Raw genomic sequence first — 57,671 nt, 5'->3', positions numbered from 1 at the left:
GCCGCGATTGCGCAGGAGCAGCGTGTCTCGTCGCGTTACCTGCAGAAACTGTTCGAGACGGTTAACCAGAACTTTTCCGCTTATTTGCGGCAGCGGCGGCTCGAACGCTGCCGTGCGGAACTTGTCGACCCGCTCTACGAAAAGATGTCGATCTCGGACATCTGCTTTCGTTGGGGTTTCAACGATCCCGCGCATTTCAGCCGCGCGTTTCGCGAACAGTATCAGATGTCGCCGCGTGCGTTCCGGCACGGAGCCGGTCTCGAACTCGCGCGTCATCTCGTTCGGCGCATGTCGCGCGGTGTGCCGCTCAATGCCGAGTCGCTGCTCGCGCATGCGCAGCCGGTCGCTCTTGCTCACGGTACGGCATCTTTGACAGTAACGCCAGGAGAGGTCGACGATGGCTCCGATACGATGGTCGCCCAGGCCCCGGCGAAGGCACGCGTCGTCGCGAACAGCAAGGGCGGCAGCCGCCGGTTGCCGAGACCGCGCCACCATCTGTTGCGCGCGACTGCCAATACCGTGCACTGGGGCTACTTTTCGCATGATCTGAAGGCTGTGCTCGAGGTCGACAGCGGCGACACCGTGACGATCGAAACGCTCACGCAGCATGCATCCGACGACTGGGCGCGCATGATAGCCGGCGACCCCGGTGCCGAAAGCGTGTTTCATTGGACGGCGGAGCGCAAGAATGTGAACCGGCGCGGTGCCGGACCGATCGATGCGTCGATCTATGGACGTGGCGCAGGCGAAGGGTTCGGCGTGCATATCTGCACCGGGCCGGTCGCCGTGCGCGGCGCGGAGCCTGGCGACGTGCTCGAAGTGAAGATTCTCGATGTGCATCCGCGTCGCTGCGCCAACCCGCATTTCGCGGGCCGGGCATTCGGCAGCAATGCCGCGGCATGGTGGGGCTTTCACTATCGGGAATTGCTGACGGAGCCGAAGCCGCGCGAAGTCATTACGATCTATGAACTCGATGCCGACCTGCCGGAGCACGGTTCGTCGTTTGCACGCGCCGTTTACAACTACCGGTGGACGCCGCAGCGCGATCCGTTCGGCGTCGTGCATCCGACCATCGACTATCCAGGCGTACCCGTCGATCACTCGACGGTTGTCGAAAATCACGACGTACTGAAGAACGTGCGAATTCCGGTCCGTCCGCACTTTGGGCTGATCGCGGTCGCACCGCAGCAGGACGGGTTGATCGATTCGATCCCGCCGTCCGCATTCGGCGGCAATCTCGACAACTGGCGCGTCGCGCGGGGCGCCAGCGTCTATCTGACCGTGGGCGTCGCAGGGGCGCTGCTGTCGGTCGGCGATCCGCATGCATCGCAAGGAGATTCGGAGCTGTGCGGTACCGCGATCGAGTGCTCGTTGACTGGCGATTTCCAGTTGATCCTGCACAAGAAGGCGACGCTTGCCGGGAAACCGTTTGCCGATCTTACGTATCCGTTGGTCGAAACAGCCGATGATTGGGTATTGCATGGATTCAGTCATCCAAACTACCTGACCGAGTTCGGCTCTCATGCGCAAAGCAAAGTCTATGAGAAGTCGACGCTCGATCAGGCCATGCGCGATGCGTTCATCAAGACGCGGCGCTTTCTGATGACCACCAAGGGGCTCAGCGAAGATGAAGCGATTTCGCTGATGTCGGTGGCAGTGGACTTCGGTGTGACGCAGGTGGTGGATGGTAATTGGGGCGTGCACGCGATCATTCGCAAGGCTTTATTCACCGACGCGAGCGAGTAGCTCGCGCGCCTCGCGTGATACTTCGTCATTTACGTACACGTCGTGGTGCCGCTGTCGCCATCGTCGAACTACGATTCGAGGTACTTGCCTTCGACTCTCGGAGGATGAGTCGCCGCCGATGTCGTTCAGGGCGCAGCCTGCATAAACAAACCTTCATCCGATCGATCGCGCCGTGAGAGCGCGTGCGACGTAATGTCGGACAACGGTCATCGAAAGTTGATCGATGGCTGTTCGACTACACGAGATGGAGGAAGACAACCATGAAAGCAGCGTTCCTGCATGCGGTGCCGCTTGCCTTGATGCTGGCAAGTTCGTTTGCCTTCGCATCGCAACACCTTACCCGGAAAGAGTGCGACAGTTATCCGTTCAAGCCGGCGCACGGCGCGCCGTCCCGGGCGGACGTCTCGCGCGAACTAAGAGAGCTGGAATCGTTCGGCTACCGGCCCGCGTTGGACAACTACTCGCCCGATATCGGCGACGCGCGGAACCGGTTGAACGCCGAATACGCTAAAGACTGCGCGCCTGCTGCGAATACCGCTGCTCGGAACGCGGCGACAAGCGGCTAGGCACGCGTTCTTTCTCTGCGCCGCGGGCTTGGACCTGAAGCACGCTCAAGGTCTCACGCAGCGTCCGCCGGCTTCGCGAGCGGCGACGCTGCTCTGACGTCGTCTTCATGTTTGCGCCGTCCTTTGAAACGCTTCGCGTATAGCGCCGTCAACAACGGCGCCAGCAGCGACGTCACAATCGTCGATGCCGCGATTTGCGGCGTCGCAACGGCGATCAACGACGCGAGATGCGGATCGACGGCCGCGATTGCTGTCGGCGTTGCGACCGCGTTGCCTGCGGTTGTCGACACAGCCGCCCCGGCGACGCCGGTGCCGCCTGCCAATCGCGATGCGATGATATTCACGATGCTGCCGAATACCAGCGTCACGAGTCCGAGCAGAATGCCGGACACGCCCGCTCCGAGAATCGCGTGCAGATTGATCTGTGCGCCGAGGCCGAACGCGAAGAACGGAATCAGCAAATCGCCGCCTGATTTGAGGAACGATCGCATGTTGCGGTCCAGATTGCCGAGCAACATGCCGATCAGGATCGGCAGGATCGTCGCAAGTAGCTCGATGAACGGTATTTTCGCAAGGCCCGATACGCCGAGCGCGACCATTGTGATAAACGGCCCTTCGAGAATAGACAGCACGGCGAGCGCACCGCGATCGACCTCGTCGCCGAACTGCTTGGTCAGCGCCGCATAAAGACCCATGTTCGCATTGGTCATGGCCGCAATGATTGCCATGCCGGACAGTCCGAATATCGGCTTGCCCTTGAAGATATAGCTGACGAACAGACCGATTGCGACACCGCTCACGAGTTTCGAAATCGTAATGGCGGCACCGTTCTTTAGCGCGCGTGGCGCGGTCTTCAACTGGATCTCGGCGCCCATGCAGACAAAGAACACAGCAAGAATCGGCAACGCGCCGTGTGCGAGCGATGTCGAAAAACTGCCGATCGAAAGTACGTGCGGGAAATAGGTGTTGAGCAGGCTACCCCACAGCAGCGGGATAACCATCATGCCGCCGGGGAATCGCTCGATGGCTTCCTTGATCTTCATGTCGAATTGTCTCCGTCGAACCGCGCGGCCGCATGGACGAGCTCGCCGCGTTACTGTCATTGCCCGCACATGGTGAGTGCGCAATTGATGCAGCGCAAATTGGTCGGGCCACATTGTGCTTGTCGGCCTGATGATTGTGGGCCATGGGTTCGGGCCCGGCGCGCAAGGCATGACAATGGCTGCACTGTCGTATCCGACGCGAATCCGCGGAGTCGGTACCGGTTTGGGGGCAAGGCATGGTGCGCGTCGGCAGCATTACGGGCTTCTATTCTCTTCCCGATGCTCGCATTACTTCGTCAGCGACTGCAACAGCCTCGTCAGATCGAGAGGTTGAACGCGAATGAGCCCTGCTCGCGGGCTGTCGATGTCCGCGATAAGGGCGAGCGATAGCGCAACCGTTATGGAGAGACTGAAGCCGATGAGCAGCGCCAGTAGCGTGAGCGTAGCGGCCCGCACAACATTGTGCGTATGCCCGGATCGCCAGACCGGAGCCGAGCACGAACAGGCTGATGCCGTAGATTGCAGCGTCGCCGAAGAAGTCGAGCGAATCCGCGAGCAACGACGACGAACCGCTGCGCAAGCCCGTCAGCACTTCGCGACCTTCAGCGTGGGCGGCGCGCGCTCAGGCAGGCAGCCGATTGTGCCGGCCCGACGCCGGAGCACGGCGAGCTTCGCCATGCGCTTGCCCGCACTGATTGACGCGAGGCACCGCGAGCGCGATGCGCAAGTCTTGCGAACCCGCTAGAATGTCGCGACGCCCGATTGTCGCCATGAAATTCATTCGAACCCTCTTCGTGTTGTTGCTGTGTGCGATGCTGCCCCTCAGTGGGCTGGCAGCGAGCGGCCTGACCGGGGATTGTCCGATGCAGCAGTCCGCCGTGGCGGCGGACGCGAGCGGCATGGCCGATGCCATGTCCGGTTGCGACTCGATGCAGCCGTCGCCGGACGGTAAGGCATCGAAGGCTGGGTTCTGCAAGATGACCGCGCAATGCGGGTTCGGCAGTCTCTACTATTCCGGCACCGGTGCGAGCGTCGTGCGCTACGCAGCACCGGCTTCGAGCCGCATCGTTTTCCACTACTCGCAATCGCTTTCCATCCGCGCGCCGGATGGCCTCTGGCGACCTCCGCGCTCCGTCTGACTCCGATCCTCCGGCACACCGCGCGTGCGCGGTGACGTTTTGTCCTCGCTGAGGACCTGAGCCTTTACGCCCGTTCTCTCACGTTCGCTCGAGCGCGGCGTAGGCTCGACCATTCGGGGTTGACATGTTTTTCCCATTTTCGCCGCCGCGCAGCCGGCGCGTCGCGTTGCGCCTTGTCGCGCTCGCGGCATTCGTCATGTTCGCCGCCCGTGCCGCTTACGCGCAGAGCCCCGGCATGACGCTCGACGAGGCACTTCAGGTGGCGCAGGAGCGTTCCTCGTCGATCGAGGCCACACAAGCCGCCGTGCGCGGCGATTCGGCCGTCGTCGTCAAGGCAGGGCAATTGCCGAATCCGACGTTGAAACTAAGCGTCGAAGATCTGCCGATCAATGGTCCACAGGCCTTCACGATCGGCCAGGACGATTTCACGATGCGCGGTATCGGCATAGAGCAGGAGTGGGTCTCGCCGGCGAAGCGCCGCCTGCGCACCGCGCTTGCCAATCGCACTGTCGATCAGGACCGGACGACCTACCTGGAGAAGCTCGCCGAAGTCCGGCAGCAGACCGCGATGGCATGGCTCAACGCCGTCTACGCAAAGAAGGCCGTTACGCTGAACAAGGCGCTCGTCGATCATCTGAACGACGAACTCGCGGCCCGGCAGGCGTCATACCGCGGCGCGCAAGGCAGCGCGACGGATATTGCCCAGGCGCGTGTGATGCTCGGCAATGCGCGCGATGCGCTGATCGATGCGCAGCAGGACGAGAAGGCCGCGCTGATCAATCTGTCGCGCTGGACCGCGGCCGGCAACGTACTCGAAGTCGCCGACCAGACACCGTCGCTCGATTCCGCGGTACCGGGCATGAGCGCCGAGCAGATCGCACAGGTGCAGCCCGCGCTGATCGCGGCGCGCACGGCCATCTCGGTAGCCGATGCGGCGACCGACGTCGCGCGTAGCGACCGAAGTCCCAACTGGACGTGGGGACTGACCTATTTCAAACGCGGCGGGAATTTCTCCGACTACGTGTCGTTCGGCGTGTCGATTCCATTGCCGATCAACCGCAAGAATCTCGAGGACCGCGACGTCGAGCAGAGATCGGAAATGGGTACCGAGGCGCGGCTCAACTACGAAGACGCCGAGCGGCAGGTGATGGCCGGTATTCAGTCGCTCTCGACGAAGCTTGCGAGCGGCCGCGACCGCCTCGCCAATCTGCAGCAGACCGTATTGCCCGCCGCCGATCAGAAAGTGCAGTTGGCCAACGCGGCCTACCGGTCCGGAACCGGCTCGCTCGCCGACGCTTTCGAAGCGCGCCATATGCAGCTCGAAACGGAGCTGCAGATACTCAATCTCGAACGGCAGGTGTCGCTCGTCTGGGCCGGACTCGAATACCAGGTGCTACCTCCTGACGTAATCGCGGCCGCCGGCCAATGAGGATGAACATGAACCCAAAACGACTCGTACAGGCCGTCGCATGCGTATTCGCGGGCGCGGCCCTGCTGGCGGCAGGGTATGTCGCCGGCACGCATCGCGCCCTGGCGCCGGCCCCGATGGACACCGCAATGTCCGCCTCGACGCCGGGTGCCGGCGTCGATCCGCAGACCGGCCGCAAAGTGCTGTACTGGCACGACCCGATGGTGCCGAACCAGCATTTCGCCAAGCCGGGCAAATCGCCGTTCATGGACATGCAATTGCAGCCTGTCTATGCGGACGAAGGCGGCGGCAGCACCGGCATACGCATCGATCCGGGCTTGCAGCAGGACCTCGGCATCCGCTACGCAACCGTGCACCGGCGCGAGACGAGCGAAGGCTTCGATGCGATCGGCACCACGCAGTTCGATGAGTCGCAAGCCGACGTCGTGCAATCGCGCGTGAATGGCTATATCGACCGTCTCTACGCCAGCGCGCCGATGCAGCGTATCGCGAAGGGCGCGCCGATCGCATCGCTGTTCGTGCCCGACTGGCTCGCGCCGCAAGAGGAATATCTGTCGCTCAAACGCGGCGGCATGGACGATGCGTTGCTGCAGGCCTCGCGCGCGCGCATGCGTGCGATGTCGATTCCCGAAGGTGTGATCGCGAGCCTCGATCGCACGGGCCGCGCACAGACGCATATTGTGCTGTCGTCGCCCGAAAACGGCGTCGTCAGCGAACTGAACGTGCGCGACGGCGCGATGGTGACGCCGGGTCAAACGCTCGCGAAAGTAGCGGGCCTGTCGAAGCTGTGGCTGATCGTTGAGATTCCGGAGGCACTCGCACTCGATGCGCGGCCCGGCATGCGCGTCGATGCGACCTTCAGCGGCGACCCGACCCGGCACTTCACGGGCCGCATTCGCGAAATCCTGCCGGGCATCAGCACGACGAGCCGCACGTTGCAGGCGCGGCTCGAAATCGACAACCCGGACGGCAAACTCACACCGGGCATGCTGATGCGCGTGCATGTCAGCGGTGCGAACAAGGTGTCGCGCCTGCTCGTGCCGTCCGAAGCGGTCATCGCCACCGGCAAGCGCTCGGTCGTGATCGTGAGAAACGGCGATGGACGCCTGCAGCCTGCCACCGTCACGGTCGGCAACGACGTCGGCAACGAAACGGAAGTGCTCGGCGGTCTGAACGACGGCGACACGGTCGTTGCATCGGGGCAGTTCCTGATCGACTCCGAAGCGAGTCTGAAGTCGGTGCTGCCGCGTATCGAAGGCGCGTCGGCGTCTGGGCCGGCTAGCGATGCGGCAGCGCCCGGCGCGTCGGCGTCTGCAGCGGCATCGGCTGCCGCCGCGGCCTCGACCTCGACGTACGAAACGACCGGAAAGGTCGAACAGATCACGTCCGCCAACATGACGTTCTCGCACGAGCCGATTCCCGCGCTCGGCTGGCCCGCGATGACGATGTCGTTCAGCAAGCCCGCGCCGAATGCGTTCGCGGAGGTGAAGGTTGGCGACACCGTGCACTTCGTCTTCAAACCGTCCGGCGACGGCTATCAGCTTACGAAGGTCGAACCCGCAGGAGGCGCCAAATGATCGCGCGCATCATTCGATGGTCGATTCAGAACCGCTTTCTCGTCTTGCTGGCCACCGTGCTCGTCGTCGCATGGGGTGTGTATTCGTTGCGTGAAACACCGCTCGATGCACTGCCCGATCTGTCGGATACGCAGGTCATCATCAAGGCGTCGTATCCCGGCAAGGCGCCACAGGTGATCGAAGACCAGGTCACCTATCCGCTCACGACCACGCTGCTCGGTGTACCGGGCGCAAAGACGATCCGCGCTTACTCGTCGTTCGGCGACGCCTTCGTCTATGTGCTGTTCGACGACAAGACCGACCAGTACTGGGCGCGTTCGCGCGTGCTCGAGTATCTGAACCAGGTGCAAAGCCGTCTGCCGCCGGGCGCGACCGTCTCGCTCGGGCCGGACGCGACCGGTGTGGGTTGGGTGTACGAGTACGCGCTCGTCGATCGCAACGGCCACCACGACCTCGGTCAACTGCGCGCGCTCAACGACTGGTTCCTGAAGTTCGAGTTGAAAGCGGTGCCCGATGTCTCGGAGGTGGCGAGCATCGGCGGCATGGTGCGGCAGTATCAGGTCGTACTCGATCCTGACAAGCTGCGTGCCTACAACATCCCGGAGCAGCAGGTGGCCGACGCCTTGAAGAAGGCGAACCAGGAGTCGGGCGGCTCGGTCGTCGAACTCGCGGAGTCGGAATACATGGTGCGATCGTCGGGCTATCTGCACTCGCTCGATGATTTCCGCAACGTCGTGCTGCGCACCAACGACGCGGGCACGCCGGTACTGCTCGGCGATGTCGCGCGCATCCAGATCGGCCCCGAAATGCGCCGCGGCATCGCGGAACTGAACGGCCAGGGCGAAGTGACCGGCGGCGTGATCGTGATGCGGTCCGGCAAGAACGCGCTTACCACCATTGAAGGTGTCAAGGCGAAGCTCGCGGACCTCAAGCGATCGCTGCCGCCCGGCGTCGAAGTCGTGACCACGTACGATCGCTCCCAGCTAATCGAACGCGCCGTGGACAACCTGCGGGACAAGCTGATCGAGGAATTCGTCATCGTCGGCCTCGTTTGCGCTGTGTTTCTGTTCCATCTGCGCAGTGCGTTTGTCGCGATCCTGTCGTTGCCGCTCGGCGTGCTCGCCGCGTTTATCGTGATGCGCTTTCAGGGCGTGAACGCGAACCTGATGTCGCTCGGCGGCATTGCGATCGCGATCGGCGCCATGATCGATGCCGCGATCGTGATGATCGAGAACGCGCACAAGCATCTCGAAGCATACGAGCACGAGCATCCCGCGACGCCGATCACAACCGCGCAGCGTTGGGAGGTCATCGCGACTGCGGCCGCCGAGGTGGGGCCCGCGCTGTTCTTCTCGCTTCTGATCATCACGCTCTCGTTTATCCCGGTGTTTTCGCTGGAAGGGCAGGAAGGCAAGCTGTTTTCGCCGCTCGCGTTCACCAAGACCTATACGATTGCCGCTGCCGCGGGCCTGTCGGTCACACTCGTGCCGGTGCTGATGGGTTACCTGATTCGCGGGCGCATTCCGCGCGAAACCAGCAATCCGATCAACCGTGTGCTGGTGAAGCTGTATCGGCCGCTGCTCAACGGCACGTTGCGACGGCCGTGGTTCGTGATCGGGCTCGCGGCCGTCGCGCTCGCACTAACGGTTATTCCGCTATCGCATCTGGGTGGCGAGTTCATGCCGCCGCTCGACGAAGGCGACCTGCTCTATATGCCGACCGCTCTGCCTGGAATTTCGGCCAACAAGGCGTCCGAACTGCTGCAGCAGACAGACCGGCTGATCAAGACCGTGCCCGAGGTAGAAACGGTATTCGGCAAATCGGGCCGCGCCGATACGGCCACCGATCCGGCGCCGCTCGAAATGTTCGAGACGACGATCCAGTTCAAGCCGCGCAGCGAGTGGCGGCCGGGCATGACGCCACAGAAGCTCGTCGACGAACTGGACCGGACCGTGAAGGTGCCGGGGCTCTCGAATGTCTGGGTGCCGCCGATCCGCAACCGGCTCGACATGCTGTCGACCGGTATCAAGACACCGGTGGGCGTCAAGGTTTCCGGGCCGGAGCTGACGAAGATCGATGAGGTTGCCGCGCAAGTCGAAAGCGCGGTGAAGGGCGTACCGGGCGTCACGTCGGCGCTCGCGGAACGACTGAACGGCGGACACTACATCCACGTCGATATCGACCGGCAGGCCGCGGCGCGCTACGGGCTTTCGGTCGGCGATATCCAGGACGTCGTGTCGATGGCGGTCGGCGGCGATAACGTGGGCGAAGTGATTGCAGGCCGCGAGCGTTTCCCGATCAATATCCGCTATCCGCGAGGCGTGCGCGACTCGGTCGAAAAACTGCGCGAGTTGCCGGTCGTCACCGATCGCGGCGCGCAGATTACGCTTGGCGATGTCGCTCATATCACGATCGACGATGGTCCACCGATGATTCGCAGCGAAAACGCGCGACTGTCCGGGTACGTCTACATCGATATCCGCAATGTCGACCTCGAAACCGCGGTGAAGGCGATGCAGCAGGCCGTCGCGCAGAAGGTCGCGCTGCCGGCCGGATATTCGATCGAGTGGTCCGGACAGTTCGAACATCTCGAGCGCGCAGCGGCGAAACTGCGGATGGTGATTCCGGTCACGCTGGTCGTGATCTTCGTGATGCTGTTCCTCACGTTCAACTCGGCCGCCGACGCGCTGCTTCTAATGTCGACCGTGCCGTTCGCGCTGGTCGGCGGATTCTGGCTGATCTGGATCCTCGGCCACGCGGTGTCGGTAGCGACCGCGGTGGGGTTTATCGCGTTGACGGGCGTGGCCGCGGAATTCGGCGTGGTGATGCTGCTTTACCTGAAGGAGGCATTGAATCGCCGCCTGAAGCACGGCGAGCCGCTCGACGAAGCGACGCTTGTCGATGCGATCCGCGAAGGCGCCGTGCTGCGCGTACGACCGAAAGCGATGACTGTCGCGGTCGTGCTCGCGGGTCTTATTCCGATCATGGTCGGACACGGCGCGGGCTCCGAAGTCATGCAGCGGATTGCCGCGCCGATGGTCGGCGGGATGATTACCGCGCCGCTGCTGTCGATGTTCGTGATTCCCGCCGCCTGGTTGCTGTTGCAACGACGCCGTTTGCCGCGCAACCGCGAAGCACCGAAGTCTTTTGCAGTCGCGAGCGGCGCGCGAGTGCCATCGCCCCCTATCGGCACGTCCGTGCCGTCATCCCACTCTGGAGAAATATCATGAAGAAGTCGATTATCTTGTTCATTTCGCTCGCTGCTGCCGCAACCAGCAGTGCCTCGTTTGCCGACGACATGTCGGGCATGAAGATGAGCGCGGGCGCCATGAGCCATACGCCGGCGGCCGGCAACGACGCGATGACCGATGCCGTCGTCAAACATGTCGATACGGCGAGCGGCATGGTGACGCTCAAGCACGGAGCGCTGAGCAATGTCGGCATGCCCGCCATGACGATGGCCTTCAAGGCGAAAGATCCGGCGATGGCGAGAAGCGTCAAGGAAGGCGACAACGTGAAGGTGCGCGTCGAAAACGTGGACGGCACGCTCACCATCGTGAAGATGGCGAGGCAGTAAGCGTCTGGCGGGCGAGGACGCGGCCGGCCGGCGTCCTCGCTGCCACATGGAAGCCGGGGACGATCAGGCGATGTGTGCGGTACCGGGTGATCGCTGTTTGCGATAAGGTGATGCATGCAGCAGCTCCACCACCTGACGATGCTACCCGGACACATGAAAACCGTTCCTGCAATCAAACCGTATGGCGCCTGGAAGTCTCCCGTTACGACGCACCTGATCGTCGGCGACACGATCCGTCTGGGCCAGCCCGCGATCGCGCACGACGCCATCTATTGGACCGAAGGCCGGCCGCAGGAACAAGGACGCAATGCACTGGTCCGTTACGCAGGCGGTGCTGCATCCGATCTGCTGCCGGCGCCTGTCAGCGTGCGCTCGCAAGTGCATGAATACGGCGGCGGTGCGTATGCGGTCGGCAGTGGCGGCGTGTACTTCAGCAATGCGGCCGATCAACGCCTCTATACGCTCGACGCCGACGGCACCGGCATGCCGCGCGCATTGAACGGAACCGAAACCGGAGCGGAAGGACTTCGCTTCGCCGATCTGGTCGAAGACAGCCGGCATCGACGGCTAATTGCCGTATGCGAAGACCACCGCGGGCACGATCACGAACCGGACAACTTCCTCGCTGCGATCGATCTCGACTCCGGTTCACTCACGCGCATTGCCGACACACACGACTTCTTCTCATCGCCGTGTCTAAGTCCCGATGGAAGCCGTCTTGCATGGCTCGCATGGAGCCATCCCGACATGCCGTGGGACGCCACGGAACTCTGGCTCGCCGATATCGGCGGCGATGGCCGCATTGGCACGCCGCGCCGCCTCGCGGCGGGAGTTACGGAGTCGCTGTTTCAACCTGCGTGGTCGCCCGCGGGGCAGCTTCATGTCGTGTCCGACCGCAGCGGCTGGTGGAATCTTTATCGTATCGACGGCGACGAAATGATTGCACTGCACCCGATCGCGGCGGAATTCGGCAAGCCGCAATGGCTGTTCGGCATGACGACCTACGGCTTCGATGCGAATGGGCGGATTCTCTGCATCTACGAGCAGGACACCGACTCGCGCCTTGCCATACTCGATCCCGCCGCGCGAGTTTTCGAGCCGGTCGACATGCCGTTCTGCATGATGCGCGACCTTCACGTGCATGGCGACAAGGCAGTTTTCATCGCCGCCACGCCGGCATCGTCCGAAGCGGTCGTCGAGTTCGACCTGACGGCCCGCACGCATCGCGTGCTGCGCAGCTCGAGCCGGACCGACGTGGATCCCGCCTATACGTCGATCGCGCAGCCAATCAGTTATCCGTCGACGGGCGGCAGGACCGCGCATGCGCTGTACTATCCGCCATTCAACGCGGACCATGCGGGCCCCGCCGACGAGCGCCCCCCACTGCTCGTGGTAGCACATGGCGGCCCGACGAGTTCGTCGGACCGATCGTTCAAATGGAACGTTCAATTCTGGACCAGCCGCGGCTTCGCGGTGGTGGATGTCAACTACAGCGGCAGCAGCGGCTACGGCCGTGCTTACCGGCAGCAACTGAGCGGGCGCTGGGGCGTCGACGACGTGGACGACGCGGTCGCCGCGGCGACCTATCTGGTCAACCAGGGTCTTGTCGATAAAGAACGCCTTGCCGTGCGAGGCGCCAGCGCCGGCGGATATCTAGCGCTTTGCGCGCTGACTTTCCGCGACTGCTTCAAGGCGGGCGCAAGCCACTATGGGATCGGCGATCTGGAAGCGTTGCTGCGAGGCACGCATAAATTCGAATCGCGCTACCTGTTCCGGCTGGTCGGGCCGTATCCGGAACAGAAGGCGCTGTATCGCGAGCGCTCGCCGATCAATCATGCCGACCGGCTGTCCTGCGCGATGATCCTTTTCCAGGGTGGCAAAGATAAGGTCGTGCCGCCCGACCAGGCCGAAGCGATGTACCGTTCGGTGCGTGCGAAGGGTTTGCCAGTCGCATCGATCGTGTTTCCCGAGGAGCAACATGGCTTTCGCGTTGCCGACAATATCCGGCGTTGCCTCGAGGCCGAACTGTACTTCTACGGAAAGATCTTCGGCTTTGAGATTGCCGACGCGATCGAGCCGATCGAGATCGACAACCTTTGAACCTCACATGCGATCGCTGGCTCGGCATCCTGTTGAGCCGGTTGCCGCGCGCAGACGAGATCGCTCACTTGGCCTCGTGTTTTGCCAGCCAGCGTTTCATTATTGCGATTTCTTCTTTCTGCGTCTTCACGATATTGCTTGCCAGCTTCTTCATCTGCGGGTCTTTGCCGTACTTCAATTCGACCTCAGCCATGTCGACGGCGCCTTGATGGTGCGGCAGCATGTGCGTGACAAAGTCCTTATCCGCATCACCGGTGTATGGGGGCGCGCTCATGTGCTGCATCATTTTCTGGTCTGCCTGCTGGAATGCCTGTGTGGCTGGCGAGGAGTCAGCCGAGGAACCGGCCATGTTCATATGCATGCCGGGCATCGACGCGGCCTGCTGCGCGTTGGCGGCGGCGCTGGCGGCGCCGATCGCGAACGCCGTACAGATTCCGAAAGCTCGAACGAGGACCCGCTTGTGCATGTTGCATCTCCTTGGTTGAGAACTACAAGTACGACCTTCCGTCCTGGTTTCGTACCTGGGCTTGAACGGTAGTCGGGCGAAAGCCGGTGGCCGGGAAGACGGTGACAGCATGGACCTTCCCACACTGGGAAGGTCAAGAACTCCGAATTTTTTACATCACACACGTACCTGTCCTCATGTTCCTGTCCAAGCTCCCCGTCAACAGGGAGCGCATGTATGGCGCCGATGGACTTCTGGCATTTCTTTGCGCGATGCTAGCGCTGATTGCCATCCTCGACAGGTATGTCGATATTCCCGTGCGGCGCGCGCTATCTAAACGCTTCGTGCGAAGCGAACCAGCGAAAAAGATCCAGGTCCCCGTCACAACGGGGACGTGAAGCCATTCCTGGCGCAAGCGAATTGTTTCGCTTCGCAAAGAGATCGGGCGGCAACGCCGCCTCGCTTATTGCATCGCGGCTACGACCTCGTCGGTTGTCAGCACCGCGTGCGCCAGGAACTGGTAGTTGACCAGGGCGGCCTGATAGCCGTCTCCCCACACAGGGTGCCGCGGCCCCGCAGTCGCATCTTTCACGACCGCGACCTCGAAGCCCTGCTCGAGCAGTTCGCGCAGGTGAGATTCGACGCAGATGTTGGCCAGCATGCCGCCGAGTACCACCTTGCCGATACCTCGTTTGCGCAATTGCAGAGTCAGATCGTTGGTCTGCGGTCCCCATACTTTGTGCGGGCTCGTCACGACCGTTTTGCCGTCTTCGATGTATGGTTTGAACCGTGCAAGCCAGTCCGCGCCCGATCCTTCGAACCCGCCGAGATTCAGCGGCCCCGTGCGCGCGAAACTGCGAGTCTCCACTTCGCCTTGCTCGAGCGGGCCGTATGACTTCCACGCGTAGTCGGTCGGATAGAAGTAGTGAGGCGAGATAAAGACTTCGTATTGCTGCGCTTTCGCCGCCTCGAAAATGCGTTCCATATTGTCGATGGTGCGGTTTTCCGTCACGCTCGCGCCTACGACTCCCCAGTTCACGCCATGCTCGCTGAGCACATCGTTCTGAGGGTCGATAAATACCACTGCGGTGTCGTTGTTGCTAAGTTTCATATCCGCGTCCTGATCGAGTTGAACAGTTTGATTGAGTCGCGCCTTGCCGCAATCCAACCGTAGCACCGCGATAGTAGAAAGTATTTACGGCGCCGAGCAGATTCCAGATTTGCACGCAGGCAGGGGCCAACCGGTTGAACGCTGCGTTCGACATTACGGTATGACGATTCGATCTTAAGGGCGCCGAACGCGCGCAATGCGACGACGTTGAATTGTTCTGAACAACATCAAAGCCCGGGTCGAGTCGTGCACAACGAACTATCATCGTTGTGTTGCCGGCGGTCGATGCGTTACTCAGTTGCGGTTCTTCAGCCACGATCTCCAAGCGAAGGGAAGATCAAGCCATGGTCCGTCTTGTGATGATCCTGCTCGGTGTCGACTACCTGCGCACGCGCTGGCGCGAACTGCTCGCGGTAGGCTTTCTGAGCACCGTGTTAGGGGTGGTGATCTTCTGCGATGCACTCGACGGCGCGCTCTGGTTCCCCATCGTTCCATTCGTCGCTTTGCTTCTGCTCGAAGGCCTCGCTACGCTCGCGGTCGCCTGGACCGGCATAGGCGGACAGCGCACGCTGCGCTATGTCAAAGGTGTGACCTTTATCGTGTCCGCCGGGCTCGTGCTAATGGGAGGCGTGCACGGCAACTTCATCCTGTCGTTGATTTTCGGCACGCTGTTTCTCGCGGACGGCACGCTTCAGATTATTGCCGCGGCACTCGTGCGCTACCGCACATGGAAGGTGGCGATCGCCGGCGGCGTGCTGGAAATCGCCATTGCGATCTTTTTCTACCAGCCCTATCCCGATCACTATGCGGGCACCATCGCATATTGTGTCGCGTTCGGCCTGCTGTTCGGCGGCTGGAACATGACCTTGCTCGCGATGCGTGTGCGGCGCATGGCGACAAACCCCGTCGTCGCCGACGAAAAACGCACAAAGCATAAGGTCGCGGCGATGGAAGCCGCCGCAATGCGGGCACGAGCGTCCACGGAAATGTCCACGCAGGACGTACCGAAGCCGCCGTCGCCGAACGCGTCCGGCGATGCTGCCGAACGGCGCGACCATGTTCTGACCATACACGTGTGGACGCCGGTAGGTTCCGCGAAATCGCAGGCGCGACGGCAGCCGATCATCGACCGCTACATAGCCGCGGTCGATCGAAACGGCGCGATCTCGACAGGCCATGCCGCACTCGAGTCGGCGGAAGGCGTTTATATCAGCCTGTACCCGGCCATTGAAATCGAGCGGTCGCCAGACGAGTTCTCGCGCATCCTGCGTGCGACGCGCGACAACGACGTGCCTGGCGTGTTTCAGCCCGACTATCAGACCGAAGCGAAAGCGTGGTGTCCTTCCACGCGTCAGGTGCGCATATACAACTACGATGCGCAACGGCTCGAACGTTTCTGGGCCGAATATCGCCGCACGACAACCTACAACCTGACATACCGCAACTGCTCGAGCACGGTCGCGAAAGCGCTGGAAGCGGCAATCGAAGGAGCGTCGGCGCGCGCGTGGGGAATGGACCGTGGCTGGAAGCCGTTTCTACATATCGCCGTGACGCCTGAACTATGGGTTGCGGCACAAGTCAGAAAGCGCGCAGCGACAATGGCGTGGACGCCCGGCCTCACCCTCGACTACGCGCGTGCACTCAGCATGCTCGCGGACCCGCACCCTTCCGGATGGGTGAAAATGGCGCGCCTTGCGCTAAGAACGATGCACGAGTCACGTGTGCGCTGGCGAGCGGAGAAAGCAGCGGCGCCGAACATCGATGATACGGACGCGTTGGAGCCCGCTGTGCAGTCGGTGTTCGCCGATACCGGCGCAAATCCTGGCGCAAATGCCGGCGCCAACACGAGTGCACAGCGCTGATTGCCTGCTCATCGGTCAACGGCGAGTCACCCGCCCGACTCGCGCCCCAGATAGACGGCGTACCAGTCGGCCCAGTTTTCGTCATGCTTACCGGTCTTCTTCTCATGCTCGCCATGCGCGGCCGCGGCACGCCGGAGTGCAGCCGCCAGCTCTTGCGACGATGTGAACGCGATGTTTTGCGCGTCGACGCGTCCAGGCAGGCGGGTCGTGACCTCCTGAAAGACCCATCCATTTCCATCGGGATCGCTAAACGAAGCGAAGGATCCGTAACTGTTGCGCGCAGGATGCAGGCCGCTTACGCGTCCCTCTTCGCCGGCATGATGGAAGAGCCCGCCTGCGTCGTGAAAAACTTCACTCACGTCGACGCCGCGCGCGGCAAGCGCCTCGCGGGCGGCAACCACATCGGAGACGATCAGGTGAAGTCCTTGCACCGAGCCCGGCGCTTCTGTGGTGACGCCCGTGCCGAACAGAATCGAGCAGTGCGAACCGGGCGGCGTGAAGTGCACGACGCGAAACTGCTCGTCCTTCACGATATCGACGTCGAGCCTCCAGCCTAAGGCGGCGTAAAACTGCTTCGCGCGATCGACGTCCGCTACGGGAATGACGACCACTTCCAGTTTCATGTCGACTGTTTTTGCATTGCTCATGTCGCGATCTCCTTGAATTTGGGATGCTCCGAGGAAGGCACATGCAAAGGGACAGGCTACATCAGCGGCGACTTGCGCCGCTTCAAAATCGCACTGATTGCCCATCGAATCCCCGATCGCCGAGCATGATCGAATCGCGCAACCAATTCGTCGTACAAGGGCGGCGAGCCAATCGGCCGCGTCCGGCGCAGTGCGCAGGAGGCAGCGCTGCGCCGCCTGCTTTCACGCCGTGCAAGCTTGCGCTAATCGCGAGAAAATATACGTTTTGCCCACGTCTTTATAAACGTACTCGACATGTCCGATCTTGCTTCCCCGATTTCCCGCCGCGCCGCCATCGATCCCGGTCCACTCGGCGTGGCCTTGCTGCTGATCGTCGCCGGCGTGTGGTACCTCGCGCAGACCGTCAGCGCAGTACAAGCGGCGTTGTATGCGGTCGGCGCGCTGCTCGGCATCGCGCTTTACCACGCCGCGTTCGGCTTCACGTCCGCGTGGCGCGTATTGATTGCCGACGGCCGCGGCGCCGGCCTGCGCGCGCAGATGCTCATGCTGGCCATCGGGGTCGCACTGTTCTTTCCCGCGCTGGCAGCGGGCACGCTGTTCGGCCATCCCGTCACGGGCCTCGTGTCGCCGGCCGGCACCTCGATCGTCGTCGGCGCATTCATGTTCGGACTTGGCATGCAACTCGGCGGCGGCTGTGCGTCGGGCACGCTTTACACGGTCGGCGGCGGCAGCACGCGCATGATAGCGACGCTGATCGCGTTCGTCGCCGGGTCCGTCATCGCGACCATGCACATGCCTTTCTGGACCGCGCTGCCGGGATTGCCCGCGATCTCGCTCGTGAAAACGCTTGGCGTCGCGCCGGCATTGTTCCTCAACTGGGCGGTCTTTGCGCTGATCGCGGCGATAACCGTCGTCATCGAAAAACGCAAGCATGGCCGGCTCGTCGAGGCGCATACGCAGCCGCCGCACACGTCGCCGTGGCTGCATGGCCCGTGGCCGCTGCTGGCGGGTGCAATCGCGCTTGCCGTGCTCAACTTTGCGACGCTCGCGCTTTCGGGGCGGCCGTGGGGCATCACGTCGGCGTTCGCGCTGTGGGGCGCGAAGGCGGCCTCCTCGCTCGGCTTCGATGTCGCGAACTGGGCGTACTGGACCAGCAAGCCGAACGCCGCGGCGCTCGCCGCGCCGATCTCGCACGACGTGACCTCGGTCATGGATATCGGCATCGTGATCGGCGCGATGCTGGCGGCCGCGCTGGCCGGCCGCTATGCGCCCGTCTGGCGCGTGCCGCTGCGCTCGCTCGTGGCTGCGGTCGTCGGTGGATTGCTGCTCGGATACGGCGCGCGCCTTGCATACGGCTGCAACATCGGCGCGTATTTCAGCGGCATCGTGTCAGGCAGTCTGCATGGATGGCTCTGGCTCGTCGCCGCGTTCTTCGGCAATGTGCTCGGCACGCGGTTGCGTCCGCTGTTCGGCTTGGAAGTCGAGCGGGTCGCGCCGACCGCGTGTTAGAGGAGCTTGACTGTCTGAACACTTTCGCGCCATACCGTTAGCACCGGATTTGTCACCGCAGTCGGCATGTCGCGCTCACTGTCCGCTGCGTAGATAGCTGAGCGCAAGCGTGGCCAGAGCGACAACGGCCAGTGCCGCCGATGCCCAGTGCAGATCCTGCAAACCGACCCCGGCGCGAATGATGGCGGCGCCGATTACGGTGCCTGCAGCCGAGCCGAGGTAGACACACGAATTGTTCAATGCCATCACGACCTGCGCGTGATGCGGTTCGACGATCTTGAGAAGCCGCGACTGCTGAACCGGCAGGAATAGCCAGCCGCTGCCCGACAGAATCGATAACGACAAGGCGGCAGTCCAGAACGACAGCATCGAGAAAGCAAGCAATGCCGCATCGATGCCGAGCACGACGAACGTCGCCACGAGCACGGCGACAGGTTTGAAGCGCACGCCAAGCTGACCGCCCGCGAAACTGCCGGCGACACCGCCAATGCCGGACGCAACGAAGACCGCCGCGATCTGGCGCGCAGGAAAGCCTTGGGCACCGAGTATCGCGCCAAGATAGGTGTACGTGAGAAAGTACGCCGAGCCGATTGCAACAGCGGGCAGCAAAGCGAGCAAGGTCGAACCATGCGTGAGCGGTTTGAATCGCGCGATGAGCCCCGGGGAAGGGGCAAGCGCCGCGTCGCCCGACGATACGCGCGCCGCGCGGATTGCTAGTCCGGCCACCAGCGACAGGACAACGACAAGCCAGAATGTACCGTGCCATCCGGCGTGCTGTCCGATCAGCGTGCCGATCGGAACACCGAGCGCGGTCGCCGACGTCAACCCCAAAGCGACGACCGCAAGCGCCTTGCTCTTCATTTCCGGCGCGGCGAGCGTAGCCGCGAGCGTATAGGCCGTCGGCGTGTAGAGACTGCCCGCAATCGCGGCGACCACGCGCGCGGCGACGAGAATCTCAAAGGTCGTTGAGAGTGCGCAGACGGCATTGGCTGCCGCAAACAGGATCAGTGCGCCGACAACTACGTTCTGCTTCTTCAGATGGCCGATGAACGCCGCCAGTACTGGAGCTGCGACGGCATACGTAAATGAATACCAGCTGACCAGCTGGCCCGCCGCATTGATGCCGATGTGAAGATCGCGCGCTACGGAAGCAAGAATGCCGGAGATCACGTACGCATCGGTGCCGATGGCGAACGTGCCTAGCGCGAGAAAGCAGACTTTCGGATCGAACGCTTTCGACCAGCCAGACCGCTTGACGGCGAGCGCATCTTCGGATGAACAACTCATCTGTTATACCTTTCTCGTTGCAAGCTCAAGCAAATAGTAGAGGTGGCCGCAAGCGTGTGCGTGCACGAGAAACGCTTTTTGCATGTGTGACAACCGCTTTACCGATTGCACACGAGACGCGCGAATCTGCCCGCGGCAGATCGCGGTCACGCGTTTTCCGCTGTCGCGAGCGCGCGACATTCAACCGGTCGTTGCCGTCTTCAGATGCTTCGTTTGCCGAATATGCGGGCGATGTCGCCGCGCAAACATCAGCCGGAGCCGCCTCGATAAACATTTGTTTAGAGAGCGTGACGAACTTCCGCTACCACTGAAATAAAGCATTCCATCTCTCGTCATCGCAGCGATGCCGGACGATACCGCACGTCGCCCGAGGCGACTGCCGATCACTCAACCGGGGAATACCAGTGAAACGAGATGTAATGTTGCTGAAGATCAGATGTTGTGCCGCAGGCGCCGCCCTGCTTGCCGCGGGAGCCGCACATGCGCAAAGCAGCGTGACGCTGTTTGGCCTGATCGATACAGGTGTGGTGTACCAGAATAATGCGCGCGTTACCCCTTCGAGTGCGACGTCGCCAGGCGGCAGTGCGTTTTCGCTGCAAAGCGGGAACGTCTTTACGTCGCGATGGGGCCTGCGGGGCACGGAGGATCTTGGCGGAGGGCTTAGTGCAGTCTTCTGGCTTGAGAACGGTTTCAATGTAAATAATGGCACCTTCAAGAACGGCGGCGACCTGTTTGGCCGACAGGCATGGGTCGGTCTCCATTCGAATCAGTACGGTACGCTGACGCTCGGCCGGCAATACGACTTCCTCGTCGACTTCGTCGCACCGTTGAGCGCGACCGGTTCAGGCTTCGGCGGCAACCTGGCGACGCACGTCTACGACAACGACAACCTGAACAACGATCTGCGCCTGAACAATTCGGTCAAGTTCAGCAGTGCAACGTATGGCGGCTTTAAGGCCGGTGCGATGTATGCGTTCTCGAACCAGGCAGATAACTTCGCCAACAACGGCGCCTATAGCTTCGGTGCAAGCTACGCGTACGGCCCGTTCAGTTTCGGTGCCGCCTATCTGCAAATCAACCGCACGGCCGACCCTGCGCTCGCCAACGCATCGGGCGCCGCAAGCACGGGCGACGGTGACGCGTTGACGACCGGCGGCCGTCAGCAAATCTATGGTGCCGGTGCGCAATACAAGTTCGGCAAGTCGTCGGTTGGCGTCGTGTGGACTCACTCCGTGACGGACAACATCACGGGGCTGTTACAGGACGGCAGCACGAGCGTCGGCGCACTTGCGGGGACGTCGATGAAATTCGACAACTTTGAAATCAACGGCCGATATTTCCTGCGGCCGGACCTGAGCCTCGGCGCGTCGTACACCTACACCACGGGTGATTTCAGCGGCGCCTCCAAGGGCTTCACCTCAGCGTCGCCGCATTGGAATCAGGTCATGGCGCAGGCCGACTATCTGTTCTCGCCACGCACCGATGTCTATCTGGAAGGCGTTTATCAGCGAGTCGGCGGTGGAAACGGCAATGGGGCATTCGACGCGAGTGTCTATACGCTTGACCCGTCGGCGGGCAACGAGCAGGTGGTCATTGCGATTGGAATGAAGCATCGGTTTTGACGCCGACAACCGCGTTTGAAGCGGCGTCGCACGCCCCCGCCGCGTTCCAGCGGCGGGGCGTGACTCTCATCCGCCAAGCTTTACCTTAAAGATCGTAAAGGACCCTGAACGCGGCAAATGGTTCTTGAACGTCACCTCCCAGAGATGGGAATCCGCGATGTACATATAGCCCTGGCTGATCGCAAACCCGTCGGCCCACGAAAGCTCGCCGGGCGCCCGCACGAAGAGCCGCGATTTGACTTTGCGCGTAGCGGGATCGATATCGAGCGCGACGATGGTGCTGTGTTCGAGATCGCCGCCATACAGCGTCCCATGCTGGTCCATGATCAAGCCTCCTGTCAGTTCCGCCGAGCCGAGATATTGAACCTTGTGCGACAGTTGGCTCGCGCTGAGCTTTGCATCGGTCAGCGCCCTGGTTGGCACCCGCCAGTAGTTGTGATCGGTTAGCGGGCGGTAGTAAAGCCATTTCGCGTCCGGCGAAAGTGCAATACCGTCGGCATGAATCGCAACGATCTTGCCATCGTTCGTTAGCGCCGGTTGCCCGTTGATCATCAGGTGCTGTTTGGGATCGGCGTACGTCGATCGATCGCCGGCAAGAACCTGCCGCGATTGGCCGGTTTTGAGGTTCAGCACGACGAGGCTGCCGCGATTGCCGATGTTCGTCAGATACGCGTAGCCATGCACGAGATCGATACGTACATCGTTGAGCGAATCGATCGGTGCAACGGTGCCGTCGAAGCCGTAGCTGCGTATCACCTTGTTGCTGCTCAAATCGAATTCGACAAGCTTGGGCTTTGCGCCCTCACCCGCGGCGGTCAGCACCGCTCGCCCGGAATCGAGCACCCATAGACGATCGGCTTTGTCGACCCACATCGCCTGTGGAACCACCCACTCATGCTCCGTGTCCTTGCCGGACGCGTTCCAGGCTTCATCGGGATAGGGAGTGACCGCGCCGGTTTGCGCATTGACCTCGACGAGCTTGTCGCCGGACTGCGCAGCGGGCGCGCTCGCGAAAATGCGGCCCTCATGGGAGACGCCGATGCCGACGAGCTTGAATGTATCGAAGGTCTTGACGGTTTCGAGCGGAGGTCCGTAGGCGCCTTGCGGTTCAGCCGATAGTGCCGGTACAGTGCCGGCGGCAATGGCCGCGCAGGCCAGCGCAATTCTCGCAAGCTTCGTTATTTGCACGTCCCGTCTCCGTAGTTAAGCAGGTAAGGAATTGGAGACTGGAGCAGAAAAGCACCTGAGACTATCGGGACTTTTCTCGATGTGGATAAGCTGTCATTTGCCTTTCGTGCTCAATCGATAATTGCTTCATGAGCGACGGTGTCGCGATGACGGTGCACGGCCTCGGCTGCTGCCCGAAAGCATGCTTCTTCGTTGGGCCAACTATTCAGCGCGTCCACGCAGTCACGCGCGTAACGTGTACCGGCAAGTTGTTGCAACAGTGCGCCGTCGTCCGCAAGACGTTTTACAAGCCGCATCCCGGCCGCTTTGCATGCGGCTTCATCGTTCCACGTGCTGAGCGCTTTCAGACAATTGATGAAATGCTTTGCGGTGAGTCGCTCGCAGACCGATAAGTCCGTTGAGATCCGCCGTGCCAACTGCACCGTCGCGCGCCGGCACACATCATTGGACGTCCATTGCGCCAATGCATCGAGGCAGACAGCGAGATACCGTGCGTTCAGGTTGTGCCGCATGTTTCCATCTTCGGATATTCGCCTTGCAAGACGCACGCCGGCGGCATGACATGCGCCATCGTCGCTCCATCGGCTCAGTGCATGGATGCAGATCGCGAGGCGTACGCCGTTCAGCTGGCGCACGATCGCTTCGTCCGCCGCGATATGGCCTGCCAGCTGGTGGCAAGCGTCTTTGCATACGGGTGCGTCATGCCATTTGGCTAACGCGACACAACAGTTGGCAATTGCTTGTCCGTTCAGATGGCCTAGCGATGCTCGCCCAGGCGTTAAGCGTTTTGCGAGAGCGAGCGCTGCTTTTTCGAAAGCGTCCTCGTCTTCGTCCCATCTTGCTAATGAAGCAAGGCAGCTTGCCAGTTCAAAGGTATTAAGCGAGTCGCGTAGCGCGTCGTCGATTTGCAATCGCGTCGCCATGATTGCCGCAGCACGCTTGCACGATTCTTCGCGGTGAAATTTGCTTAACAACGCAAAGAATGCCGTCAAGTCGCGAGCGCTGATCGCGATCGTCGAAAACGAACCGTCGATCACACGCTTGGCTAGCGTGATAGCGATGGCTTTGTCGTCTGGTTGAGCGCTTGCAGTGTTCTCTGGCATACCGATGTCCGAACTCATTACCGCGACACTATCTTCTTCGATCGTCCGCATCGCCGCTTGCGCGTATGACGATTTTCTCTTGCGTGAGTGAAGCCTATGCGGCGTTTCCCCTCAAGCTGCCTCGATCAATGCCGTCAACGCGGGCTAAGGCGGCCGGCAATCAATGTGCTTCCGCCGATCTTAATGTCGCGAGTCTCAAAGACTCGATCCTTTAGGGGAAAAACCTCATGCTTAGCATCAATAGCAATATTCCCTCGCTTGTCGCTCAGGAAAACCTCAACGCTTCGGGCAGCGCGCTGTCTCAGGCGATCACGCGCCTATCGTCGGGTAAGCGCATTAACGGCTCGTCAGACGATGCCGCGGGTCTGGCCATCGCTACTTCGTTGCAAACCCAGATCAACGGTCTGGATCAGGGCGTATCGAATGCGAACGATGGCGTGTCGCTCGTGCAGACGGCCGGTACGGGGCTCACGCAGATCACTGCAAGTCTGGGGCGCATTCGCCAGCTTGCCGGTGAAGCAGCGGGCGGAACGTTGACGGCGTCCAACCAGGCAGCGTTGCAACAGGAGGTTGCGGAGCAGATCAGTGAAGTGAACCGCATCGCTTCGCAAACGCAGTTTAACGGCCTCGGCCTGCTCAACGGTCAAGCCGGCGTCATCAATGTGCAGGTGGGCGCAAACGTCGGTCAGACAGTTTCGCTTGACCTGAGCCAAGGCGTTTCGGCGGCATCGCTCGGTGGCGGATTCGTGCAGGCCGGCAATACGCTGGGCACGATAACGGGCCTGAATCTGAACGCGGACGGCACGGAAGCAAGCGGCGCCGGCGCGATCACGTCGATCAACGTTATCTCGGACGGCAGCGGTGGCTTCACCTTCACCGATCAGAACGGCAATTCCATTTCCACGGCCACGTCGTCATCATTGTTCACCACGACGACAACCAACGGCGTCTCGTCGCTGTCGGTGGGAAGCAGCAGTGCGCTTACGCCGGCGAACCAGCTCGCCGCAATCTCATCCGCCGCCAGTGCGGGTTCTGGCGCAACGGACGGTACGGTTTTCGGCGTTGTTTCGGGCATCAACGTCGATTCCTCGACGGGCACGGATGCCCCTGCGGACGACACGAACACGATCACGTCGGTCACGGTCGAGTCGGACGGCAAGGGCGGTTTGAAGTTTCTCGATCAGCACGGCGATCAACTGGGCTCGGGCGCACAGGCGGGCCTTTTCAGTGTCGCCGCAGGTGGCGCGCTCTCCTTTGCCAGCGTGCCGACCAGCACGATCGGTTCGACTGCGGCGGGTGCACAGCCGGCGGGCACTGCGCTCGCGAACATCGATACGCTGAATGTGCCGACCTCGGTCGCGAAGATCGACGTCAGCACGACGCAGGGCGCGAACAATGCGTTGCTGTCTATCGATAACGCGCTCGCCACGATCGCGAATATCCAGGCATCGCTCGGCGCTGTGCAGAACCGCTTGTCCGCGATCTCGCAATCTCAGGAGAACGAGTCGACCGACCTCGCAAGCGCGCACTCGCAGATCACTGACGCCGACTTCGCGCAGGAGACGGCAAACCTGAGCAAGGCGCAAGTGCTGCAGCAAGCCGGTATCTCGGTGCTCGCGCAAGCGAATTCGATACCTCAGCAAGTGCTCAGTCTACTCCCGCATTAAACATTGCGACTGATTCGTGGGTGGCCCGCGCGAGTATGCGGACGGGCTCATCCACGAGCGAGAACGCGGACATCGCTTCGGATCCGCGTCATGTCCCGATAGCCTTACGAACCGGCCGCACAGGCCGCATGGAGTATCCGAATGTCGACTTCACCCGTTGGCGCCACGGCAGCTGCCGCCGCTCAGGCCGCGGCACAAGCCGTTCAGCAGGCCGCCCAGTCCTTGATTTCGGGCTCGACCGGCACTCCGCTCGACGTCAATTCGCTTGTAACGACGCTGGTCAAAGCACGAATAGCGGGCCCTGCAGCCTCGTTGTCTACGCAGTCATCGAGCGACAATACCGAGATCGGCGGGCTCGGGCTGCTATCCGGTACGATGCTCGGGCTCGAGACGGCGCTCGCGCCGTTTCTGAACGGCAGCGCGCTATCGTCGTTCAGCGCGACGCCGAGCGGCGACGGGATTACGGCAAAGGCGGGATCGGGCGCATCGGCCGCCACGTATCAGATCGACACGAAGCAGATCGCTCAGGCTCAGACCATCACTTCCGGCAGCTTTTCCCCATCCGATGCAAACGCGCTGGGCTCGGGCACGTTGACCATTTCGCTGGGCAGCGGGGCCGGCGCGAAGTCGTTTCAGATCAACGTCGATTCGTCGAACGACAGCCTTGATGATGTTGTGAACGCAATCAATTCGGCCGCTGCCAACCCCGGTATCAGAGCGACCATCATCACCGGTCAGAACGGGCCAGCGCTGAGTTTGCAGTCCACTTCGACGGGTGCCGCCAATACGATCAGCATCGGCGTGACGGGGGCGGGGAGCAACAGCGCGCTCGCGAAGTTCGCGGTGACATCGTCCACCAGCACGGACTCGGATGCGCCTGTGGGCTCGTCCGCGATCGCGTCGAACAACAGCTTCTGGACGCAGTCGCAAGCCGCGCAAGACGCGCAGCTGACGGTGAACAATGTGCTCGTCACCAACTCGACGAATACGGTTTCGGACGCGATTCCCGGCATTACGCTCACGCTGACCGCGAAGGCGGTGGGCCCGCAGACGCTGACTGTGGCGCCGGACGACGGGGCGGTCGAGAACGATCTCTCCGCATTCGTGACCGCCTATAACACGGTGATCGACCAGCTGAATTCGCTCGCCGCGCCGGGCACGGCGAACGTGCCGGGCAGCGGCGGCATCCTGCTCGGCGACGAAATGATCAACCAGATCGGCGCGTCGCTTGGCGGCATCGTGGGCGGCCTCGTGTCGGACGGTGGCTTGCAAGGCACACTCGCGTCGCTCGGCATTACGTTTCAGAAAGATACGGGCGGCCAGCCGTTTGCCGCGCTGCAGATCGATGCCGACCCGAACAGCCCCACGCTCGACGACGCGGTCGCCAACAATCCGGCGCTGATAGGTGCGCTTTTCAACAAAACGAACGGGATTGCGCAGCAGCTCGACTCGGTGCTGACTTCGTATACATCCGGACAGGGCATTATCGCGAATCGCACGAACGACCTGACTGCCGACATCGCGAGCCTCGCGAAGCAGCAGAACGACCTCGACGACTTTGCCGCGCAGCTGACCTCGCAATTCAACGACCAGTTCACCGCTCTCAATACGATCCTGGCACAGGCGCAATCGAATTCGAACTTTTTGACCTCGTTGTTCGGCGGTGCCAACAGCAGCGGTGCGTTGGCGCAAAACAGCAAGTAAAGGCGGCGCCGGTTGACGGCGCCGTCATACGAGTCGTCACTCGCAATCAATCGGAGACACGGCTCGATCGACGCAAGAACTGCTGCGGAGTCATGCCATAGCGGCCCCTGAACGCGCGGCTAAAATGCGCTTCGCTTGAGAAGCCGCAGCGATACGCCACCTCCTTGATCGACACTTTGCCGTGCTCGGGTGACGAGAGCAGGCGCGATGCGCGCTCAAGACGCATCTGCCAGACGAAGCGCATCGGCGACAGACCATCGGCCTTCATCAGGCGGTTCAACTGGTTGATCGATACGCCCGTTTCTTCGGCGATCCGTTCGACGCTAAGCCGTTGCTCGCCAAGCAGACGGATGATTGTTTGCTTCGCATGGAACGCGGTTGCGATACGCGGCCGGTTAGCGCCACTTCCCGGACGCGTGAGAAGCGTGTCGATCATATCGAGGCAATGCCGGCTGAGCTGATCCGACAGATAGGGGCTGACCGCACCTGCCTGTCTTTCGATGTATTGCACGAATTCGTTGACTGCCCGAACGTCGGGGCACTGAATATCGGGTGCCAGATATTGCTGGACTGCATCATGACCGCCACGTTCGCGTAGCGCTTTCTTGGGCAGGCGAAGTAACAGAAGTTCGGTGGGCTCCCGGTAAATCTCGGTGAAGCAGCTATCGGGGTTAACAAAGAGCGCACTGCCCGGACCGAACGATTGCTCGTCTTTACCGCTTACCAGATCGAACGCTCCGCTTTGGACGATCTTGAAGTAAAGGTAATCGTCCTCCCCTCCCACTTCCTTGAACCGGTTCTCGAGCGGAGCGATGTTTTGCCCGGCCAGGCGGACACTCGTCACCTGAATCTCGCCCATCTGTCGAGCCTTGATCGAGCAGCCGGCTAAACAAGAACGCGTAAGCGTCGAACGGACATCGTAGTTTTCCGCCATGACCGTGGTCCACGACTCCGCGTTCGTGAAATTCACATCCCATTGCTGAGGCTTTCTTGACATGAATCAGTTCAACCTGTTTCAGTATGAAGTTTGTTGTGGCTTCGAGCAGCGTCCGTGCGTGCTCCCGAAGCTGTTGATTCCGCTCATTCATGAACATATGAGATAACCGTTTATTCCGGGTCGACGTGTTAGTTAACTCAACGTAAATCGCGAGAATTTCCAGGCAAGCGATTCATCCGTCAGTCAACCATGGGGAAACGCAAATAGACTATTCTGCGTACCTCTTTACGGTAAGAAAATGCGTCTTAACGATCCGCTTCGACGGCAGGTAGTTAGGGATGCTATGACTGACACGCGCATAAAGCTTTGCCGGGAATTGCACTCGATTGCGGGCTACGGATGATATTGGAATGATGGGCTTCGCCGCACAATCGCTTGATGGTCAGATTGCTAGATCGGAAGACGAGTGGCGCGACCTCGTGAGAACGAACTGGAGCATGGAGTGCAAATTTGCTTCGGAAATTCAGCGTGATCTGCGCATCGCATCGTGGTTCATGGAGGATCTTCGATTTGAAATCGCGGATCTGTCGGGACAGCAATGGACGTGGATTCCGGGGCGCGGAGAAAACAACTGGAGAAGTCATGCGCTCGTCATGCTGCTTGTGGAAAGCGGCGCGATCGACATGGAGCAGGACGGGGTCCGATTGAGCGTGGCGGAAGGGGCGCTGTTGTTGTTCGACGCTAGCATCGAATATACGCAGACATCGCATGGCGATGCTCGCGGACTAGCGCTGCGCTTGCCGCGAACGGCGCTTGAGAAGCGCGGTGCCGCGCTGCACAGCCGCAAGATGTTCATGCCGGATGTGACGTCGCCGGATGTTGCAGTGCTGCGGTCGTTTATCGCATCAACGGCCGCTTACGGACAGCACTGCACTCCCCATGGGAAGAAGCTGACCGCCGAGCACCTGATCGACCTGATGGAAATTGTTGCCGACGACTCGAGTGCGCCAGGACGCACGCGCAGTTCCGACGCGATGCTAAGAGAGGTCAAACGTTACATCAAGCGCCACGTCGGCGACGAGAGCATGACGGTGGAAGCGGTGGCGAACGCAATGGGTGTGTCGAGGGGCTATCTGACCAAGCTCTTTGAGCGCGACGGCACTTCGATGACGCGTTATCTGTTGCATCAGCGTCTGGCAAGGGCAAAGAGAATCCTTGCGACCGGAGGCGAGGCGCTGCGCATCAGCGAAGTGGCATGGCAATGCGGATTTGTCAGCGCGGCCCACTTCAGCAATGCATTCAAGAAGCTGTACGGCGTCACTCCCGGAGAACTTCATCGGAGTCAAAGGTCCAGGCACACGGCGCCGCCTGGACCCTATACCGATAAGTGACCGGTGCCAGGCCTTCGTCAGGCTTTCACGCCCGGCGTCTGCGGTATCGGAGACGGCGAGATCCGATGCAGCGGCGTGGCCCGGTGCACCGTGTCCGGCGTGCTGGCGGGCACAGCCTCGAACATCGGGACGGACGGTACGAAAAGAACCGTAAGCGGCTGCGGCACGACCAGCATCTGGTTCAGCGACGCCTGCTGGATCTGCTGCATTTGCTGCTGCATGAGCAACATCTGGGATTGCATGTCGCGCATCTGTTGCAAAGCCCACGCCGGCGGCGCGCCGCCCGTGCTGCTCTGCACCTCTATCATCCCGCTGCCGTTCGGGCTGTGCCAGCTCCATGTGCTGACGTGCGCAGGTCCGGCAGCGGTTTGTATGACATGTGTGTGCCCCTCGATCGGAACGACTTGCCCATCGATCTTCACCAGCATCGGCTCGGCGGCCAACGCAAGAGCCGGCGCCAACACGAGCGCGCCGGCGGCAATGGCGGTGCGAAAGTGCATCTGCATACTCCTTGTTGCAAGAAATCGAAATCAAAGAACGAACTCGCGAGCCGCTTAACTTTCTCGTCCCAGCCTTAAGCGACGCTTAAAAGCGGACGTCATTTGACAATTACGTAGCTTTCGCTAACGTTGGAGACTTCGCGAGGCGGGGCCTCTCGCTGTGTGATCCGCTGATGCTCCCCGCTGTGTACCCATCGACCCGACCAGAAAGCCATCGTGAATACCATCCAGATCCTGCTTCAAACGACCATTCCACCCACTAGCGACGACTGGTCGATCGCGCGGTTTAGCCGCCTGACAGAATTATTACGATCGTACCGGGACGCGGAGGGACGCGCCGTGTTCAATGTCGTCGCGCGCGACCGGGATCCGCCGGGCGCGCCCGATTCGATTCTGTCCCGCCTCGACGAAACGGAATTCGACCAGTTGTGGCTCTTTGCGGTCGACGTCGGCAATGGACTGACGCCCGAAGACTGCGCGGGCATCACGCGATTCCGGCAGGCAGGCCGTGGCCTGCTCGTCACGCGCGATCATATGGACCTCGGCTGTTCGATATGCACGTTGGGCGGTGTCGGCAAGGCGCATCACTTTCATACGCACAACCCGGAACCCGACGAATCGAAGCGCGTAATCGACGATCCGTTCACGTCTGACATCCTGTGGCCGAATTTTCACTCGGGTGCAAATGGCGACTACCAGGAAATCGCGGTCGTCGGGCCAACGCATCCGATCCTGGCCGACCCCGAGTCGCCGACCGGCGCGATCCGCTTCCTGCCAGCGCATCCGCACGAAGGCGCTGTCGACGCGCCGCACGATGAACCCGCGCGTGTGGTCGCGCGTGGCAAAAGCAAAGCCACCGGGAACAACTTCAATCTGGCAGTCGTGTTCGAACCGTCGACGCATGGCGGGCCCGCCGTCGCCGAAAGTACGTTTCATCATTTCGCCGACTATAACTGGGACACGCAGCACGGCGCCCCGAGCTTTGTGAGCGAACCGCCGGGAAATGGCATGCAAACCGAACAGCAGGCGATGCGCGACATCCACCGCTACTCGATCAATATCGCGAAGTGGCTTGCGGGGGCGGTAAACTGAGGCACTTCGCCCACCGCCAGAAGAATCTCGTGAAAGGGATCCGATGACCTCGGCAATACGTACTCAAGACGTTTCGGCATCAAGCGATTATTCGAAAAGCCGGGCGCGCAAGGCGGCGTTCGGCAGCTTTATCGGCGCTGTTGTCGATTGGTACGACTTTCTGCTTTACGGCATCGTCGCCGCGCTGATCTTCAATACGGAGTTCTTCCCGAAGGTGAGCCCTGCGATGGGCACGCTTGCCGCATTCGGCACGTTCGGCGTCGGATTTCTGTTCCGACCGCTAGGCGGCATCGTGTTCGGTCACTACGGCGACAGGCTCGGGCGCAAGCGCATGTTAGTGCTCACGGTCACGATGATGGGCTTGTCGACTGCTTTGATCGGCTTGCTGCCGGGCTTTGCTTCGATCGGCTGGTGGGCGCCTGTGCTGCTCGTCGTGCTGCGCGCGATACAAGGATTCGCAGTGGGCGGCGAATGGGGCGGCGCCGCGCTCATGGCCGTCGAAAGCGCGCCTGAGAAACAGAAGGCGTTCTACAGCAGCGGCGTGCAGGTCGGCTACGGTGTGGGCCTGATTCTCGCGACCGGCATCGTCTCGATCCTCACCATGACACTCGATGACGCTGCGTTCAGATCGTGGGGCTGGCGTATTCCGTTCGTGCTCAGTATCGCGCTCGTGCTTGTCGGGCTATGGGTGCGCTCGAGCGTGGAGGAATCGCAGGAGTTCGTCGATCGGGTCGAGAAGCCGCGTCGCCGCGCGCGTCTGCCGATTTTCCAGGCATTGCGTCAGAACCCTGAAGCCTTCCTGCTGATCATCGCGCTGCGGCTTGCCGAATTGTTCACGATGTATATCGTCACGGCGTTTGCGTTGAGCTATTCGACAGCTAATCTTGGCATGCCGCGACAGTTCTTTCTGAATATCGCGCTGCTGGTCGGGGCGGTAAGCATCGTGACGATTCCGCTCTTTGCAATGGCGGCGGATCGCTTCGGTCGTCGTCGCGTTTACATCACCGGAGCCGTGATCGGCATGCTGTCGTCCGTGCCGTTCTTCGTCGCACTCGATCGGCATTCGACGCCCTGGATCGTGGTCTTTTCGGTGATGCTCGCGAATGTCGCGCACGACATGGTGGTCAGTGTGCAGCAGCCGATGTTCACGCAACTGTTCGGCACGGAATTTCGGTATAGCGGCGCGGGTGTCGGCTATCAGGTGGCGAGTGTGGTGGGCGGCGGCTTTACACCGTTTATCGCGGTAGCACTCGTCAATATGGCGGGTGGCTCGTGGCACCCCGTCGCCGCGTATATGGCGACAGGCTGCCTGTTGTCAGTACTCGTCGCGTGGAAGATGAAGACACGCTTTAGTGCGTCATACTCGGGACGCTGAGCACCGGTTGCGCACGCGTGGTTCGGAAGAATGCGCAGGCGCGTTCCAATGGGAAACCGTGCAGCGATGCTTTTATCCGCTGCTACGATGCGCGCTACGATTTCATGCTCTATCGTCCAAGGCCGCTCTTTGCAATCTGCTGCTCGACGAATTGTGCAAAGAGGGCGTGCATGCGTGTGGTCGGATGGAGGTCGTCGGCAAACATATACGTCTGGTCCGCGTTGGGCGTCGTATAGGTTGCCGGCGAGCAAAGCAGTGCCGTGTTGTTGGGTGTTCTCGAAGGGTCGCACGCCTGGCCGGTGTTCGATACCGCGAAGCCATTGGCCTGGAAGTTGGCAACGAGCTGATTCACCCAGCCAAAGGAGTCGACTTGGATCACTTTGCCTTGCAGTCCATTTGCCTGCAGTGCGGCATTCAACGTGTCGTTGAACAACTGCGACAGTTGCGTCAGCGTCGCGCCGCCGTCGGCAGCGGCGAGTCCTTTCGGCGATAGGCCGATATTCGGCAGATTGACTACGACCACATGCGTGGCGCCGTTCTGCACGATCTGCGCGACGATTTGCGCGAGCGTCGTCGCGGCCGTTTGCACGATCGGCGCCGCTGCGGGCAGCGCACCCGCACGAAGCACGTCGTTTGCGCCGGCCCAAACGAGCACTAGCTGTCCGCCATTGAAGCTGCCATGCGCGGACAGATAGCTCGACACCTGTTGATTTACCGGCATCTCGACATCGCCGATCACATCGATCAGGAAGTCGTTGAGGTTGGCCGGCGTTGCAACGGTTGCGCCGCCCTCGGCATAGCCAAAGCCGCCATGAGGACTCAACTGGTGGCTGGCGCTGATCGTGAACGCCGCGTTCAATGTGTCGCCGTAATACTGTGCGACGTTTTGCGCCCACACCTGACCGGGGTTCGTGGTGAAGCGGCCGCCGCCTACCGGGCTCGCTAGCGGGGCGAACGTGCCGACATCGGACAGGCTGTCGCCAAACGAAACGACCTGCAACTGGACGCCGCCCGCCGGACCGCCGGCGGCATTGCTTCCGCTTGCGCTATTGCTGCCGCCGCCGCCGCATGCGGCAAGCACTGCAAAAAGCACGGCGAAAATTGCAACGCGTGCGGACATGCCGATCTTTATCATCGCGGCTCCCTGCCGCTCGCGACGGAGCGGCCCTGCGCGCCTGACGCTTAACGACGGTCATGGCGAGCGATTGCGATGAGCAGATCAAGCAAGAACGATGCTCGTCTGGTTTTCCGGAGGTTTCAGTCGGCAGTGCAAAGATGATCGGCAAGGCGAACCATCATGGCATCGCAACGCGCCAACTGTTCGAGCGTAATGAACTCGTCGGGTTTATGGCCTTGATCCATGCTCCCCGGTCCGCACACCACTGTGGGAATACCGGCCTGCTCGAACAGGCCGCCTTCGGTGCCGAACGCAACGGTGCCGAATTCGGACGTTTCGCTTAGCAGCGCGAGAAGCCGGGCTGCTTCGCTGTCGGCCTCGGTAGCCAAAGCCGGGTAGGCGCTCAACGCTTGCAGCCGGATATCGGTGTCGCGCTGAACCGCGCGCATTTTCGGCAGCAGTTCGCTTTCCGCATAGGCCTGGAGCTTGTCCGGTACCGTCTGCGCATCGAAGCCCGGCAGCGCGCGGACCTCGAAATCGAACTCGCATTCGGATGGCACGATATTCAGTGCGCGACCGCCTTTGATCACGCCGGTCTGTACTGTCGAGAACGGCGGGTCGAAGCGTGCATCCTGATGCTCAGGCTGCGCAAGCGTTTCGCCGATTTCCTCGAGCCGGTTGACGAGCCGTGCCGCGTACTGGATAGCGTTGACGCCATAGGGCGCGTAGGCGGAATGGCATGCCGCGCCCTTCACATGGCAGCGCATCGCGAGCTTGCCCTTATGGCCGAGTACCGGTTTCAATCCGGTCGGTTCGCCGATCAGGCATAGGCGCGGCCGGTGCGGACGCTTCTCCAGGTCGGCAAGCATCGGTCGAACACCGAGACATCCGACTTCCTCGTCGTAAGAGAACGCAAGATGAACGGGCAGCTTGAGCGGCCGCTCGAGAAACGCGGGTACGGCTGCGAGAACCGAAGCGATAAAGCCCTTCATGTCGGCTGTGCCACGCCCATATAGCCGACCCTCGCTCGCGGTAAGGCGAAACGGATCGACGGTCCATGACTGCCCGTCGATAGGCACGACGTCGGTATGACCCGAGAGCACGATGCCGCCGCGATCGTCGGGACCGAGGGTGGCGAACAGGTTGGCCTTCGTGCGCTCGTCGTTGTAGAAGAGTTCGCTATGCACCCCGAGGGCCCGCAGATAGTCGCGGATAAAAACAACCAGTTCGAGGTTCGAATCGCGGCTGACGGTGGCAAAGCCGATCAGCGTGTCGAGCAGAGTTTGTGTCGAGCGCTCACTCATCGCCGGGTACTCCGTAACTGGGCGCTGCAGTGGGATTGAGCGCGCGGGTCAGATAGTCCTGCATTTGCGGCCGGTAAGCTTGCCAAAGCGCGTCCAGCTGTGCGATCGGGCCCTCGTCGGCCCAGTCGACGCGTAAGTCGACGATCGGCCAGATCACGTCGCCGGCCACTTTGAGCGCCGCTGAATGAACCGGGCCCGCTTCGCCGCCGGCCGCAATCGCGGCGTGCATCGCGGCAAGCAACCGGTCGGCAAGCATGCCGTGCGCGTTCTCGAATGCCTGCACCATCTCGTCGATCACTTCGAGGCGGGCGAGCATATTGCCGCCCGCCACGCATTGCTCGCCCGCGACGGCGTGGTGCAGGCCGAGCGCTTCCTTGCCCGTGAAAAACGCCGTCTGTCCCTGGTTGTCGATCGCGAGTACCTGTCGATACGCGCTCCATGCGTCCGACTCGAGCGCCAGCTCCAGCGCGGATAAAGGCGTCTGCTCGCCGTCTTCGAGGAAATCGAGTATCTGCGGCCCAAGGGACGGCAACGTGACATTCTGCGTCGCAACTGCCCCGACGCGCGCGCGCAGCCACGGGCAGCGCGCGCCGACGGCGATACTCGACGAACTGATCGCAATCCCGAGTTGACCCGTTTCCGCGCAGCGCCCGACGATCGAGAATGTCATGTCCGCTCCTTAAGGCTGATTCGGCTTCCAGTTGTCGGGGACTACCGCGATCACGTCGATCTCCACCAGCCATTGCGGCTGACCGAGCGCGCTGACCACAAGGCCCGTCGAAATAGGGAAGACGCCCTTGAGCCATTTGCCGACTTCCTGATAGACAGGCTCGCGGTAACGCGGGTCGATCAGATAGGTCGTAGTCTTGACGATATGCGAAAGATCGCTGCCGGCTTCTTCCAGCAGTTGCTTGATGTTTTTCATCGCCTGTTCGGCTTGAGCGCGCGGATCGCCGAGGCCGACGAGGTTGCCGTCGAAATCGGTGCCGACCTGTCCGCGTACATAGACGGTATTGCCGGCTCGCACGGCCTGGCAGAGGTCGTTGTTCAGCGTTTGGTTCGGATACGTGTCCCGCGTGTTGAACATGCGGATGCGCGTGTGAGTAGGTTGGTTCATTGTGCACCTGGTCCTTGAGGAAAAGCGCGTGCGTTTAGCCGCGCAATCAGCCGCTCTGCTAGCTAGTCGCGCCGACGAGATGTTTTGAGCCGGGGTGTGCGTCATCGTCGCCTTCCGCTTTTGCGCACGGCTCCGAATGACGCTGCGTTGCATCGCGATACGACAGATACTTGCGCTGGATCGCGATGTGGTCCGCAATGTGCCTCGCGTCGTGCCAGACGCCCCAGATAAAGCTGGAGCCGCGACGCGACAGCCACGGCAGCCCTAGAAAATAGATGCCCGGTTCGCTCGACACGCCGCGCTGATGCTGCGGCTTGCCGTTCGGCGAAAACGCGTTGACTTTGAGCCAGCTGTAATCCGCCGTATAGCCGGTTGCCCAGATAATCGAGGTGACGCCGGCCTCGTGCAGATCGAGTTCGAGAATAGGGCGGGTCACGCATTCCGGGTCCGGCAGCACGTTGCGCGCGCCGGGTTCCTCGGGAAGATCGAGCCCATTGCTCGCGATATACGCATCGGCGGCATCGAGCAGCGCCAGATAATTTTCGTCGCCGCGCGCGAGGTTCAGTGCGAGATCGGCTTCGAAGTGCATCACGCCGGCATCGAATGACTTCGTCAAACCGACCAGCGTAATGCCCTGATTCGCAAGCGCGCGGAAGTCGACTGTCTGGCCGCCGCGCGCGCCGCTCACCGCGATCGTAACGTGCTCCCTGCCCGGCGTCGCCACCTCTTTATCCCATTCGCCGAGCACGCCGAGCCACCAGCAGTAATCGCGGTTGCGATAAGCGCGTGGCGGCCGGTCGTGAGGCCCGACGGATAGATAGACCTTCCTGCCCGAGCGCTGCAATTCGTCGGCAATCTGTACGCCTGACGACCCTGCACCCACAACGAGAACGGCGCCGTCGGGCAGTTGGCGCGGATTGCGGTAATCGGCAGAGTGAATCTGCGTGAGCGGCTCTTCTTTGGCAACGATCGGAGGAATCAGCGGACGCTGGAACGCACCGGTCGCCACCACCACACGGTTCGTTTCGATCACGCCATCCGACGTATCGACGATGAACCCGGGCCGGCCCGGCGCGCGCACGACCTGTTTAACCTCGACACCGGTACGGATCGGCGCATTGAACTTCTTCGCGTAGGCCACGAAGTAATCGGCGACGCGCTCCTTCGACGGGAAAGCGTCGGGATCGAGGTCTTCGAATTCGAGTCCCGGAAACCGGTCATGCCACGCCGGGCCGTTCGCGACGAGCGAATCCCAACGTCCCGAGCGCCAACGTTCAGCAATGCGGCCGCGTTCCAGCACGAGGTGCGGCACCCCTTGTCTGCTTAAATGTTCGCTCATCGCGACGCCGGCCTGACCGGCGCCCACAATGAGCGTATCGATTGATGTGTTTTCAGCGGTCATTGCTCGCTCCATCCGAAAGGCGCTTGTGCAATCTACGCTCGCGGTGCGCATCCGAAAAACACATTTCAAAAATGCAATACATCGGTTTTACCTATGCAAAAAGATTTCTGTCGACGCACAATCGCATCAGACAAGGCATCGGGGACAGACGATGGAAGTGGGTCAATTGCATTATTCATTGCGGCAGTTGCGGTACTTCGTGGTGACGGCGGAAGTGCTTTCGTTCACGGCGGCGGCCAGAAAGCTGCATATTTCGCAGCCCTCGATCTCGACGGCGCTGGCCGACCTCGAAGCGTCCTTCGGCGTGCAACTGTTCATCCGCCATCACGCAAGCGGTCTGTCGCTGACGCAGGCGGGCCGCGACATGCTGGGGCAAGCGCGCAATCTGCTGAAGAACGCCGAAGAATTGCAGTCGGCCGCGCGCGAGATGGACGGCGGCATGTCGGGCTCGATCTCGCTTGGCTGCATGGTGTCGCTTGCGCCGCCGGTCATGCCGGCCCTGATCAGCCGCTTTATTGCCGGTCATTCGGGGGTGACGTTCCGCACCCAGGAAGCGCATCAGGACGACCTGTTGCGCGGCTTGCGCGACGGTACGCTAGACCTTGCGCTGACGTACAGTCTCGACCTCACCGAAGAAATCGCCTTCACGCCGCTCGTCTCGCTGCCGCCTTATGTGATCCTGCCGAAGGTGCACCGGCTCGCGCGCGCGCGAGGGCGCGCGGTTTCGCTAATGGATCTGCTCGATGAACCTTACGTGATGCTTGATCTGCCGCACAGTCGCGAATACTTCGCAGCCCTGTTCGACACGGTCGGCACGCGGCCCGTGCCGGCGTTCCGCTCGTCGCAGCCGGAAGTGGTGCGCGGCATGGTGGCCAATGGCCTCGGCTACAGCATCCTGAACTACCCGCTCAAATCATTCAAAACGGTGGACGGCGCGGACTTCGTGATCAAGCAGTTCAGGGAGGACGTATTGGCAACGACGCTTGGTATCGCGCAATCGCGGGAACTGAAGCCACGTCAGGTCGTCAAGCGCTTTGCAGGCTTCTGCGAGACGCAGATTCGCGAACTGCACCGAGACGGTTAGACGGCGCGCCTGGCGCCGCACAGCGCGCTGCATAGGAAAAAACTGGCTTTTACATCCAAAAACAATATTTCGGCTGGTAATTTGACTTGATAGATTGGTGTGCATCGCAATGAATGCTAGCTGGAGACGCTATGGCCGCCCTTGCAAGCTCCCCGGACACCGGATATGAGATCGCCCGCGAATTGCAGGCGAACTGCGAGCGGCCGTTCGAGGACGCGCGCTCGATGCCGCCGCGCGTCTACACGTCCGATGCATTTCTCGCGCTCGAGCAGCGCGAGATCTTTAGCAAGGAATGGCTATGCGTCGGCCGCCAAAGCGCGCTTGGCAAGCCCGGCGACTATCTGACCGCGCAGATCGATGCACAGCCGATCGTCGTGATACGTGACGAGGCGGGCGGGCTGCGCGCGATGTCGAACGTGTGTCTGCATCGCATGTCGGTGTTGCTTGAAGGGCGCGGCAACGTTAGACGGATCGTCTGCCCGTATCACGCATGGAACTACGCGCTCGATGGCGCACTGGCCGGCGCGCCGCTGATGGAGCGGCAGCCGGGATTCTGCAAGGAAAGCTACCGGCTTGCGTCGATTCGCTGCGAAACCTGGCAGGGCTGGATATACGTCACGCTCAATGCCGACGCGCCGCCCGTGGCGACGCAGCTCGAAGAGCTCACGCGGCTGATCGAGCCGTACGGTATGACGGACTACGTCGAGACCTTCCACGAGGAGCATGTGTGGGATACCAACTGGAAAATCCTCGCGGAAAATTTCATGGAGAGCTATCACCTGCCGATGCTGCATCGTGCGACGGTGGGCCCGCATTCGCGGCTCGAAGAGATGGAATGTCCGCCTGGGCGGCCCGCGTTCAACTATCACTGGATCACGAAGGAAGCGTCGCTGCCGATCGGCAATGCGCATCCGGACAATACGCGCCTGCAAGGGCACTGGCGGCGCACGACCGCGCTGCTTGCGATCTACCCGACGCACCTCGTCACGCTTACGCCGGGCTATTTCTGGTATTTGCTGCTGCAGCCGCGCGGCGTCGGCCAGGTGCATATCCGCTTCGGCGGCGGGCTGTCGCCCGAATTCATCAACGATCCCAAAGCGGCCGACTATATGGCCACCCTTAAAACGCTGCTCGATGAAGTCAATGCGGAAGACCGACGCGGCGTGGAGGCCGTGTTTCGCGGTGTGCACGCGCCGCTTGCGAAGCCCGGCAACCTGAGCCATCTCGAGCGGCCGAACTACGACTTCGCTCATTATGTTGTGCGGCGAACCGCCACGTGATGACGCGCAATGGATGATCAAACGACCATGTCCAGTCAACCGTTTATTTCGTTCACCGGGGTCAGCAAGTCTTACGACGGTGTGCACAGCGTCGTCGAAGGGCTCGATCTCGACGTTGCGCGCGGCGAATTCGTGTCGCTGTTGGGCCCGTCCGGTTCGGGCAAGACGACGACGCTGATGATGCTCGCGGGCTTCGAATCGCCGACGCGCGGCGAAATTCGCCTGAACGGCAAACGGCTCGACGACAAGCCGGCGCATCAGCGCGATATCGGCATGGTGTTCCAGAACTACGCGTTGTTTCCGCATATGACGATCGCGGAAAACGTCGCGTTTCCGCTATCGGTGCGCAGGATCGGCCGCAGCGAACAGAAGGCGCGCGTGGCGCGGGCGCTCGAGATGGTCGAACTGCCGCATCTTGCGGGCAGGCGTCCCGCGCAATTGTCGGGTGGCCAGCAGCAGCGAGTCGCGCTTGCGCGCGCGCTGGTGTTCGAGCCGAGCGTGGTGCTGATGGATGAGCCGCTCGGCGCGCTCGACAAGCGTCTGCGCGAAAGCATGCAATACGAAATCATGCGGCTGCATCGTGAACTGTCTTTGACGATCGTCTACGTCACACATGACCAGAACGAAGCGCTGACGATGTCGGATCGCGTCGCGGTTTTTTCCGATGGACGCATCCAGCAGGCGGCGACGCCGACCGAACTCTATGAAAACGCCGCGAATGCATTCGTTGCGAACTTCGTCGGTGAAAACAATGGCCTGACCGGCCGCGTCGTGACGAACAGCGGCGAGTGGGCTACGCTGCGCCTCGCCGACGGCACGCCGATCAGCGGCCGCGCGGGCGCCGGCCTGCGCGATGGTGGCGAAGCGATGCTCGCGCTGCGGCCCGAACGCGCCCACATTGCCGCGGCAGCAGACGCGGCGCCGGGCGGCGCCGCGCGCAGCGAAAACGAAGAATTCAACGTCGTCCATGCACTGGTGCAAGAACTCGTCTATTGCGGCGACCACCACCGCGTGCATCTGAAACTGGCCCACGGCGAGAGCGTGATCGTGAAGGTGCCGAATACGCAGCACCACGATCTGCCTGCGCTCGGTCATACCGCGGCCGTCACGTGGCGCCGCGACGACTGCAAGGTACTACCCGCACTTTCTGCGCGCGTCGCGGTAACGACCGACGACGACGCAGCGTTTTCACCTTCATCGTCCGCATCGCCACTTATCGCAGGAGCCAACTAAAATGCACGCTACCCGTTCCCGCTTCCGGCGCGGCGCCGTTCTGGCCGCCGTCGCCGTTTTCTCGATCCTTTCCGGCGCCGCACACGCCGCCGACACGCTGTCGGTCGTTACATTCGGCGGCGCGTACGAAACCGCTGCCAAGAAGGCCTGGTTCGAGCCGTTCACCGCGAAGACCGGCGTGAACTTCTCGCTCGAATCGTATGACGGCGGCCTCGCGAAACTGAACGCGATGGAGCAGGCCAAGAACCCCACGTGGGATCTGATCGACCTCGAAACCAATGATGCGATCACCGCGTGCGACGAAGGTCTTCTGCAGAAATTCGACCGCAAACTGCTCGGCAATACGAGCGATTTTCTGCCGGGCTCGATCAGCGATTGCGCGGTATCGGCCATGGTGTGGTCGACGGTTTACGCCTACGACACGACGAAGCTGAGTACGCCGCCGACCACGATCAACGATTTCTTCGATCTGAAGAAATTCCCGGGCAAACGCGGCATGCGCAAATCGCCGAAGGTCGCGATGGAATGGGCGTTGATCGCCGACGGCGTCGCGCCGAAAGATGTCTATAAGGTGCTCGGTACGCCGGCCGGCGTCGATCGCGCGTTCAAGAAGCTCGATACGATCAAGTCGAGCATCGTGTGGTGGGACGCCGGTGCGCAGGCGCCGCAGCTGCTCGCCGACGGCGCGGTGGTGATGACGCAGGCGTACAACGGGCGCATCGACGACGCGATGCACAAGGACAACAAGCCGTTCAAGATCGTTTGGGATGCCCAGGTTTACGATTACGAGTGGTGGGGTATTCCCGCGGGCGCGAAGCATGCGGCCGATGCCACGAAGTTCATCGTTGCGGCATCGACGCCGCAAGCGTACGCCGATCTGTCGAAGTACATCGCGTATGCGCCGCCGCGCAAGGACGCAATTCCCCTGATCGACAAGAAGCGCCTCGCCGACCTGCCGACCGCGCCGGCCAACTTCAAGCGTCCGCTGCAGATCAACGCGACGTTCTGGGCCGACAACGCGGATGCGATCAACAAGCGCTTCCAGGTGTGGCTCACCCAGTAATACAGCTATCACATCAGTATCGAGCAGACAGGCGCAACGATGAACACGACATTGCATCCGCCGGCATCCATCGACGCCGGCGCGGGCACCGGCAGCAGCGGCAACCGTCCTGCGTGGCGCCGCGCGCGCCGGAAAGCCGCCGCGCAGGCGCTGTTGCTCGCGTTGCCGCTGCTCGTGTTCCTGCTTGCGACGTTCGTCGCGCCGATCGCCAGCCTGCTTGCCCGCAGCGTGCAAAACCCCGAAGTGCGCGACAGCATGCCGCAACTGACGGCGGCCCTGCATGCATGGGACGGCAACGGCGTGCCCGGCGAAGCGGCATTTTCCGCGCTTGCGCAAGGGCTCAAACAGGCTGCGGAAACGGGCGACCTCGGCAATGTCGCGCGCCGGATGAATTTCTACCAACCGGAATTCCGCAGCCTGTTGATGAAGACCGCGCGCGAGACGCGCTCGCAAACACCGGCCGCATGGAAGCCTGCGCTGATCGATATCGATTCGCGCTGGGGCGAGAACCAGACGTGGCGTCTATTGAAGCGCGCGGCCGCCTCGCCGACGCCCGACTATCTGCTTAATGCCGTCGACGCGCAGGTGGCGTCCGACGGATCGGTCGGCGCGGTGCCCGCCGATAGCGCGGTCTATCGCGCCGCGTTCCTGCGCACGGTGCAGATCAGCGCGACGGTTACGCTGCTATGCCTGCTGCTCGGTTATCCGGTCGCGTATCTGCTTGCAACGCTGCCGCCCAGGCAAAGCAACCGGCTGATGCTGTTCGTGATCGTGCCGTTCTGGACGTCGCTGCTCGTGCGTACCACCGCATGGTATGTGCTGTTGCAACCTGGGGGGGTGATCAACGCCGCGCTGATGAACTTCGGCATCGTGCACCATCCGTTGTCGCTGATCTTCAACCGTACGGGCGTGCTGATCGGCATGGCGCACATCCTGCTGCCTTATATGATTCTCGCCATCTATTCGGTGATGAAAGGCGTATCGCCGGTTTATGTGCGCGCCGCGCAGTCGCTCGGCGCGCATCCGGCCGTCGCCTTCGTGCGTGTCTATGTTCCGCAAACACTGCCCGGTGTTGGCGCGGGATGTTTTCTGGTTTTCGTGCTCGCGCTCGGCTACTACATCACGCCCGCACTGCTTGGCGGCGCCGGCGACGAAATGATCAGCCAGCTGATCGCGATGCAAACGAACGAACAGTTGAACTGGGGGCTTGCGGGCGCGCTGTCGTGCTACCTCGTTATCTTCACGGCCGTGTTCTATTTCGTGTTCAACCGGCTGGTCGGCATCGACCGGTTGCGATTCGGCTAACGGAGGCCAGCATGCAAGCCCAGGGTAACCGGATGCTGTCGGAGCGAATTGCAAGCGGATGGCTGCGCGTGCATTGCGCCGTGATCTTCCTGTTTCTCGTCGCGCCGATTCTTGCGATCGTGCCGCTGTCGTTCAATTCGGGTTCGTTCTTTTCATATCCGATGGAGGGCTTTTCGCTGCGCTGGTATGCGCAGGCGTTCGGCTCGCACGACTGGCAACTGGCGTTCGCAAACAGCATCGGCATCGGCGCGGTTGCGACACTGATCGCGACCTGCCTCGGCACGCTCGCGGCGCTAGGCTTGAGCCGTTCGGTGTTTCCGTTTCGCGCGATCATCATGCCGATGCTGATCTCGCCGATGATCATTCCGATCGTCGTGGTTGCAGCCGGCTTTTATCTGATCTTCGCGCCGCTCGGCCTCGTGAATTCATATCTGGGCGTGATTCTCGCGCATGCAGCGCTCGGTACGCCGTTTGTCGTGATCACGGTGACGGCCTCGCTGCTTTCGTTCGATCAGAGCCTGCTGCGCGCCGCGTCCGGGCTCGGAGCGCGCCCATGGACGACGTTCCGCCGCGTCACATTGCCGCTGATCGCGCCGGCCGTCGCGACGGGCAGTGTGTTTGCATTCGCCACTTCGTTCGATGAAGTGATCGTCATTCTGTTTATCGGCGGCCCAGACCAGCGCACGGTGCCGAGGCAGATGTGGAGCGGCATTCGCGACCAGATCAACCCGTCGATTCTCGCGGTGGCGACCGTTCTGATCGTGTTTGCGACGCTGCTTTTCACGGCGATGAACTGGCTGCGCGGCAGGGCGGCCGCTGCGGCGTCATCGTCGGGCTAGCGTACCCCAAAGCGGCGCGCCAAAGCGGGATCACATGCGTAGTCCGCACGTGATTACGCTACTCGAGTTCATTCGCAAGCTGTGCGACGAATCGCCGGATCGTCTCCTCGTCGCGGGACACATACACCCATTGCCCGACACGATGCATTCTCAGGAGCCCGGCTTGCGTCAGCATCGCAAGATGCGCGGAAACCGTCGATTGCGATAGCTTCGTGCGCGCGTGGATCGTGCCGATCGAGACGCTATCCGGATGATGAGAGCGATTCTCCGGGAAATGCAGGCCCGGGCTTTTCAACCACATCAGAATCTCGCGCCGCAACGGATGCGCCAGTACCTTGTGAATTTTGTCTACGTCGATCATGGGGCACCGCCTGGTTAGAACATGTCCGAGGCGGTCTGCCGGCGCCCGGCCTCGCGCGGCGCCCTCTCGAGCAGCGGCCTCGATGGGATGAACGGTCCTGTGACCATCTCCGGGTAGCTCTGGCCAGGCCCGACCATCGGAAAGACATCGGCATTCCGATCGATCATCACTTCGAGAAACGCGGGCCCGTCGAATTCGACGAATGCCCGGAGGCTCGCTTCGAGTTCTCCGATTGTTTGGACGCGGCGCGCAAAGGCGAAGCCATCGGCTTTTGCCGACATGACGAAGTCTTTGCTATGCAGCGCCTTGTCGCTGACGCAAAAGCGACCTTCGTAGAAGAGACGCTGCCACTGCCGGATCATGCCGTCGCCCAGATTGTTGAGCAGCAGAACCTTGATGGGCACGCCATACGTGGTGGCCGTTTCGAGGTCGCCGGCATTCATGCGGATGCTGCCGTCGCCGTCGATGTCGATCACGAGCGCGTCCGGTCGCGCGAACTGCGCACCGATGGCTGCCGGCAGCCCGAAACCCATCGTCCCCATGCTGCCCGACGTGAGGAAGCTTCGCGGCTCGACGAAGTCGAAAAATTGCGCGGCCCACATCTGATGCTGACCGACACCCGTGGTGACGATCGCGCGTCCGCCGGTCATTTCGCCAAGCTTCTCGACGACGAACTGCGGTTGAATGAGCGCGCTGTTGCGGTTGTAGTTCATGCCATATGTGAGCTTCAGTTCGGCAATATGCTCAATCCACGCTAGAGGCGACTGTACGGCAGGGCTTTCTTCCATCAAAGACAGCAAGGTATCCCTCGCATCGCCGACATGCGCCCAGTCCGCGCGTTTAATCTTGTTGATCTCCGCTGCGTCGATATCGATATGCGCAACGTGCCGTGCGCGAGGCGCGAACGCGTGAGGACGTCCGCCGGCTACGCGATCGTCGAATCGCGCGCCGACCGCGATCAGGAAGTCGCAATCTTCAACCGCATAGTTCGCGCAGGCGGCGCCGTGCATGCCAAGCATGCCGAGGCGAAGCGGATGTCTGGTTGGCAACGCGCCGAGCGCCATCAGCGTGGTGACGACAGGAATCTTGTAGCGCTCGACAAACTCGCGCAGCTCGGTGGCGGCACCTGCCGCAATCACGCCTCCGCCTACATACAGCAACGGCCGTTCGCTTTGTGCAAGAAGCTCGAAGAATTCCGCGCGTTTGCCCGGTTTGAGCCGGGCGCCCCGCGCCACCATGCGCAGGCGATCGGAGTAGCCGCGAAAATGCAATGTGCCGTGGCCTTTATAGGTTCCTTGCCAGTTCTGGATGTCCTTCGGCACGTCGACCACGACAGGGCCCGGTCGGCCGGTTCGCGCGATGTCGAATGCAGTTCTTAGCGTTTCCTCGAGTTTGACCGGGTCCGTCACGAGAAAGACCTGCTTCGCGCAGGCCGACATGATGTTGAAGACGGGTGCCTCCTGGAACGCATCGGACCCGATCGCGGCACGCGGCACCTGTCCGCAAATCAGCACGACAGGGACCGAATCGCCGTTGCAATCCGCGATCGGCGTCAGCGCATTCGTGGCACCGGGACCCGACGTGACCATGAACACGCCGACCTTTCCGCTCGCTCGTGCATACCCGGCGGCCATAAAGCCCGCCGCCTGTTCGTTAGCCGGCACGACGAGCTTGATCTGGCGTTCAGGGCGTTGTTCAACCATTTCGTTGAAGCGAAACACGGCGTCGTAGGTCGGCAGGATCGCGCCGCCGCTATAGCCGAATACGGTGTCGACTCCCTGTTCGCTAAGCACGCGCAGGATGATGTCGGCGCCCGACATCGATTTGCCGGCGTCCGGCGATGTCGGCAAGGCATGTGGGGCGACGTTCGGGTTCTGGTTCACGGCTGAATCTCGCACTGAAACTCGCACGCAAACGCGTACGGAAAGGGCGCCGATCGTTTCGGCGCCGGGAGCAAAGGTCGATATCCCTTTCAACTCGGGAACAGCGTATGTTCGGCACCAGCTTATGGATGGCTGTTTCGGCGGTTCTCCGTATAGCCGGTCCATCTGACATCTCGTTGATGTGCTTCTGGAAGAATTGCGAGGGTTGGTGACGACGATTCTGCCAACGATCGAAACTGCGTGGCGTTCCGTCGAGGCGCTTCGCTGGCCAAAATGGGCGGCTTCTAGGACACGACGATCCACGGCCCGCATTCGCGTTCGCGATGCATCGCGACATTGCGCGACGCTTCTCACTTGTTACATCGACGCAAGAGTCAGTTAACGGAATGGGTGTGCTAGTTATGCAGGCATTGAGGTAATCTGGGCCATCGCTCGCTACACGGCAGATCGCGATGAATCGAAATAGAGCGATCGGACGATGAGCCGCGGTACCCAAGAGAGTTCGCTGTACTTGACGAAGGTCAGATCAATGAAAGTCGCCATTGTTGTGTTCGATGGTGTGCAGGCGCTAGACGTCGCAGGCCCCATGGACGTGTTTGCCGAGGCCAATACGCTTCTTCCTGAACATCGGAAATATCAGGTTGCGCTCGTCGGCGCGCAGGCCGGCTATGTCGCCAGCGCAAACGGCATGCAACTGTCGGTACCCTTTGGCTACGCGGATTTCGACATTCAGGCAGATCTGCTTATCGTCGCGGGCGGCCCCAGACTGCCCGATTACCGGCCACGGCCTGAATTGCTGGCATGGCTGCAAAGTCAGGCGCGCGGCGCCGCGCGATATGGCTCCGTCTGCAACGGCGCATTCGTGCTCGGCCGTGCCGGCCTGCTCGACGGCAAGCAAGCGACCACGCACTGGGCTGAAGCAGCGCGTCTCGCCGACGACTTTCCGCACGCGCACGTGCAGCCCGACCGGATTTTCACGCGTGATGGGCGTCTTTTCACGTCGGCCGGCGTCACGGCGGGCATCGACCTGTGTCTGTCGCTCGTGGCCGAAGACTGTGGCCACGAGATCGCGGTGCGCGTGGCGAAACGCCTTGTCGTCTATATCCAGAGAGAAGGCGGGCAGTCTCAGTACAGCCCGTACATTGGCATACGCAAAGGCGAGGATCCGATCATCAGCAAGGTGCACCGGTATGTGACCGAGCATCTGGCCGATGCGCTATCGATCGAACAGCTGGCAAAGGCCGTTTCCGTGAGCCGGCGTACGTTCTCGCGGCTCTTTGCGAAATACGCGAAGGTCACGCCGTCCGCATTTGTCGAACAGGTGCGCGTGGATGCAGCGAGAAAGATGCTTGAAGAAACGGACGCTCCGCTCAAGACGGTCGCGTTCAAATGCGGCTTTCATAGTGCGACGCATATGCGCACGACATTCGCGCGGCGGCTTGACGTGACACCCAGGCAATATCGGCAGCGATTCCGCGGCGATAACGAGGATCGACAGCCGTGGGCCTACAACAGCGCCGACGAGCGAGTCGAGTCGAACCTCGAAGAAGAAATGGCTTAAGTTGAGAGAGAAGTCCAGATCGATGTCTTCCTCCAGTTCTCTTCAAAGTCTCCCGGATATTCTTGCGCCCGGCTTATCGGTCGTTTTTTGCGGCATCAATCCAGGCTTGCTGGCGGCGTCGACGGGCCGCCACTTCGCAGGCCACAGCAACCGCTTCTGGCGCGTCATGCATCGGGCAGGGTTTACGCCGGAACAGTTTCGTCCTGAAGACGACCGTACCTTGCTGCAATACGGTTATGGCCTGACAACTGCAATTTCGCGTGCAACGGCCCGCGCGAATGATCTCTCGCTAGCCGAGATCAAAGCAGCTACGCTCGACTTCGAACAGAAGATCGAACGGTATGCGCCGAGATACATCGCGTTTCTCGGAAAAATGGCGCTTTCAGCGATGTCCGGCACGCGTGACATTCAATGGGGCTTGCAATCGGCTGCATTCGGCGGTGCGCGTGTCTGGGTATTGCCGAATCCTAGCGGCCTGAACCGCGCATTCAGCCTCGACGCGCTCGTTAGCGCTTATCGCGAGCTTCAGCTCGCGGTCGCGTCCACGCATTCTGCTATTGCGTAGCGACGCCGACTTCCTTCTTTGCACGCTTTGCGACCTTGCGGCGGGTTGTAACGGGCGTTGCGACGGCAGAATCACTGGCGGCGCCATCGATACCGGCCGCGTTGCCTGCGTACTGAAGGTGCACATTTCCACGCAATGTCTCGGTAACGAACTCGACGAAGGTGCGAACCTTGCCGCTCGCGCCACGGCGCTCGACATGGAGCAGATTGACCGGCGTCGACTCGGGTTCGAAGGCAGTGAGGACGGGCTGCAGACTTCCCTCCAGCGCCTCGGGTGCCGCCTGGTACGAGAACAGTTGCGTGATTCCCGCACCGTCGACGGCCGCCGCCACTGCTACGGGCGCGAGATTGACGATCATCTTCGGCTGAAGCCGGACCGGTACCCGCAATCCATTTTCATAGAACAGCCATTCGAACGGATGCGTAACACCCGTAAAAGACACACATCGATGATCGGCGAGGTCTCTTGGGTGAAGCGGTTCCCCATGCGTGGCCAGATAGGCGGGAGCCGCGTACGTCCGGCGCCGGACAAAGCCCAACGGCACGGCGAATATCGACGAATCTCCGAGATGACCAATGCGGATTGCGATGTCCACGCCATCTTCGAGAAGGCGCGTCGTGCGATCGTCGTAGACCGCGTTGATGTTGAGGTCCGGATAGCGGCGCGCATAGGCGTTGACGAGCGGCGCGATGAATCGCTGGCCGAACAGCACGGGAGCCGAAACGGTTAGCGTGCCGACCGGGTTGTTCTGATCGACCGATATGTTCGCCTCCGCATCGACGATCGTATCGAGGACGCGGCGGCACATATCGAGGTACGACATGCCTGCTTCCGTCGGGCGGATCGAGCGCGTGGTTCGCGTCAGCAATTGCGTGCCGAGGCGCGCTTCGAGCGAGGTCAGCGCGCGTGAAACCGCAGGGGCCGACATGCCGAGTTTCTCCGACGCGCCGGTGAAGCTGCTTCGATCGACGATGGCAACGAACACCTCCATCTCGCGTAATCTGTCCATCCCGCTACCAACCTTCCCATGCATTTGCTGGTACCGATTGTAACCGTGCTGTCATGCGTGCCGGTGCCGCATCCGTTCGATTGGCCCGAGAACGTATAAAGATGGCCAATTGGAAATTCATTTAAAGATACGCCTGATCGAAGGTTCGATTTGCGTTGGCAAATTTCGCACACTGATTGGCCGGATTGCCAGACTCCTTTGGCTTTAGGTATCGCCGACCATCGACGACAATAAATCAACCCGCGATGCGATACGCGATATCAGCATCCCTAACCAGATCAAGGAGTCTGTTCCATGTTCGCTGCAATGCTTGAAGTCAACCCCTATGCCGAGCAGTTCGACGCCTATCTCGGCATGGCAAAGATGCTTCGCCCCGAGCTCGAAGCAACCGACGGCTTTATCGACAACACGCGTTACGCGAGTCTGACGCGACAGGCATGGCTTCTCTCGCTGTCGAGCTGGCGCGACGAGAAATCGCTCGTGCGCTGGCGTGTCTCGACAAAACACCACAAGGTGCAGGAAGCGGCGCGCGAGCGTGTTTTTGCCGACTATCGGCTGCGTATCGGCCAGGTCGTCGCCGATACTCGAATTCCCGCGGGTCACACGTTGCAGGAGCAGCGACTCGACGTGACCGAGACCGGAGCCGGAAAGGCGGTCATGCTGCTCGACGCGAAGCGTTCGCCGGAATGGGTCAAGCAGGACGGCGCAGAAGCGGTTGCGCGATCTCTAGGGTTCGATCCGCGCGCGCCTGGCCTCGTCGCATGGGACGCATTCGATGCGTTATTGACGCCGGGCGATGTGATCGCCGTGGTGACATGGAAAGACCTGGACGCGGCCGAAGCATTTGCGCGCCGCACGACGCTGCCCGATGGAGTGCGTCTGCGGCAGGTTCGCATCGTTCGCGAGTATGGGATGTTCGATCGTCGCGAGGCGCCGCAATACTTCGATGAGAAGCAACGCACGGCATAGCGCGGCCGTTCCCGGTACAGGCCGGCAAACAGGCACTGCCTGACCGGTCAACTGTCATGCACCTGAAGAGGGGTATTGGCCGGATTGACGAACAGAACGGCCTGAAACCGTGCCTATGACGGCTTCAATCATTTCGGGTTCCTACTCTAAAATTCAGCGGCTATCACTGCGGCGTCGACGCTCATGAACACCACCGTCAACCCATGGAAAACTGGAACGGACAACGAGATGCTCGATCGATCGTTGTCGCCGTCTGCGGGGCTGCCCGTGGACCCTCGGGCACAGCCGAAGCCTGCACAGCCGGTGCTGACGCTGCGTCTTGCCACAGGGCTGATCGGCATGCTGCTCGCTTCGCTATCGGCGATCCTGAACCAGCAGGTCACGGCACAGGCCATGACGGACATTCGAGGTGCGCTCTCGATCGGGCACGACGACGGCAGCTGGCTCACGGTTCTGTTCGAGGCAGCCAACGTTTCCGCCATGGTGTTTGCACCGTGGTTCGGCGTGACGTTCACGCTAAAGCGATTCGCGATAGGCGCCATGCTGGCCACGATGCTCTTTGGCGTGCTGTGTCCGCTTGCACCGAATCTGCCCGCGCTTTATACGTTGCGTGTATTGCAAGGCATTTCCGGCGGATGCCTGCCGCCGATGCTGATCATCGTGGCGCTGCGTTATCTGCCGCCAAAAATCAAGCTATATGGGCTTGCCGGCTACGCGCTCACGGCAACCTTTGGTCCCGCGCTCGGTACACCGCTTACGGCTTTATGGACCGAGTATGTGAATTGGCGGATGGCATTCTGGCAAGTCGTGCCGCTAGGCGTCGTGTGCTGTTTCGCGATCCATCTCGGGCTTCCTGAGGACCCTCTGAAAATCGATCGATTCCGCTCATTCAACTGGAGCGGATTCTGTACCGGGTTGCCGGCCATCGCGATGCTCGTGATTGGCTTTTTGCAGGGGGACCGCCTCGACTGGCTTAACTCGGATTTTATCTGCGTGATGCTCTATGGAGGTGCGCTGTTGCTCGTAGCGTTCCTTATCAACGAGTGGTATCACCCGCTTCCGTTTTTCAGGCTGCAATTGCTGTCGCGCCGGAACTTCACGCATGGACTGACCACGCTGTTCGGCGCCGTCGTGCTGTTGACCGGCGTCGCCGTGATACCTGCGCAATATCTCACGAAGGTTCATGGTTACAGACCGCTGCAAACAACGCCATTGGCGTTGCTGGTGGCTGTTCCGCTACTGCTTGCACTGCCGTTGACGGCGGCCGTGCTGAACGTCCGGCGCGTGGACTTCCGTTGGGTCATGGCCATGGGTCTTTCGTTGATGGCGGCTACGTGCATCATGGGCAGCTTCGTCACATCCGATTGGGTGCGGGAGAACTTCTATTGGCTGCAGTCGTTGCAGATCGCGGCGCAACCGATGGTGATCATGTGCATTCTGATGGGTGTCACGACAGGCTTGCCGCCAACCGAAGGTCCGTTTGCCTCGGCGATGTTCAATTCGCTGAAAACTTTCTCCGCGGCGGTTGCAACGGGTCTGATCGAAGGTTTCGGTACGGCGCGCGAGCATTTTCACTCGAGCATGCTCGTCGACCGCGTGGGCAACAACATGCTGGTGACGAGCGAGAGCGTCAACGCCGCGCATGGTCTCGGCGAACTCGCCCATCGGATCCACGAACAGGCCGTGGTGCTGACCTCGGCCGACCTCTACCGGCTGATGGCGGGTGTCGCGGTTTTCCTTCTTGTGCTTGTTCCGGTTTTGCCTGTGCGTATCTATCCGCCCTGGAGCACTACGCAGCCTTCTTCCCGCTGAACGTCGATATATGTCAACTGTCATGAATTTTCCTCAAAAAGCGATTCGCGTCGTCATGTGTGTGGTCGTGCTTGGCATCGCGGCATGGGGTTGCACGACGCTTCTTGCGGACTCGAGCACGGAATCGACCAACGACGCCTACGTGACAGCCGATTTCACGCTCGTGGCGCCGCGTATTGCCGGGGAGATTTCGGAAGTACTGGTGGAAGACAATCAGCGCGTCAAGGCCGGGCAATTGCTCGTGCGTATCGACGACCGCGACTTTCGCGCCGCGCTGATGAGCGCCGAGGCCGATGTAGCGGCGGCAAAAGCAGCGGTCGCGAACTTCGACGCCGAGATCGCGCGGCAGCCGTCGCTTGTCGATCAGGCGCGTGCAACGCTTCGCGCCGACGATGCGGCGATTCAGTTCGCGCGAGCCAACGCCGCGCGCTACCAGGATCTGTCGCAATCGGGTGCGGGGACGACGCAGGAGCAGCAGCATGCGTCGAGCACGCTCGCTGAGCAACTCGCGCGGCAGTCGCATGATGAAGCCGCGTTGCTTGCGACCCGGCAAAACCTGGAGGTGTTGCGTACGCAGCGCGACAAGGCTGCTGGTGCATTGGCTCATACGCAAGCCGTGCTTGAACAGGCGCGGCTCAATCTTTCGTACACGGAAATTCACGCGCCGGTCGACGGCAAGGTCGGGCGGCGTTCCGTGCGTGTTGGGGCATTTGTCACGACCGGTGCACCGCTGCTTGCGATCGTGCCGCTGTCCGATGCCTATATCGTCGCGAACTTTCAGGAAAACCAGCTGACGAGAATGCGGCCGGGCGAGCGCGTGCGCATCAAGGTCGACAGCATGCCGGGCGTTGTCATTCAAGGGCATATCGATAGCCTTGCGCCTGCCACGGGCTTGAGCTTTGCGCCTATCGCGCCCGATAACGCGACGGGCAATTTCACGAAGGTCGTGCAGCGCGTGCCCGTAAAAATCACCATCGATCGGGGGCAGGACGCGGCTGCGGAATTGAGCGTGGGGCTTTCCGTCGAAACGGAAGCGACCGTTGCGAGCCGTGGCGACAAGCCGATCGACGAAACAGGTAAGAAATGAACGCGAGCGAATTTTCCATCCGCACGCCGGCGCTCGCGATATTGCTGTGCTCCGTACTGTCGGGCTGCCTCGTCGGCCCGAACTTCGAACATCCGCACGCTCATACGCCGGACGTATTCGACCGGACGCAAACGGCGCAAGCGACGAGCAAAGCCGTCGAATCGGAATTCAATCCGGATTGGTGGACGCTCTTCGACGATCCAATGCTGAACGCTTTGCAGCAGGAACTGACCGACGCGAATCTCGACGTGGCCGCCGCATCGGCGCGCCTTCGGGAAAGCCGGGCCGGAGAGCGCATTGCGGGCGCCGCACAATATCCGACTCTGGACGGCGCGGCATCGTATAACCGCGAACGGGGGAGCCCGAACGGCATTCCTTCGTTGCTCGGCGTGAGTCCGGCGCAAAGTCAGCCGCAATCGGCATCCGGCAGCGCACCGCTTGGCGTGGCGCCGTTGCCGGGTTCATCGGGCTCGCCTGCTTATAACCTGTACCAGTTTGGCTTCGACGCATCGTGGGAACTCGATATCTGGGGTGGGGTGCGGCGCGGCGTCGAGGCGGCGACGGCGCTTGCGGCTGCGTCATATGAAGATCGCAATGCCGTGCTGTTGTCCGTACGCGCCGAGCTCGCGCGGGACTACATCGAGTTGCGCGACACGCAGGCGCTGCTTCGGATAGCCAGACAGAATCTCGACATTGCGCGCAACGCGACAAATCTCACGGAAATACGCAAACGCGATGGTGTGACGACCGATCTCGACGTCGCCAACGCATCGGCCCAGGTGGAGTCGATCGAAAGTCTGATTCCGGCGCTCGAGGCCCGATCGGAGACTACGATCAACGCGATTGGCGTACTGCTCGCCAGGGAACCGGGTGCGCTCAAAGCACGTCTTGTCGAGCCACGCGATGTGCCTGGTCTTCCTCGGCAGGTGCCGATCGGTTTTCCGTCGGAGCTCGTGCAGCGCCGGCCCGACATCAGAAGGGCGGATGCTCAGCTGCATGCGGCGACGGCGGCGATCGGCATGGCCAAAGCCGATTTCTATCCGCGCATTTCGCTGAATGGCAGTGCAGGGTTTCAAAGCCTTCAGCTGTCGAGCCTTGCGAATTGGGCATCGGGGCAGTTCGTCGTCGGCCCTTCGATCACGATGCCGATATTCGAGGGCGGCCGGCTCAAGGGAACCCTGGAGCTGCGCGAGGCGCAGCAGCAGGAAGCGGCGATCGTGTACAAGCGCACGGTGCTGCAGGCATGGCGCGAGGTGGACGATGCGCTGATTACCTACGACGCCGAACAACGGCGGCGCGATCGGCTCAAAGTGGTGGTGAGCCTGAACGAGCGGGCGTTATCGGTGGCTCAACAGCGATACAGGCAGGGTGCGGTCGATTATCTGAATGTGCTGAACGTACAGCGGCAGCTGCTCAAAGCGCAAAGCGATCTCGAGCAAAGCGATGCCGATGCCGATATCAATCTGATTACGCTGTGCAAGGTGCTGGGCGGCGGCTGGGAGTCGACGTATGCGCAGCAGAGCGCGGTTGATAATGCCACGCCGCGCCAGTGAAGAAGAAACGGCCAGGGCCAATTGTATATAGCGTGATGGCTCGTCTAGCCGGCAAGCGCGAATTCACCTGCTGACTCTGAAGCAGAAGTCCACTTCGACGACTGCGCCTTTTGGCAACTGGAACGCGCCCACGGACGTGCGCGTATGGACGCCGGCGCTCTCGAGGACTGTCGACAGTACATCGGATGCGCCGTCGGCGACTTCGCTTTGCTGGGTAAAGTCGGGCGCGCTGCGCACGAATACGTTGATGCGCGGTACGGAAACGATCGCATCGAGGCTGCCGCAAGCATTTTTGACCAGTGCGAGCGCGCGTATCGCGGATATTCCCGCTGCGCGCTTTGCATCCTCTAGCGGGATCGCCTCTCCAGCTGCTCCGACGAAGCTAACTTCGTTGCCCACCCTTGGGATCTGGCCGGCGACATAAGCCATCTCGCCGTCGATCAGCACTGGCGTGTATTTTCCGCCTACCTTGATTTCCTCGTTGAGCGGAAAGCCCATTTCCGCGGCTAGCGTGTCCAAGCGTTCGTCTCTGGTCATGATGATGGTGGCAAGGTTCGGGTGAGTCAGGAATTCTAATGCATTGTGTAAGACGCGACGGAGCGCCACGCCACGCGCCTCAGCTTACGTGCACGTCGCTGACCATCCGCCAATCGCGTTCAAGGGTTCGCGTCGCCGCGCCTTTGATCGTGAGCGTCGCGTTCAGATGGATGTCGCGGCTCGAACTGCCGATCATGAGATCGAACTCGCCCGGTTCGACAATGCGCTCGCCGCGCCTATCCGTGAAATTCAGCATGTCGACTGGCAGCCGTACGCGTAAAAGCACCCTCGCGTGCGGCTCGATCGTCACGCGCGCAAATGCCTTCAGTTCCTTTACAGGGCGGGACGTCGAAGCGAGACGGTCGCGCACATAGACCTGTACGACTTCATCGCCGCTTCGTGCACCGATGTTTTCGACGCTAAAGCGGAATTCAAAGGTGCCATCCTCGATCGGCGCTTCGGCTACGATCAGTTCAAGCTCGCCATATGCAAAGCGCGTATACGTTAGCCCGAATCCGAACGGATAGCGCGAGCCGAAGTGCCGGGCAACCGGCGTCCCCGCGCTCTTCAGACGGTGGTTATAGACGTAGGGCACAGCACCCGCGCTAGTCGGCACCGACAGCGGCAGACGGCCGCTAAAGCCGGCGCGCCCCGTCAACAGTTCGGCTAGCGCCTCGCCACCTTTTTCTCCGGGCGCAAACGCCATGATGTGCGCGGCAATATGTTCTTCCTGGCCGCCAAGGTTATAAGGGCGGCCACCCGTCATCACGACAACGGTGGGTGTGCCCGTGGCGACGATAGCGTCCACCAATGCCTGTTGCACGCCCGGCAGTGCCAGACTGTCGGTATCGGAACCTTCTCCGACCGTTCCCGACTGAAACAGGCCCGCGAGGTCGCCGACGAATACGATCGCGACATCGGCCTCGCGTGCGGCCGCTGCCGCGTTTGCGATGCGAGACGTGTCCGTGCTGATCAGTTCGTCGCGCGCATTCGGTGCACGCGTGTCGAGCCCGACGTCGCCGGGAAACACGGGGGCTCCGGCGCGCCGCTCTTCGATGATCGAGCAGCCCTTCTGATACACGACGTTGGCCTCGCCAAGCATGGCGCGCAGAGCCTGCGACGGCGTCGTGATCGATGCGACTGACTGTTCGCCGCTGACGATCAGATGCACGGGAAAGCTGTAGCCCGCCAGCAAAGCGAGCGGGTCGTCCGCGGTTGGGCCGATGACTGCAATTTTCTGCTTGCCGTCATTGGCCAGCGGAAGCACGCCGTCGTTGCGCAGCAGCACGGCCGACTGGCGCGCAACCTCGTGTGCGAGATCGAGTGCCGCGTCGCTGCGCAGGTCCACGCGGTCCGGGTCTGCATACGGATGTTCGAAGAGGCCGATATCGAACTTCGTACGCAGCACGCGCGTCACGGCCGCATCGATCGTCGCTTCGCTGATGTCGCCGCGTGCGAGTGCTTCCTTCAGGTGCCGCGCGCACTCGTGACCCGGCAACTCGATGTCGAGGCCCGCATTGAACGATTGCGCCGCGGCGTCGGCAGCGTCGCGAGCGACTCCGTGATGCGTGTACAGCAGATTCACGGCGACGTAGTCGGCGACGATCAATCCTTCGAAGCCCCACTTGTCACGCAGTACATGGTGCAGCAGTTCGCGGTTCGTATGGCATGGCACGCCGTCGATGTCGTGATAGGCCGGCATCACGGAACCCGCGCGTGCACGCTTCACGGCCATCTCGAACGGCAGCATATAGATGTCGTTGAGTTCGCGCGGTCCGACGTGGACCGGCGCATGATTGCGTGCCCCTTCGCTCGCCGAGTGCGCGACAAAGTGCTTGAGCGTCGCGAGCACATCGCGGCGCTCGCCCTGCAAGCCTTCTACATAGCTGCATGCCATTACAAGTCGGATCGTAGCCATGTCGTTCTGTGAGCCAAGGAGTTGGTAGAATGTTTTGTCTTCCTAAGACCGCTTG

At 61.5% G+C, this 57,671-nt stretch carries 49 protein-coding genes and 1 pseudogene (1 of these 50 running past the window's edge); 29 read left to right on the top strand and 21 right to left on the bottom strand.

The annotated features are described in order from the left end of the window. Positions 1-1,746, top strand: the 3' portion of a protein-coding gene (locus QYH69_RS29050) for an acetamidase/formamidase family protein (protein WP_308835139.1). It extends 690 nt beyond the left edge of the window; 1,746 of the gene's 2,436 nt are visible here — the last part of the coding sequence; the start codon falls outside the window, past its left edge; its stop codon occupies positions 1,744-1,746. A 260-nt stretch (positions 1,747-2,006) separates the two neighbouring features. Continuing rightward, entirely contained in the window at positions 2,007-2,312 is a 306-nt protein-coding gene (locus QYH69_RS29045) for a DUF4148 domain-containing protein (protein WP_308835138.1), read from the top strand. 53 nt (positions 2,313-2,365) lie between these two features. Here QYH69_RS29045 and QYH69_RS29040 read toward each other — a convergent pair whose 3' ends face one another. Further along, positions 2,366-3,355 carry a 2-keto-3-deoxygluconate permease gene (locus QYH69_RS29040; protein ID WP_308835137.1) on the bottom strand — a complete coding sequence of 330 codons (990 nt, stop codon included), beginning with the start codon at positions 3,353-3,355 and terminating at the stop codon, positions 2,366-2,368. A 288-nt stretch (positions 3,356-3,643) separates the two neighbouring features. Beyond that, positions 3,644-3,811 carry a hypothetical protein gene (locus QYH69_RS29035; protein ID WP_308835161.1) on the bottom strand — a complete coding sequence of 56 codons (168 nt, stop codon included), beginning with the start codon at positions 3,809-3,811 and terminating at the stop codon, positions 3,644-3,646. A gap of 290 nt (positions 3,812-4,101) precedes the next feature. Here QYH69_RS29035 and QYH69_RS29030 point away from each other — a divergent pair, with 290 nt between their 5' ends. From QYH69_RS29030 to QYH69_RS29005, 6 genes are all read left to right on the top strand, one after another. Further along, positions 4,102-4,494, top strand: a complete 393-nt coding sequence (locus QYH69_RS29030) for a hypothetical protein (protein WP_374992518.1) — start codon at positions 4,102-4,104, stop codon at positions 4,492-4,494. A 124-nt stretch (positions 4,495-4,618) separates the two neighbouring features. Next, positions 4,619-5,923, top strand: a complete 1,305-nt coding sequence (locus QYH69_RS29025; protein ID WP_308835135.1) for a TolC family protein — start codon at positions 4,619-4,621, stop codon at positions 5,921-5,923. 8 nt (positions 5,924-5,931) lie between these two features. Beyond that, on the top strand, positions 5,932-7,500 hold the full coding sequence (locus tag QYH69_RS29020) for an efflux RND transporter periplasmic adaptor subunit (RefSeq protein WP_308835134.1): 1,569 nt from the start codon (positions 5,932-5,934) through the stop codon (positions 7,498-7,500). Beyond that, positions 7,497-10,730, top strand: coding sequence for an efflux RND transporter permease subunit (locus QYH69_RS29015; protein ID WP_308835133.1), 3,234 nt, complete (start codon positions 7,497-7,499; stop codon positions 10,728-10,730). Before QYH69_RS29020 ends, QYH69_RS29015 begins: the two co-directional genes overlap by 4 nt. Next, entirely contained in the window at positions 10,727-11,077 is a 351-nt protein-coding gene (locus tag QYH69_RS29010; RefSeq protein ID WP_308835132.1) for a copper-binding protein, read from the top strand. Before QYH69_RS29015 ends, QYH69_RS29010 begins: the two co-directional genes overlap by 4 nt. Positions 11,078-11,230: 153 nt before the next feature. Beyond that, positions 11,231-13,177 (top strand): prolyl oligopeptidase family serine peptidase, encoded by a 1,947-nt coding sequence (locus QYH69_RS29005; RefSeq protein WP_308835131.1) that lies wholly within the window; start codon positions 11,231-11,233, stop codon positions 13,175-13,177. 64 nt (positions 13,178-13,241) lie between these two features. On the opposite strand, the gene QYH69_RS29000 is transcribed toward QYH69_RS29005, so the two are convergent. Further along, complete coding sequence (locus QYH69_RS29000) at positions 13,242-13,643, bottom strand: DUF305 domain-containing protein (protein WP_308835130.1); 402 nt, start codon at positions 13,641-13,643, stop codon at positions 13,242-13,244. Between the two features lie 176 nt (positions 13,644-13,819). Between QYH69_RS29000 and QYH69_RS28995 the strand changes: the two genes are divergently transcribed. Then, the gene (locus QYH69_RS28995; protein WP_308835129.1) at positions 13,820-14,020 is read left to right on the top strand and encodes a hypothetical protein; all 201 of its coding nucleotides are present in this window, start codon (positions 13,820-13,822) and stop codon (positions 14,018-14,020) included. A 65-nt stretch (positions 14,021-14,085) separates the two neighbouring features. Here QYH69_RS28995 and QYH69_RS28990 read toward each other — a convergent pair whose 3' ends face one another. Next, on the bottom strand, positions 14,086-14,733 hold the full coding sequence (locus QYH69_RS28990) for an isochorismatase family protein (RefSeq protein WP_308835128.1): 648 nt from the start codon (positions 14,731-14,733) through the stop codon (positions 14,086-14,088). Positions 14,734-15,077: 344 nt separating this feature from the next. On the opposite strand from QYH69_RS28990, the gene QYH69_RS28985 reads away from it, so the two are divergent. Then, a complete protein-coding gene (locus tag QYH69_RS28985) occupies positions 15,078-16,595 on the top strand; it encodes a DUF308 domain-containing protein (protein WP_308835127.1) in 1,518 nt (505 codons plus the stop codon). A gap of 26 nt (positions 16,596-16,621) precedes the next feature. Here the strand turns inward: QYH69_RS28985 and QYH69_RS28980 are convergent, their stop codons facing one another. After that, positions 16,622-17,242: a VOC family protein gene (locus QYH69_RS28980; protein WP_308835126.1), complete on the bottom strand. Its 621-nt coding sequence runs from the start codon at positions 17,240-17,242 to the stop codon at positions 16,622-16,624. A 294-nt stretch (positions 17,243-17,536) separates the two neighbouring features. On the opposite strand from QYH69_RS28980, the gene QYH69_RS28975 reads away from it, so the two are divergent. Then, a complete protein-coding gene (locus tag QYH69_RS28975) occupies positions 17,537-18,751 on the top strand; it encodes a YeeE/YedE family protein (protein ID WP_308835125.1) in 1,215 nt (404 codons plus the stop codon). Positions 18,752-18,826: 75 nt separating this feature from the next. Here the strand turns inward: QYH69_RS28975 and QYH69_RS28970 are convergent, their stop codons facing one another. After that, positions 18,827-20,038 (bottom strand): MFS transporter, encoded by a 1,212-nt coding sequence (locus QYH69_RS28970; protein WP_308835124.1) that lies wholly within the window; start codon positions 20,036-20,038, stop codon positions 18,827-18,829. A 419-nt stretch (positions 20,039-20,457) separates the two neighbouring features. On the opposite strand from QYH69_RS28970, the gene QYH69_RS28965 reads away from it, so the two are divergent. Continuing rightward, positions 20,458-21,660: a porin gene (locus tag QYH69_RS28965; protein WP_308835123.1), complete on the top strand. Its 1,203-nt coding sequence runs from the start codon at positions 20,458-20,460 to the stop codon at positions 21,658-21,660. 66 nt (positions 21,661-21,726) lie between these two features. Here the strand turns inward: QYH69_RS28965 and QYH69_RS28960 are convergent, their stop codons facing one another. Together QYH69_RS28960 and QYH69_RS28955 are read right to left on the bottom strand one after the other, a co-directional pair. Next, a complete protein-coding gene (locus QYH69_RS28960; protein WP_308835122.1) occupies positions 21,727-22,848 on the bottom strand; it encodes an L-dopachrome tautomerase-related protein in 1,122 nt (373 codons plus the stop codon). A gap of 110 nt (positions 22,849-22,958) precedes the next feature. After that, complete coding sequence (locus QYH69_RS28955; RefSeq protein ID WP_308835121.1) at positions 22,959-24,002, bottom strand: hypothetical protein; 1,044 nt, start codon at positions 24,000-24,002, stop codon at positions 22,959-22,961. A gap of 176 nt (positions 24,003-24,178) precedes the next feature. Here QYH69_RS28955 and QYH69_RS28950 point away from each other — a divergent pair, with 176 nt between their 5' ends. Together QYH69_RS28950 and fliD are read left to right on the top strand one after the other, a co-directional pair. Continuing rightward, complete coding sequence (locus tag QYH69_RS28950; RefSeq protein WP_308835120.1) at positions 24,179-25,618, top strand: flagellin; 1,440 nt, start codon at positions 24,179-24,181, stop codon at positions 25,616-25,618. 141 nt (positions 25,619-25,759) lie between these two features. Continuing rightward, positions 25,760-27,322 carry a flagellar filament capping protein FliD gene (fliD, locus tag QYH69_RS28945; protein WP_308835119.1) on the top strand — a complete coding sequence of 521 codons (1,563 nt, stop codon included), beginning with the start codon at positions 25,760-25,762 and terminating at the stop codon, positions 27,320-27,322. Positions 27,323-27,368: 46 nt separating this feature from the next. On the opposite strand, the gene QYH69_RS28940 is transcribed toward fliD, so the two are convergent. Beyond that, the gene (locus tag QYH69_RS28940) at positions 27,369-28,256 is read right to left on the bottom strand and encodes a helix-turn-helix domain-containing protein (RefSeq protein ID WP_308835118.1); all 888 of its coding nucleotides are present in this window, start codon (positions 28,254-28,256) and stop codon (positions 27,369-27,371) included. Between the two features lie 413 nt (positions 28,257-28,669). Here QYH69_RS28940 and QYH69_RS28935 point away from each other — a divergent pair, with 413 nt between their 5' ends. Continuing rightward, complete coding sequence (locus tag QYH69_RS28935) at positions 28,670-29,650, top strand: AraC family transcriptional regulator (RefSeq protein ID WP_308835117.1); 981 nt, start codon at positions 28,670-28,672, stop codon at positions 29,648-29,650. Between the two features lie 17 nt (positions 29,651-29,667). Here the strand turns inward: QYH69_RS28935 and QYH69_RS28930 are convergent, their stop codons facing one another. Continuing rightward, the gene (locus tag QYH69_RS28930; protein ID WP_308835116.1) at positions 29,668-30,150 is read right to left on the bottom strand and encodes a hypothetical protein; all 483 of its coding nucleotides are present in this window, start codon (positions 30,148-30,150) and stop codon (positions 29,668-29,670) included. A 216-nt stretch (positions 30,151-30,366) separates the two neighbouring features. On the opposite strand from QYH69_RS28930, the gene QYH69_RS28925 reads away from it, so the two are divergent. Together QYH69_RS28925 and shiA are read left to right on the top strand one after the other, a co-directional pair. After that, a complete protein-coding gene (locus QYH69_RS28925; protein ID WP_308835115.1) occupies positions 30,367-31,242 on the top strand; it encodes a hypothetical protein in 876 nt (291 codons plus the stop codon). 43 nt (positions 31,243-31,285) lie between these two features. Beyond that, positions 31,286-32,617, top strand: coding sequence for a shikimate transporter (gene shiA / locus QYH69_RS28920; RefSeq protein ID WP_308835114.1), 1,332 nt, complete (start codon positions 31,286-31,288; stop codon positions 32,615-32,617). Here the strand turns inward: shiA and QYH69_RS28915 are convergent. The 6 genes and pseudogenes from QYH69_RS28915 to QYH69_RS28890 all read right to left on the bottom strand — a co-directional run. Further along, positions 32,593-32,727 (bottom strand): annotated as a pseudogene (locus QYH69_RS28915) (DSD1 family PLP-dependent enzyme); the annotation flags it as partial. The gene shiA and the pseudogene QYH69_RS28915 sit on opposite strands and share 25 nt — an antisense overlap. Continuing rightward, entirely contained in the window at positions 32,727-33,752 is a 1,026-nt protein-coding gene (locus QYH69_RS28910) for an SGNH/GDSL hydrolase family protein (RefSeq protein WP_308835113.1), read from the bottom strand. The gene QYH69_RS28910 and the pseudogene QYH69_RS28915, both read right to left, overlap by 1 nt. 122 nt (positions 33,753-33,874) lie before the next feature. Then, complete coding sequence (gene argE, locus QYH69_RS28905) at positions 33,875-35,038, bottom strand: acetylornithine deacetylase (RefSeq protein ID WP_308835112.1); 1,164 nt, start codon at positions 35,036-35,038, stop codon at positions 33,875-33,877. Then, positions 35,031-35,708, bottom strand: coding sequence for a DUF1028 domain-containing protein (locus QYH69_RS28900; protein WP_308835111.1), 678 nt, complete (start codon positions 35,706-35,708; stop codon positions 35,031-35,033). The genes argE and QYH69_RS28900 overlap by 8 nt, the downstream gene beginning before the upstream one ends. A gap of 9 nt (positions 35,709-35,717) precedes the next feature. Beyond that, entirely contained in the window at positions 35,718-36,155 is a 438-nt protein-coding gene (locus QYH69_RS28895) for a RidA family protein (protein WP_075159319.1), read from the bottom strand. Between the two features lie 58 nt (positions 36,156-36,213). Next, positions 36,214-37,557 carry an NAD(P)/FAD-dependent oxidoreductase gene (locus QYH69_RS28890; protein ID WP_308835110.1) on the bottom strand — a complete coding sequence of 448 codons (1,344 nt, stop codon included), beginning with the start codon at positions 37,555-37,557 and terminating at the stop codon, positions 36,214-36,216. Positions 37,558-37,708: 151 nt separating this feature from the next. On the opposite strand from QYH69_RS28890, the gene QYH69_RS28885 reads away from it, so the two are divergent. From QYH69_RS28885 to QYH69_RS28860, 6 genes are all read left to right on the top strand, one after another. Further along, positions 37,709-38,641 (top strand): LysR family transcriptional regulator, encoded by a 933-nt coding sequence (locus QYH69_RS28885; RefSeq protein ID WP_308835109.1) that lies wholly within the window; start codon positions 37,709-37,711, stop codon positions 38,639-38,641. A 131-nt stretch (positions 38,642-38,772) separates the two neighbouring features. Further along, on the top strand, positions 38,773-39,921 hold the full coding sequence (locus QYH69_RS28880; RefSeq protein ID WP_308835108.1) for an SRPBCC family protein: 1,149 nt from the start codon (positions 38,773-38,775) through the stop codon (positions 39,919-39,921). A 27-nt stretch (positions 39,922-39,948) separates the two neighbouring features. Beyond that, positions 39,949-41,154, top strand: a complete 1,206-nt coding sequence (locus QYH69_RS28875) for an ABC transporter ATP-binding protein (protein WP_075161257.1) — start codon at positions 39,949-39,951, stop codon at positions 41,152-41,154. Between the two features lies 1 nt (position 41,155). Next, complete coding sequence (locus QYH69_RS28870) at positions 41,156-42,217, top strand: ABC transporter substrate-binding protein (RefSeq protein WP_308835107.1); 1,062 nt, start codon at positions 41,156-41,158, stop codon at positions 42,215-42,217. Between the two features lie 39 nt (positions 42,218-42,256). Further along, on the top strand, positions 42,257-43,522 hold the full coding sequence (locus tag QYH69_RS28865) for an ABC transporter permease (protein WP_308835106.1): 1,266 nt from the start codon (positions 42,257-42,259) through the stop codon (positions 43,520-43,522). Between the two features lie 11 nt (positions 43,523-43,533). Next, positions 43,534-44,361 (top strand): ABC transporter permease, encoded by an 828-nt coding sequence (locus tag QYH69_RS28860; protein ID WP_075159313.1) that lies wholly within the window; start codon positions 43,534-43,536, stop codon positions 44,359-44,361. A gap of 58 nt (positions 44,362-44,419) precedes the next feature. On the opposite strand, the gene QYH69_RS28855 is transcribed toward QYH69_RS28860, so the two are convergent. Together QYH69_RS28855 and ilvB are read right to left on the bottom strand one after the other, a co-directional pair. Beyond that, the gene (locus QYH69_RS28855; protein ID WP_308835105.1) at positions 44,420-44,722 is read right to left on the bottom strand and encodes a helix-turn-helix domain-containing protein; all 303 of its coding nucleotides are present in this window, start codon (positions 44,720-44,722) and stop codon (positions 44,420-44,422) included. Between the two features lie 14 nt (positions 44,723-44,736). Continuing rightward, positions 44,737-46,605, bottom strand: a complete 1,869-nt coding sequence (gene ilvB, locus QYH69_RS28850) for a biosynthetic-type acetolactate synthase large subunit (protein WP_374992519.1) — start codon at positions 46,603-46,605, stop codon at positions 44,737-44,739. A 529-nt stretch (positions 46,606-47,134) separates the two neighbouring features. On the opposite strand from ilvB, the gene QYH69_RS28845 reads away from it, so the two are divergent. Continuing rightward, entirely contained in the window at positions 47,135-48,166 is a 1,032-nt protein-coding gene (locus QYH69_RS28845; protein WP_308835104.1) for a GlxA family transcriptional regulator, read from the top strand. Positions 48,167-48,188: 22 nt separating this feature from the next. After that, entirely contained in the window at positions 48,189-48,731 is a 543-nt protein-coding gene (gene mug, locus QYH69_RS28840; RefSeq protein ID WP_308835103.1) for a G/U mismatch-specific DNA glycosylase, read from the top strand. Here mug and QYH69_RS28835 read toward each other — a convergent pair. Beyond that, on the bottom strand, positions 48,721-49,740 hold the full coding sequence (locus QYH69_RS28835) for a LysR family transcriptional regulator (RefSeq protein ID WP_308835102.1): 1,020 nt from the start codon (positions 49,738-49,740) through the stop codon (positions 48,721-48,723). The genes mug and QYH69_RS28835 overlap by 11 nt on opposite strands. Positions 49,741-50,034: 294 nt before the next feature. On the opposite strand from QYH69_RS28835, the gene QYH69_RS28830 reads away from it, so the two are divergent. From QYH69_RS28830 to QYH69_RS28815, 4 genes are all read left to right on the top strand, one after another. Further along, positions 50,035-50,709 carry an antibiotic biosynthesis monooxygenase gene (locus QYH69_RS28830; RefSeq protein WP_308835101.1) on the top strand — a complete coding sequence of 225 codons (675 nt, stop codon included), beginning with the start codon at positions 50,035-50,037 and terminating at the stop codon, positions 50,707-50,709. Positions 50,710-51,048: 339 nt separating this feature from the next. After that, positions 51,049-52,521, top strand: coding sequence for an MFS transporter (locus QYH69_RS28825; protein WP_308835157.1), 1,473 nt, complete (start codon positions 51,049-51,051; stop codon positions 52,519-52,521). Positions 52,522-52,543: 22 nt separating this feature from the next. Continuing rightward, entirely contained in the window at positions 52,544-53,608 is a 1,065-nt protein-coding gene (locus QYH69_RS28820) for an HlyD family secretion protein (protein WP_374992517.1), read from the top strand. Then, entirely contained in the window at positions 53,605-55,161 is a 1,557-nt protein-coding gene (locus QYH69_RS28815) for an efflux transporter outer membrane subunit (RefSeq protein ID WP_308835099.1), read from the top strand. Before QYH69_RS28820 ends, QYH69_RS28815 begins: the two co-directional genes overlap by 4 nt. 63 nt (positions 55,162-55,224) lie before the next feature. On the opposite strand, the gene QYH69_RS28810 is transcribed toward QYH69_RS28815, so the two are convergent. Both QYH69_RS28810 and QYH69_RS28805 read right to left on the bottom strand, forming a co-directional pair. Further along, entirely contained in the window at positions 55,225-55,698 is a 474-nt protein-coding gene (locus QYH69_RS28810) for a RidA family protein (protein WP_308835156.1), read from the bottom strand. Positions 55,699-55,777: 79 nt separating this feature from the next. Beyond that, a complete protein-coding gene (locus QYH69_RS28805) occupies positions 55,778-57,616 on the bottom strand; it encodes a glycoside hydrolase family 3 C-terminal domain-containing protein (RefSeq protein ID WP_308835098.1) in 1,839 nt (612 codons plus the stop codon). Positions 57,617-57,671 lie beyond the last annotated feature (55 nt).

It is taken from the genome of Paraburkholderia sp. SARCC-3016, from assembly GCF_031119615.1.
Lineage (GTDB): Bacteria > Pseudomonadota > Gammaproteobacteria > Burkholderiales > Burkholderiaceae > Paraburkholderia.
This window is presented reverse-complemented; position numbering and strand designations above follow the sequence as displayed.

Bases quoted from the DNA above. Each gene is read 5' to 3' on its own strand.
- QYH69_RS29045 (WP_308835138.1), top strand. From the start codon at position 2,007: ATGAAAGCAGCGTTCCTGCATGCGGTGCCGCTTGCCTTGATGCTGGCA.
- QYH69_RS29040 (WP_308835137.1), bottom strand. From the start codon at position 3,355: ATGAAGATCAAGGAAGCCATCGAGCGATTCCCCGGCGGCATGATGGTT.
- QYH69_RS29030 (WP_374992518.1), top strand. From the start codon at position 4,102: ATGTCGCGACGCCCGATTGTCGCCATGAAATTCATTCGAACCCTCTTC.
- QYH69_RS29025 (WP_308835135.1), top strand. From the start codon at position 4,619: ATGTTTTTCCCATTTTCGCCGCCGCGCAGCCGGCGCGTCGCGTTGCGC.
- QYH69_RS29020 (WP_308835134.1), top strand. From the start codon at position 5,932: ATGAACCCAAAACGACTCGTACAGGCCGTCGCATGCGTATTCGCGGGC.
- QYH69_RS29015 (WP_308835133.1), top strand. From the start codon at position 7,497: ATGATCGCGCGCATCATTCGATGGTCGATTCAGAACCGCTTTCTCGTC.
- QYH69_RS29010 (WP_308835132.1), top strand. From the start codon at position 10,727: ATGAAGAAGTCGATTATCTTGTTCATTTCGCTCGCTGCTGCCGCAACC.
- QYH69_RS29005 (WP_308835131.1), top strand. From the start codon at position 11,231: ATGAAAACCGTTCCTGCAATCAAACCGTATGGCGCCTGGAAGTCTCCC.
- QYH69_RS29000 (WP_308835130.1), bottom strand. From the start codon at position 13,643: ATGCACAAGCGGGTCCTCGTTCGAGCTTTCGGAATCTGTACGGCGTTC.
- QYH69_RS28995 (WP_308835129.1), top strand. From the start codon at position 13,820: ATGTTCCTGTCCAAGCTCCCCGTCAACAGGGAGCGCATGTATGGCGCC.
- QYH69_RS28990 (WP_308835128.1), bottom strand. From the start codon at position 14,733: ATGAAACTTAGCAACAACGACACCGCAGTGGTATTTATCGACCCTCAG.
- QYH69_RS28985 (WP_308835127.1), top strand. From the start codon at position 15,078: ATGGTCCGTCTTGTGATGATCCTGCTCGGTGTCGACTACCTGCGCACG.
- QYH69_RS28980 (WP_308835126.1), bottom strand. From the start codon at position 17,242: ATGAGCAATGCAAAAACAGTCGACATGAAACTGGAAGTGGTCGTCATT.
- QYH69_RS28975 (WP_308835125.1), top strand. From the start codon at position 17,537: ATGTCCGATCTTGCTTCCCCGATTTCCCGCCGCGCCGCCATCGATCCC.
- QYH69_RS28970 (WP_308835124.1), bottom strand. From the start codon at position 20,038: ATGAGTTGTTCATCCGAAGATGCGCTCGCCGTCAAGCGGTCTGGCTGG.
- QYH69_RS28965 (WP_308835123.1), top strand. From the start codon at position 20,458: ATGTTGCTGAAGATCAGATGTTGTGCCGCAGGCGCCGCCCTGCTTGCC.
- QYH69_RS28955 (WP_308835121.1), bottom strand. From the start codon at position 24,002: ATGCGGACGATCGAAGAAGATAGTGTCGCGGTAATGAGTTCGGACATC.
- QYH69_RS28950 (WP_308835120.1), top strand. From the start codon at position 24,179: ATGCTTAGCATCAATAGCAATATTCCCTCGCTTGTCGCTCAGGAAAAC.
- fliD (WP_308835119.1), top strand. From the start codon at position 25,760: ATGTCGACTTCACCCGTTGGCGCCACGGCAGCTGCCGCCGCTCAGGCC.
- QYH69_RS28940 (WP_308835118.1), bottom strand. From the start codon at position 28,256: ATGGCGGAAAACTACGATGTCCGTTCGACGCTTACGCGTTCTTGTTTA.
- QYH69_RS28935 (WP_308835117.1), top strand. From the start codon at position 28,670: ATGATGGGCTTCGCCGCACAATCGCTTGATGGTCAGATTGCTAGATCG.
- QYH69_RS28930 (WP_308835116.1), bottom strand. From the start codon at position 30,150: ATGCACTTTCGCACCGCCATTGCCGCCGGCGCGCTCGTGTTGGCGCCG.
- shiA (WP_308835114.1), top strand. From the start codon at position 31,286: ATGACCTCGGCAATACGTACTCAAGACGTTTCGGCATCAAGCGATTAT.
- QYH69_RS28910 (WP_308835113.1), bottom strand. From the start codon at position 33,752: ATGATAAAGATCGGCATGTCCGCACGCGTTGCAATTTTCGCCGTGCTT.
- argE (WP_308835112.1), bottom strand. From the start codon at position 35,038: ATGAGTGAGCGCTCGACACAAACTCTGCTCGACACGCTGATCGGCTTT.
- QYH69_RS28900 (WP_308835111.1), bottom strand. From the start codon at position 35,708: ATGACATTCTCGATCGTCGGGCGCTGCGCGGAAACGGGTCAACTCGGG.
- QYH69_RS28895 (WP_075159319.1), bottom strand. From the start codon at position 36,155: ATGAACCAACCTACTCACACGCGCATCCGCATGTTCAACACGCGGGAC.
- QYH69_RS28890 (WP_308835110.1), bottom strand. From the start codon at position 37,557: ATGACCGCTGAAAACACATCAATCGATACGCTCATTGTGGGCGCCGGT.
- QYH69_RS28885 (WP_308835109.1), top strand. From the start codon at position 37,709: ATGGAAGTGGGTCAATTGCATTATTCATTGCGGCAGTTGCGGTACTTC.
- QYH69_RS28880 (WP_308835108.1), top strand. From the start codon at position 38,773: ATGGCCGCCCTTGCAAGCTCCCCGGACACCGGATATGAGATCGCCCGC.
- QYH69_RS28875 (WP_075161257.1), top strand. From the start codon at position 39,949: ATGTCCAGTCAACCGTTTATTTCGTTCACCGGGGTCAGCAAGTCTTAC.
- QYH69_RS28870 (WP_308835107.1), top strand. From the start codon at position 41,156: ATGCACGCTACCCGTTCCCGCTTCCGGCGCGGCGCCGTTCTGGCCGCC.
- QYH69_RS28865 (WP_308835106.1), top strand. From the start codon at position 42,257: ATGAACACGACATTGCATCCGCCGGCATCCATCGACGCCGGCGCGGGC.
- QYH69_RS28860 (WP_075159313.1), top strand. From the start codon at position 43,534: ATGCAAGCCCAGGGTAACCGGATGCTGTCGGAGCGAATTGCAAGCGGA.
- QYH69_RS28855 (WP_308835105.1), bottom strand. From the start codon at position 44,722: ATGATCGACGTAGACAAAATTCACAAGGTACTGGCGCATCCGTTGCGG.
- QYH69_RS28845 (WP_308835104.1), top strand. From the start codon at position 47,135: ATGAAAGTCGCCATTGTTGTGTTCGATGGTGTGCAGGCGCTAGACGTC.
- mug (WP_308835103.1), top strand. From the start codon at position 48,189: ATGTCTTCCTCCAGTTCTCTTCAAAGTCTCCCGGATATTCTTGCGCCC.
- QYH69_RS28835 (WP_308835102.1), bottom strand. From the start codon at position 49,740: ATGGACAGATTACGCGAGATGGAGGTGTTCGTTGCCATCGTCGATCGA.
- QYH69_RS28830 (WP_308835101.1), top strand. From the start codon at position 50,035: ATGTTCGCTGCAATGCTTGAAGTCAACCCCTATGCCGAGCAGTTCGAC.
- QYH69_RS28825 (WP_308835157.1), top strand. From the start codon at position 51,049: ATGCTGCTCGCTTCGCTATCGGCGATCCTGAACCAGCAGGTCACGGCA.
- QYH69_RS28820 (WP_374992517.1), top strand. From the start codon at position 52,544: ATGAATTTTCCTCAAAAAGCGATTCGCGTCGTCATGTGTGTGGTCGTG.
- QYH69_RS28815 (WP_308835099.1), top strand. From the start codon at position 53,605: ATGAACGCGAGCGAATTTTCCATCCGCACGCCGGCGCTCGCGATATTG.
- QYH69_RS28810 (WP_308835156.1), bottom strand. From the start codon at position 55,698: ATGACCAGAGACGAACGCTTGGACACGCTAGCCGCGGAAATGGGCTTT.
- QYH69_RS28805 (WP_308835098.1), bottom strand. From the start codon at position 57,616: ATGGCTACGATCCGACTTGTAATGGCATGCAGCTATGTAGAAGGCTTG.